This is a genomic window from Streptomyces sp. NPDC028635 (assembly GCF_040637635.1).
Lineage (GTDB): Bacteria > Actinomycetota > Actinomycetes > Streptomycetales > Streptomycetaceae > Streptomyces.
The window spans coordinates 57,672-114,001 of record NZ_JBEZWX010000018.1; the positions used below are offsets into that span (position 1 = coordinate 57,672).

At 73.8% G+C, this 56,330-nt stretch carries 50 protein-coding genes and 1 riboswitch (2 of these 51 cut by a window edge); of the genes, 33 read left to right on the plus strand and 17 right to left on the minus strand.

Translation table 11 applies throughout. The features are described 5' to 3' along the window. From AB0E88_RS20465 to sucD, 7 genes are all read left to right on the plus strand, one after another. Window positions 1–956: the 3' portion of an AAA family ATPase gene (locus AB0E88_RS20465; RefSeq protein WP_361632247.1), read on the plus strand. 286 nt of this gene lie to the left of the window's left edge; 956 of the gene's 1,242 nt are visible here — the last part of the coding sequence; the start codon falls outside the window, past its left edge; its stop codon occupies window positions 954–956. A gap of 205 nt (window positions 957–1,161) precedes the next feature. Continuing rightward, window positions 1,162–3,627 (plus strand): DUF5682 family protein, encoded by a 2,466-nt coding sequence (locus tag AB0E88_RS20470; protein WP_361632249.1) that lies wholly within the window; start codon window positions 1,162–1,164, stop codon window positions 3,625–3,627. After that, entirely contained in the window at window positions 3,624–4,856 is a 1,233-nt protein-coding gene (locus tag AB0E88_RS20475; RefSeq protein ID WP_361632251.1) for a VWA domain-containing protein, read from the plus strand. Before AB0E88_RS20470 ends, AB0E88_RS20475 begins: the two co-directional genes overlap by 4 nt. Window positions 4,857–4,906: 50 nt before the next feature. After that, a complete protein-coding gene (locus AB0E88_RS20480; protein WP_361632253.1) occupies window positions 4,907–5,854 on the plus strand; it encodes a hypothetical protein in 948 nt (315 codons plus the stop codon). Window positions 5,855–6,057: 203 nt separating this feature from the next. Beyond that, window positions 6,058–7,770 carry a hypothetical protein gene (locus tag AB0E88_RS20485; protein WP_361632255.1) on the plus strand — a complete coding sequence of 571 codons (1,713 nt, stop codon included), beginning with the start codon at window positions 6,058–6,060 and terminating at the stop codon, window positions 7,768–7,770. A gap of 702 nt (window positions 7,771–8,472) precedes the next feature. Further along, entirely contained in the window at window positions 8,473–9,654 is a 1,182-nt protein-coding gene (gene sucC, locus AB0E88_RS20490) for an ADP-forming succinate--CoA ligase subunit beta (protein ID WP_361632257.1), read from the plus strand. Window positions 9,655–9,675: 21 nt separating this feature from the next. Continuing rightward, window positions 9,676–10,560 (plus strand): succinate--CoA ligase subunit alpha, encoded by an 885-nt coding sequence (sucD, locus tag AB0E88_RS20495; RefSeq protein ID WP_361632259.1) that lies wholly within the window; start codon window positions 9,676–9,678, stop codon window positions 10,558–10,560. 264 nt (window positions 10,561–10,824) lie between these two features. On the opposite strand, the gene AB0E88_RS20500 is transcribed toward sucD, so the two are convergent. Further along, the gene (locus AB0E88_RS20500) at window positions 10,825–11,904 is read right to left on the minus strand and encodes a helix-turn-helix domain-containing protein (protein ID WP_361632261.1); all 1,080 of its coding nucleotides are present in this window, start codon (window positions 11,902–11,904) and stop codon (window positions 10,825–10,827) included. A 96-nt stretch (window positions 11,905–12,000) separates the two neighbouring features. Between AB0E88_RS20500 and AB0E88_RS20505 the strand changes: the two genes are divergently transcribed. Beyond that, window positions 12,001–14,064, plus strand: coding sequence for a DUF6350 family protein (locus tag AB0E88_RS20505; RefSeq protein WP_361632263.1), 2,064 nt, complete (start codon window positions 12,001–12,003; stop codon window positions 14,062–14,064). A gap of 9 nt (window positions 14,065–14,073) precedes the next feature. On the opposite strand, the gene AB0E88_RS20510 is transcribed toward AB0E88_RS20505, so the two are convergent. After that, on the minus strand, window positions 14,074–14,883 hold the full coding sequence (locus tag AB0E88_RS20510; RefSeq protein WP_361632265.1) for a hypothetical protein: 810 nt from the start codon (window positions 14,881–14,883) through the stop codon (window positions 14,074–14,076). 329 nt (window positions 14,884–15,212) lie between these two features. Here AB0E88_RS20510 and purN point away from each other — a divergent pair, with 329 nt between their 5' ends. Next, on the plus strand, window positions 15,213–15,842 hold the full coding sequence (purN, locus tag AB0E88_RS20515; RefSeq protein WP_361632267.1) for a phosphoribosylglycinamide formyltransferase: 630 nt from the start codon (window positions 15,213–15,215) through the stop codon (window positions 15,840–15,842). Further along, the gene (gene purH / locus AB0E88_RS20520) at window positions 15,839–17,401 is read left to right on the plus strand and encodes a bifunctional phosphoribosylaminoimidazolecarboxamide formyltransferase/IMP cyclohydrolase (RefSeq protein WP_361632269.1); all 1,563 of its coding nucleotides are present in this window, start codon (window positions 15,839–15,841) and stop codon (window positions 17,399–17,401) included. Before purN ends, purH begins: the two co-directional genes overlap by 4 nt. A 100-nt stretch (window positions 17,402–17,501) precedes the next feature. Here the strand turns inward: purH and AB0E88_RS20525 are convergent, their stop codons facing one another. The 4 genes from AB0E88_RS20525 to AB0E88_RS20540 all read right to left on the minus strand — a co-directional run bounded on the left by AB0E88_RS20525 (window position 17,502) and on the right by AB0E88_RS20540 (window position 21,109). Next, complete coding sequence (locus tag AB0E88_RS20525; RefSeq protein ID WP_361632271.1) at window positions 17,502–17,972, minus strand: hypothetical protein; 471 nt, start codon at window positions 17,970–17,972, stop codon at window positions 17,502–17,504. 104 nt (window positions 17,973–18,076) lie between these two features. Next, entirely contained in the window at window positions 18,077–19,636 is a 1,560-nt protein-coding gene (locus AB0E88_RS20530; RefSeq protein WP_361632273.1) for a protein kinase, read from the minus strand. Continuing rightward, window positions 19,633–20,385 carry an FHA domain-containing protein gene (locus tag AB0E88_RS20535; protein ID WP_361632275.1) on the minus strand — a complete coding sequence of 251 codons (753 nt, stop codon included), beginning with the start codon at window positions 20,383–20,385 and terminating at the stop codon, window positions 19,633–19,635. Before AB0E88_RS20535 ends, AB0E88_RS20530 begins: the two co-directional genes overlap by 4 nt. A 130-nt stretch (window positions 20,386–20,515) precedes the next feature. After that, window positions 20,516–21,109, minus strand: coding sequence for a hypothetical protein (locus AB0E88_RS20540; protein ID WP_361632277.1), 594 nt, complete (start codon window positions 21,107–21,109; stop codon window positions 20,516–20,518). 261 nt (window positions 21,110–21,370) lie between these two features. On the opposite strand from AB0E88_RS20540, the gene AB0E88_RS20545 reads away from it, so the two are divergent. The 7 genes from AB0E88_RS20545 to AB0E88_RS20575 all read left to right on the plus strand — a co-directional run bounded on the left by AB0E88_RS20545 (window position 21,371) and on the right by AB0E88_RS20575 (window position 29,419). Further along, window positions 21,371–22,225, plus strand: coding sequence for a bifunctional methylenetetrahydrofolate dehydrogenase/methenyltetrahydrofolate cyclohydrolase (locus AB0E88_RS20545; protein WP_361632279.1), 855 nt, complete (start codon window positions 21,371–21,373; stop codon window positions 22,223–22,225). After that, the gene (locus AB0E88_RS20550; protein WP_361632281.1) at window positions 22,215–22,682 is read left to right on the plus strand and encodes a DUF3017 domain-containing protein; all 468 of its coding nucleotides are present in this window, start codon (window positions 22,215–22,217) and stop codon (window positions 22,680–22,682) included. The genes AB0E88_RS20545 and AB0E88_RS20550 overlap by 11 nt, the downstream gene beginning before the upstream one ends. Window positions 22,683–23,759: 1,077 nt before the next feature. Further along, window positions 23,760–24,905 (plus strand): sensor histidine kinase, encoded by a 1,146-nt coding sequence (locus AB0E88_RS20555; protein ID WP_361632283.1) that lies wholly within the window; start codon window positions 23,760–23,762, stop codon window positions 24,903–24,905. Window positions 24,906–24,930: 25 nt separating this feature from the next. Then, on the plus strand, window positions 24,931–25,599 hold the full coding sequence (locus tag AB0E88_RS20560) for a response regulator transcription factor (protein WP_361632285.1): 669 nt from the start codon (window positions 24,931–24,933) through the stop codon (window positions 25,597–25,599). A 360-nt stretch (window positions 25,600–25,959) separates the two neighbouring features. Next, the gene (locus AB0E88_RS20565; RefSeq protein ID WP_361632403.1) at window positions 25,960–26,418 is read left to right on the plus strand and encodes a helix-turn-helix transcriptional regulator; all 459 of its coding nucleotides are present in this window, start codon (window positions 25,960–25,962) and stop codon (window positions 26,416–26,418) included. 355 nt (window positions 26,419–26,773) lie between these two features. Further along, the gene (locus tag AB0E88_RS20570; protein ID WP_361632287.1) at window positions 26,774–27,922 is read left to right on the plus strand and encodes a DUF2690 domain-containing protein; all 1,149 of its coding nucleotides are present in this window, start codon (window positions 26,774–26,776) and stop codon (window positions 27,920–27,922) included. A gap of 507 nt (window positions 27,923–28,429) precedes the next feature. After that, window positions 28,430–29,419, plus strand: coding sequence for a malate dehydrogenase (locus tag AB0E88_RS20575; protein ID WP_361632289.1), 990 nt, complete (start codon window positions 28,430–28,432; stop codon window positions 29,417–29,419). Between the two features lie 211 nt (window positions 29,420–29,630). On the opposite strand, the gene AB0E88_RS20580 is transcribed toward AB0E88_RS20575, so the two are convergent. After that, complete coding sequence (locus tag AB0E88_RS20580) at window positions 29,631–31,058, minus strand: MFS transporter (protein ID WP_361632291.1); 1,428 nt, start codon at window positions 31,056–31,058, stop codon at window positions 29,631–29,633. A 92-nt stretch (window positions 31,059–31,150) separates the two neighbouring features. Between AB0E88_RS20580 and AB0E88_RS20585 the strand changes: the two genes are divergently transcribed. After that, the gene (locus AB0E88_RS20585) at window positions 31,151–32,053 is read left to right on the plus strand and encodes a LysR family transcriptional regulator (protein WP_361632293.1); all 903 of its coding nucleotides are present in this window, start codon (window positions 31,151–31,153) and stop codon (window positions 32,051–32,053) included. A 1-nt stretch (window position 32,054) separates the two neighbouring features. On the opposite strand, the gene AB0E88_RS20590 is transcribed toward AB0E88_RS20585, so the two are convergent. Both AB0E88_RS20590 and AB0E88_RS20595 read right to left on the minus strand, forming a co-directional pair. Further along, the gene (locus AB0E88_RS20590) at window positions 32,055–32,201 is read right to left on the minus strand and encodes a hypothetical protein (protein ID WP_361632295.1); all 147 of its coding nucleotides are present in this window, start codon (window positions 32,199–32,201) and stop codon (window positions 32,055–32,057) included. Between the two features lie 192 nt (window positions 32,202–32,393). Continuing rightward, the gene (locus AB0E88_RS20595; protein ID WP_361632297.1) at window positions 32,394–32,585 is read right to left on the minus strand and encodes a hypothetical protein; all 192 of its coding nucleotides are present in this window, start codon (window positions 32,583–32,585) and stop codon (window positions 32,394–32,396) included. A gap of 160 nt (window positions 32,586–32,745) precedes the next feature. On the opposite strand from AB0E88_RS20595, the gene AB0E88_RS20600 reads away from it, so the two are divergent. From AB0E88_RS20600 to AB0E88_RS20620, 5 genes are read left to right on the plus strand one after another with little or no spacing between them, the layout of a single operon-like run. After that, window positions 32,746–34,272: an aldehyde dehydrogenase family protein gene (locus AB0E88_RS20600; RefSeq protein ID WP_361632299.1), complete on the plus strand. Its 1,527-nt coding sequence runs from the start codon at window positions 32,746–32,748 to the stop codon at window positions 34,270–34,272. Window positions 34,273–34,322: 50 nt separating this feature from the next. Further along, window positions 34,323–35,864, plus strand: a complete 1,542-nt coding sequence (locus tag AB0E88_RS20605) for a GMC oxidoreductase (protein WP_361632301.1) — start codon at window positions 34,323–34,325, stop codon at window positions 35,862–35,864. Continuing rightward, window positions 35,861–36,955, plus strand: a complete 1,095-nt coding sequence (locus AB0E88_RS20610) for a glycine betaine/L-proline ABC transporter ATP-binding protein (protein ID WP_361632303.1) — start codon at window positions 35,861–35,863, stop codon at window positions 36,953–36,955. The genes AB0E88_RS20605 and AB0E88_RS20610 overlap by 4 nt, the downstream gene beginning before the upstream one ends. After that, complete coding sequence (locus AB0E88_RS20615) at window positions 36,955–38,889, plus strand: ABC transporter permease subunit (RefSeq protein WP_361632305.1); 1,935 nt, start codon at window positions 36,955–36,957, stop codon at window positions 38,887–38,889. Before AB0E88_RS20610 ends, AB0E88_RS20615 begins: the two co-directional genes overlap by 1 nt. 1 nt (window position 38,890) lies before the next feature. Beyond that, entirely contained in the window at window positions 38,891–39,847 is a 957-nt protein-coding gene (locus AB0E88_RS20620; protein ID WP_361632307.1) for an ABC transporter substrate-binding protein, read from the plus strand. A gap of 3 nt (window positions 39,848–39,850) precedes the next feature. On the opposite strand, the gene AB0E88_RS20625 is transcribed toward AB0E88_RS20620, so the two are convergent. The 3 genes from AB0E88_RS20625 to AB0E88_RS20635 are packed head-to-tail and all read right to left on the minus strand — an operon-like array spanning window position 39,851 to window position 41,603. After that, on the minus strand, window positions 39,851–40,564 hold the full coding sequence (locus AB0E88_RS20625) for an isocitrate lyase/phosphoenolpyruvate mutase family protein (RefSeq protein WP_361632405.1): 714 nt from the start codon (window positions 40,562–40,564) through the stop codon (window positions 39,851–39,853). A 14-nt stretch (window positions 40,565–40,578) separates the two neighbouring features. Then, on the minus strand, window positions 40,579–41,112 hold the full coding sequence (locus AB0E88_RS20630) for a carboxymuconolactone decarboxylase family protein (RefSeq protein ID WP_361632309.1): 534 nt from the start codon (window positions 41,110–41,112) through the stop codon (window positions 40,579–40,581). Further along, entirely contained in the window at window positions 41,109–41,603 is a 495-nt protein-coding gene (locus tag AB0E88_RS20635; protein WP_361632311.1) for a carboxymuconolactone decarboxylase family protein, read from the minus strand. The genes AB0E88_RS20630 and AB0E88_RS20635 overlap by 4 nt, the downstream gene beginning before the upstream one ends. Before the next feature lie 47 nt (window positions 41,604–41,650). Between AB0E88_RS20635 and AB0E88_RS20640 the strand changes: the two genes are divergently transcribed. Next, complete coding sequence (locus AB0E88_RS20640) at window positions 41,651–43,039, plus strand: PLP-dependent aminotransferase family protein (RefSeq protein WP_361632313.1); 1,389 nt, start codon at window positions 41,651–41,653, stop codon at window positions 43,037–43,039. Window positions 43,040–43,095: 56 nt separating this feature from the next. Here the strand turns inward: AB0E88_RS20640 and AB0E88_RS20645 are convergent, their stop codons facing one another. Then, window positions 43,096–43,929, minus strand: a complete 834-nt coding sequence (locus AB0E88_RS20645) for a DMT family transporter (RefSeq protein ID WP_361632407.1) — start codon at window positions 43,927–43,929, stop codon at window positions 43,096–43,098. 140 nt (window positions 43,930–44,069) lie between these two features. On the opposite strand from AB0E88_RS20645, the gene AB0E88_RS20650 reads away from it, so the two are divergent. From AB0E88_RS20650 to AB0E88_RS20660, 3 genes are all read left to right on the plus strand, one after another. Beyond that, window positions 44,070–44,420 carry a hypothetical protein gene (locus AB0E88_RS20650; protein WP_361632315.1) on the plus strand — a complete coding sequence of 117 codons (351 nt, stop codon included), beginning with the start codon at window positions 44,070–44,072 and terminating at the stop codon, window positions 44,418–44,420. A 15-nt stretch (window positions 44,421–44,435) separates the two neighbouring features. Continuing rightward, entirely contained in the window at window positions 44,436–45,620 is a 1,185-nt protein-coding gene (locus AB0E88_RS20655; protein ID WP_361632317.1) for a glutathionylspermidine synthase family protein, read from the plus strand. Window positions 45,621–45,670: 50 nt separating this feature from the next. Beyond that, a riboswitch (ZMP/ZTP riboswitch) is annotated at window positions 45,671–45,760 on the plus strand. 34 nt (window positions 45,761–45,794) lie between these two features. Then, the gene (locus tag AB0E88_RS20660; protein ID WP_361632319.1) at window positions 45,795–47,246 is read left to right on the plus strand and encodes a glycine hydroxymethyltransferase; all 1,452 of its coding nucleotides are present in this window, start codon (window positions 45,795–45,797) and stop codon (window positions 47,244–47,246) included. A 15-nt stretch (window positions 47,247–47,261) separates the two neighbouring features. Here AB0E88_RS20660 and AB0E88_RS20665 read toward each other — a convergent pair whose 3' ends face one another. Then, entirely contained in the window at window positions 47,262–47,999 is a 738-nt protein-coding gene (locus AB0E88_RS20665; protein WP_361632321.1) for a hypothetical protein, read from the minus strand. Window positions 48,000–48,261: 262 nt separating this feature from the next. Here AB0E88_RS20665 and AB0E88_RS20670 point away from each other — a divergent pair, with 262 nt between their 5' ends. The 3 genes from AB0E88_RS20670 to AB0E88_RS20680 all read left to right on the plus strand — a co-directional run bounded on the left by AB0E88_RS20670 (window position 48,262) and on the right by AB0E88_RS20680 (window position 50,947). Further along, entirely contained in the window at window positions 48,262–49,011 is a 750-nt protein-coding gene (locus AB0E88_RS20670) for a VC0807 family protein (RefSeq protein ID WP_361632323.1), read from the plus strand. A gap of 167 nt (window positions 49,012–49,178) precedes the next feature. Next, window positions 49,179–50,192 (plus strand): tryptophan--tRNA ligase, encoded by a 1,014-nt coding sequence (gene trpS, locus AB0E88_RS20675; RefSeq protein WP_361632325.1) that lies wholly within the window; start codon window positions 49,179–49,181, stop codon window positions 50,190–50,192. Window positions 50,193–50,374: 182 nt separating this feature from the next. After that, a complete protein-coding gene (locus AB0E88_RS20680; protein WP_361632327.1) occupies window positions 50,375–50,947 on the plus strand; it encodes a 2'-5' RNA ligase family protein in 573 nt (190 codons plus the stop codon). 12 nt (window positions 50,948–50,959) lie between these two features. Here AB0E88_RS20680 and AB0E88_RS20685 read toward each other — a convergent pair whose 3' ends face one another. Together AB0E88_RS20685 and AB0E88_RS20690 are read right to left on the minus strand one after the other, a co-directional pair. Next, window positions 50,960–51,715, minus strand: coding sequence for a decaprenylphospho-beta-D-erythro-pentofuranosid-2-ulose 2-reductase (locus AB0E88_RS20685; RefSeq protein WP_361632329.1), 756 nt, complete (start codon window positions 51,713–51,715; stop codon window positions 50,960–50,962). 29 nt (window positions 51,716–51,744) lie between these two features. Beyond that, complete coding sequence (locus AB0E88_RS20690) at window positions 51,745–53,097, minus strand: FAD-binding oxidoreductase (protein ID WP_361632331.1); 1,353 nt, start codon at window positions 53,095–53,097, stop codon at window positions 51,745–51,747. A gap of 123 nt (window positions 53,098–53,220) precedes the next feature. Between AB0E88_RS20690 and AB0E88_RS20695 the strand changes: the two genes are divergently transcribed. Beyond that, window positions 53,221–54,153: a YihY/virulence factor BrkB family protein gene (locus AB0E88_RS20695; RefSeq protein WP_361632333.1), complete on the plus strand. Its 933-nt coding sequence runs from the start codon at window positions 53,221–53,223 to the stop codon at window positions 54,151–54,153. Here the strand turns inward: AB0E88_RS20695 and AB0E88_RS20700 are convergent. Next, window positions 54,119–55,387: a D-alanyl-D-alanine carboxypeptidase gene (locus AB0E88_RS20700; RefSeq protein WP_361632335.1), complete on the minus strand. Its 1,269-nt coding sequence runs from the start codon at window positions 55,385–55,387 to the stop codon at window positions 54,119–54,121. The two genes, AB0E88_RS20695 and AB0E88_RS20700, sit on opposite strands and share 35 nt — an antisense overlap. Window positions 55,388–55,478: 91 nt before the next feature. On the opposite strand from AB0E88_RS20700, the gene AB0E88_RS20705 reads away from it, so the two are divergent. Together AB0E88_RS20705 and AB0E88_RS20710 are read left to right on the plus strand one after the other, a co-directional pair. Beyond that, a complete protein-coding gene (locus tag AB0E88_RS20705; RefSeq protein WP_361632337.1) occupies window positions 55,479–55,718 on the plus strand; it encodes a hypothetical protein in 240 nt (79 codons plus the stop codon). 42 nt (window positions 55,719–55,760) lie between these two features. Next, window positions 55,761–56,330 carry the start of a metallophosphoesterase gene (locus AB0E88_RS20710; RefSeq protein ID WP_361632339.1) on the plus strand. Its footprint extends 663 nt past the window's final position, so only the first 570 of its 1,233 coding nucleotides appear in the window; its start codon is at window positions 55,761–55,763; its stop codon lies beyond the right edge, outside the window.

Consider the following 56,330-nt stretch of genomic DNA (forward strand, 5'->3'; position numbering starts at 1 on the left):
TGCTCGGCGGCACCCTGCCCGACGGCACGGTGATCACGCCCAAGTACGTGGGGCCGCGCCGCATCGTCGAGGTCGCCGTCACCACACTCGCCACCGACCGCGCCCTGCTCCTGCTCGGCGTGCCCGGCACGGCCAAGACCTGGGTGTCCGAACACCTCGCGGCGGCCGTCAGCGGCGACTCCACCCTGCTCGTGCAGGGCACCGCGGGCACCCCGGAGGAGGCCATCCGCTACGGCTGGAACTACGCCCAGCTGCTCGCGCACGGCCCCAGCCGGGACGCCCTCGTGGCCGGACCGGTCATGCGCGCCATGGCCGAGGGCATGACGGCCCGCGTCGAGGAACTCACCCGTATCCCGGCCGACGTACAGGACACGCTGATCACGATCCTGTCGGAGAAGACCCTGCCGATACCGGAGCTGGGCCAGGAGGTGCAGGCGGTCCGCGGCTTCAACCTGATCGCCACCGCCAACGACCGCGACTGCGGGGTCAACGACCTCTCCAGCGCTCTGCGCCGCCGCTTCAACACGGTCGTGCTGCCGCTGCCGGAGAGCGTCGAGGCCGAAGTGGACATCGTCGCGCGGCGCGTCGGCCAGATCGGCCGCTCGCTCGACCTGCCGGCCGCGCCCGACGGCATCGACGAGATCCGCCGCGTCGTCACCGTCTTCCGTGAACTGCGCGACGGCGTCACCGCCGACGGGCGCATCAAGGTCAAGTCGCCCAGCGGCACCCTCTCGACGGCCGAGGCGATCTCCGTCGTGACGGGCGGCCTCGCCCTCGCCGCCCACTTCGGTGACGGTGTCCTGCGCGCCGGCGACGTGGCCGCCGGCATCCTCGGCGCCGTCGTCCGGGATCCGGCCGCCGACCGGGTCGTGTGGCAGGAGTACCTGGAGGCGGTGGTCCGCGAGCGCGACGGCTGGACCGACTTCTATCGCGCCTGCCGGGAGGTGAGCGCATGACGCGGGGGGACGACGACCTCGGGTGGGGCCGGTCCGCGGGACGAGGAGGAACTGGCGGATCCTCAGGAAACGGGGGCTCCGCGGGCAACGGCGGCTCGCAGGGCAAGGTGTGCGCGCCGGAGACGGGGTTGTAAGGGCTGCCGGGGACCACGACCCGTGGCGGTCGCGCAGGTGAGGACAGGTGGGTGCCGTGCAGGTGAGGGGGATGGCGATGACGGACGGTGAGGTGGAACCGGGCGGCAGGCCGGGCCCGGGGCCGCTGCTGCTCGGGGTGCGGCATCACGGGCCCGGCTCGGCCCGGGCGGTGCGGGCGGCGCTCGACGCGGCGCGGCCGCGGGTGGTGCTGATCGAGGGACCGCCCGAGGCCGACGCGCTCGTGCCGCTGGCCGCCGACGCGGACATGCGGCCGCCTGTGGCGCTGCTGGCCCACGCGGTGGACGAGCCCGGCCGCTCCTCCTTCTGGCCGTTCGCCGAGTTCTCCCCGGAGTGGGTCGCCCTCCGCTGGGCCCTCGCCCACGACGTCCCGGCCCGCTTCATCGACCTGCCGGCCACTCATTCACTGGCGTGGGAGAGGGGCGAGGGAGAAAGGGACAGGCCCGATACGCAGTCCGACGGGGCCGGGCCGGGTGGGCTCCCGCCCGCAGTGCGGCTCGATCCGCTCGGGGTGCTCGCCGAGGTCGCCGGGTACGACGATCCGGAGCGCTGGTGGGAGGACGTCGTCGAGCACCGCGGGCCGGGACCGCGGGACCCGTTCACGCCGTTCACCGTGCTCGAGGAGGCGATGGCGGCACTGCGGGAGACCTACGGCACCGGGGGACACGACCGGGACCCGGTGCGCGAGGCCCATATGCGTCTCCAACTGCGTTCCGCTCGCAAGGAGTTCGACGACGACGTGGCCGTGGTGTGCGGAGCCTGGCACGTGCCGGCGCTGCGGTGGCGCACGACGGTCACGGCCGACAGGGCCCTGCTCAAGGGGCTGCCGAAGGTCAAGGCCGAGCTGACGTGGGTGCCGTGGACGTATCGCAGGCTCTCGCGGGCCGGTGGATACGGCGCCGGGATCGACTCGCCCGGCTGGTACGCGCATCTGTTCGGCGTGCCCGACCGGCCCGTCGAGCGGTGGATGACGAAGGTGGCCGGGCTGCTGCGGGCGGAGGACCGCGTCGTGTCCCCCGCACACGTCATCGAGGCGGTGCGGCTCGCCGAGACGCTCGCGGCGGTGCGCGGACGCCCGCTCCCCGGGCTCGGCGAGACCATCGACGCGGTGCGGGCCGTGATGTGCGACGGCTCGGACGTGCCGCTCGCGCTGGTGCAGGACCGGTTGGTCGTGGGGGACGCGCTGGGTGAGGTTCCGCGGGCGGCGCCGGCCGTGCCGTTGCAGCGGGATCTGGAGCGGTCGCAGCGTCGGCTGCGGCTCAGGCCCGAAGCGGGGGAACGGGAGCTGGAGCTCGACCTGCGCAAGGAGACGGACGCCGAGCGCAGCCGGCTGCTGCACCGGCTGCGGCTGCTGCGGATCCCGTGGGGCGATCCGGTTGCCTCGCGGGGCAGCACGGGGACGTTCCGGGAGACCTGGCGGCTGCGCTGGGAGCCGGAGCTGTCCGTGCGGGTCGCCGAGGCCGGGGTGTGGGGCACGACCGTGCTCGCCGCGGCCACCGGCAAGGCCGAGGCGGACGCGCTCGCCGCGCAGACCCTGGCGGAGGTGACCGCGCTGGCCGTGCTGTGCCTGCCGGCGGGGCTCGGTGACGCGCTCCCCACCGTGATGCGGGTCCTGGCCGACCGGGCGGCGCTCGACACCGACGTCGGCCACCTGGCGCAGGCCCTGCCCGCCCTGGTGCGTTCCCTGCGCTACGGGGACGTGCGGGGCACGGACACCGCCGCGCTCGCGGAGGTCGCCACCGGGCTCGCCGAGCGGATCTTCGTCGGACTGCCCCCGGCCTGTGCCGCGCTCGACGCGGACGCAGCGGCCGAGATGCGGCGCCATGTGGACGCGGTACACGGGGCGGTGGGCCTGCTGGGCGAGACCCTGGTGAAACCGGCGTCCCCGGCGTCCCAAAAGCCCTCGGTGTCCCCGATGTCCCCGGTGGCCCCCGCGCTCCCGGGCACGCCGCCCGGCGGTCACCGTGGGCTGCGTGTCCGCTGGCAGGGCGTGCTGCGGGTGCTGTCGGGGCGGGACTCCGTGCCCGGTGTGATCCGCGGGCGGGCGGTGCGGCTGCTGCTGGACGACGGAGTGCTGGACCAGGACGAGGCGGCCCGGCTGATGGGGCTCGCCCTGTCGCCGGGTGCGCCGCCTGCCGACGCGGCCGCCTGGATCGAGGGCTTCGTCGGCGGTGGGGGCGGCGGGATGCTGCTCGTGCACGACGAGCGGCTGCTCGCTCTCGTGGACGGCTGGCTGACCGGCGTGCCGGCGGAGGCGTTCACGGACGTGCTGCCCCTGCTGCGGCGGACGTTCGCGGCGTACGAGCCGGGGGTGAGGAGAACGCTCGGCGAACTGGTTCGGCGCGGGCCGCGGGAGCGAGGGAGAGGCGCCGCCGTCGCCGAGGGGGCGCCCGGCTTCGGGTCCGGTCTGGACAACGAGCGGGCGGACGCGGTGCTGCCGGTGGTGCGGCTGCTGCTGGGCCTGGACGACGACCGGGAGACGACCACTGTCAACGACCTTGCGGAGGTGGGCACATGACCACGGAGGGGGACGCCACGGCAGGGGCCGCGGCCGCACGAGCGCCGGAAGCGGGTGCCGGGGGACCGGCGCAGGCGGAGGCGGGGGAACGGCTGCGCCGGTGGCGGCTGGTGCTCGGCGGGGACGCCGCCGACAGCACCGGGTACGCGCTGTCGGGCCGGGACGCGGCGATGGACGGGGCGCTCAGCGCGCTGTACGGCAAGGAGGACAGAGGGCGGAAGGGACGGGACCGTTCGGCGGGCCTGGGCGCGTCGGCGCCGTCCGTGGCGCGCTGGCTCGGGGACATCCGCACCTACTTCCCCGCCTCCGTCGTCCAGGTCATGCAGCGGGACGCCATCGACCGGCTCGGTCTGTCCGCGCTGCTGCTGGAGCCGGAGATGCTCGAGGCGGTGGAGGCCGACGTGCATCTGGTCGGGACGCTGCTGTCGTTGAACAAGGCGATGCCGGAGACCACGAAGGAGACCGCACGGGCGGTGGTGCGCAAGGTCGTGGACGACCTCGAGAAGCGGCTCGCCACCCGCACCCGGGCCGCCCTCACCGGCGCCCTGGACCGCAGTGCCCGCGTCCGGCGCCCGCGCCACCACGACATCGACTGGAACCGCACCATCGCGGCCAACCTCAAGCACTACCTGCCGGAGCAGCGGACGGTCGTGCCGGAGCGGCTCATCGGCTTCGGGCGCGCCTCGCAGTCCGTGAAGAAGGACGTCGTGCTGTGCGTCGACCAGTCCGGTTCGATGGCGGCGTCCGTCGTCCACGCCGCCGTCTTCGGCGCGGTGCTGGCCTCGATGCGGTCGCTCAGCACACGGCTCGTCGTCTTCGACACCGCGGTCGCCGACCTCACGGACCAGCTGGACGACCCGGTGGACGTGCTGTTCGGCACGCAGCTGGGCGGCGGTACGGACATCAACCGGGCGCTCGCCTACTGCCAGTCGCGGATCACCCGGCCCGCGGACACGGTGGTCGTCCTGATCAGCGATCTGTACGAGGGCGGCATACGCGACGAGATGCTGAAGCGGGTCGCGGCGATGAAGGCGTCGGGGGTGCAGTTCGTCGCGCTGCTCGCGCTGTCGGACGAGGGGGCGCCCGCGTACGACCGGGAGCACGCGGCCGCGCTCGCCGCGCTGGGGGCGCCGGCGTTCGCCTGCACACCCGACCTGTTCCCGGAGGTGATGGCGGCGGCGATCGAGAAGCGGCCGTTGCCCATACCGGACATGACTACCCATCGGTAACGGGGGGCTTGCGCAACCTCGGGCGTCGCATGCAAGGATCGACGCCGCGTATGCCCGAGGCCGTACGCACGGTGAGCCCCCTGCTCGTTCGCCGTACCGTCGCACGGGAGGATCCCGCCCTCTTGACCTGGCAGCCCGCTTTCCCCGGTGCCGCTGTGCGCGTCGTGCGCGCGGTGGCCGGGCGGCGTGTGCTGCAGGCGGCGCTGCTGCTGGGCGGGTTGTTCGTGCTCGGCCTGCTCTGCGGGCAGCGTGCGCAGGCGGCGGAGCCGGTGCCGACGGCGCCTGCGACGCAGACCAAGGCCACGGGGGCGGGCGCCTCCACGGAGACTCCGTCGCTGCCACGCTCGGCGACGCGTCATGGAGCCCAGGCCGTGGACGTGCGCGGGAAGCGGCCCGCCGGCGCGCTGCGGAACACCGTGAAGGCGGGCATCGGCAACACCGCGCCCGCGCTTCACGTGTTGCCGCCGGAAGCGTCGTTGCCGTCGGAGGCGCCGTCGCCGCTGGCGCTTCCCACTGCCCAGCAATTGCCCATGCCGTCCGTGCCGTCCGTGCCGTCCGTGCCCTTCCCGCCCGGTGCACCCGGTGTTCACGGGGACGGCGGTGTCCGGGCCGGTCACGGTGCGGCCGCCACTCCGGCCGGACCCGTGCGTGTCGCCGGTGGTACGGCGTTCCGCGCCCGCCCCTCCGGCCCGGTGGCCGCGCCGGCTCAGCCTCGGCCCGGCCGAGCGGTGCACCCCTTCCCCGCTCACACTCCCTCCGCCCACGCCGACTCCGCTCACCCCGGCCGCGACACCGTGCCGCAGGGTCCCGGCGAGGGCCCGGCCGGTGCCGTGGTGGGCGGTTCGGCCGCCGGTGACGGCACGCCCGGCCACGGGGACGCGCACGCGGTCACGCCGCGCCACCGGCTGCCGTTGCCGGTGCGGGCCGCGACCGTGGCCCAGGGCGCCGCACCTCGGATCCAGGACAGGTACCGGGACATCCCCGTCTTCCCCGCCTAGGCAGGCCTTCCCCCGCCGAGGACCTGCCGCGCGGGGGCGGAACAGGTCTGCCCGCTCCTCCGCACCGCCCCGCCCCGCGCGGCGGTGCCCGACGGAGGATTCCCGAACCCCAAGCCTCAGCCCCCGGCGCAGCCCACTCCGAGGTCACCGACCCGGAGGCGCGCGGCCGCGCCGCTTGTGAACCTGAAGGATCTGACGCACGCATGAACAAGAACATCCGTCGTTCCATCGTGATAGCCGCCGGAGTCACCGGCGCATGGGCGCTCGGCTCGGCCGTGGCCAGCGCCGACGAACTGCCCGCCCCGTCGGTGTCCGCCCCGGACGCCACGGCCGACGTCACCTCCGACGCCGGTGACACGCTCGGCACGGTCACCGACACCGTCGGCTCCGTCCTGGCCACCCCGCACGACACCGTCTCCTCGCCGACCGGCACGGCCCAGGACGCCTCCGCCACGGTCAGCGGAGCCACGGCCCCGGCGACCACCGGGGCGACGTCCACGGCGACCGGCCTTCTAGGCGGTGCCGCCCCGCACACGTCCGCGTCCACCGCCGACCGGGCCCGCCACTACGTCGACGCCGAGGTCGGCGCCCCGCACGCCCCCCGGCTGCGCGGCGCGCAGGCCGCCGCCGGCGCCCACGCCGCCCGGGCCGAGCACACGGCGCACGCCGCGCACACGACGGCAGCGCACACGGCCGCGCACACCGTCGGGACGCTGCCGCACACCCCGCAGGACGGCATCGACTACCTCTTCGGTCCGCTCGCCGCCTTCGCCTCCGAGCTGGAACAGACGCTGGCCGCCGCGCAGACCAGGCTCCAGGGCGTGCAGGCCGCGGCACACGGCGGGACGCAGGGCGTCGACGGCGTCGTACGGACGACGGCCCGGCAGACCACGGCGGGCGCGGGCCGCGGCTCGGCCGCGGCGCAGGGCGAGGCCGAGGACGTCCGGGCCGCAGCCCTGGCCTCCGTCTCCGCCGTCCCGGGGCATGTCACCGGTGCGGTCGACGGGGTGGAGCAGCGGGTGGTCGGCACGGTCGCCGAGGTGCCGGGCGCGGTGACGCCGGTGGTGCGGGAGACGGCGTCGGAGGCGCTGCCGCCGGTGGCGGGCGCGGCCGTGGACGGTGCCGTGCCGCTCGCGGGCCGGGCGGTTGCGGGTGCGACGCCGCTCGCCGGAGGTGCCGTCCACGGGGCCACCGGGGTCGTCACCGAGGCGCTCTACGGCGTGACACCGGTCGTCGGCCACGCGGCGCAGGGGGTGACCGGGACCGCGGAGCATGCCGTGGCGGACGCCTACCCCGTGGTCGGTGGTGTGCCGTCGTATGCCACCGGGCTCGTCGGGCAGGTGACCGAGGGCGCCGCGGACGCCGTGCTGCCGCCGGTGGCCCACACCGCCGTGCAGGGTGTGATGCCGGTCGCCGGGCAGGCCGTCGTGGACGCGGGGGCGCTGGCGTACGGCGTCGGGGGCGACGTCACGCCGTTCACCGGCCGGGTCGCCGGGCAGGTGCCGCCGCTGGCGTACGGCGTGTCCGGGCAGGCGGGTGACTTCGCCCAGGGCGTCACCGGCCGGGTGACGGCCCTGGCCGCCGGGGTCACCGGCGCGGCGCAGCCGGTCGTGGACGTCGTCCGGCCGGTCGTGGACGGGGTGGCGGACAGCGTCACCGCTTCGGCGTACGGCGTCGCGGCTGACGCCGTGCCGTTCGCGGGCGGTGTCTCCGGGCAGGCGGGCGGCTTCGCGCACGGCGTGACGGGTGACGTCGCGCCCCTCGCGCAGGACCTGTCGGGGACGGTGCGGGGCACCGGCGTATCGCTCGCCGGGCATGTGGCGCAGGGAGCCGGGGGAGTGGCGCGGTCCGTCACTCCCGGGTATGTCCATGACACTCACGGGGTATCCGGCCAGCAGGCACCGCGCGGCATCTGACGAACGGGCGCCCCGCCGCCCCGAGCGGCAAGCACCCGACCGCATCGGAGCGGCATGCACCCGACCGCATTCGAGCGGCAGGCGCCCGCCGCCTGCGACCGGTCCAAGGCGCCGCACGCGACCGGACCACGGCGCCGTACGGCGACCAACGCGTCGCGCCGCCCGGCGACAGCCGCGCCGCGTCGCCCGGCGGTAGCCGCGTCGCCCGGCGACAGCCGTGCCGTACCGGGCCGCACGGCGACCGCCGCGCCGGCCGGTGGCCCGGTCGGCGCGCGACCGACTCCGTGGGGGCGACGGACCCGGATGGCCGAAAGCCGTCGGCCCGTCCGGTGTGACCCCCGCGGTAAGGAGGCCGGACGGTCCCCATTGGGGTGGGGACCGTCCGGCCTCACGCCCCGCACCGGACCGTAGGACCGGCTCAGGGGCTGCTCAGGGGCCTCACCGGGTCAACCCCAGCCCGGTGAGGCCCCGCACCCCCTGGCACGCAGTGCCGTGAGACGCGGCATCATGTGACGGGTATCACCGCTCAGGTGTGACCTCCGATTTAGAGCCCAAACGCCAGCGGGGATAACCTGCGAGACGGACATGCCGCGCGCTCGGACACCGTGTGCGCCTCCCTTGTGACAAGCGGACGTCACGTTGCCCTTCGCGGCACGCCCACGCATCCAACGAACCGCGAGATCACGATAGGGACGGAAGCGCGTGGACCTGTTCGAGTACCAGGCGAGGGACCTCTTCGCCAAGCACGATGTACCGGTGCTGGCCGGTGAAGTCATCGACACGCCTGAGGCGGCCCGCGCAGCCACTGAGCGCCTCGGTGGCAAGTCCGTCGTCAAGGCCCAGGTGAAGGTCGGCGGCCGCGGCAAGGCCGGTGGCGTCAAGCTCGCCGGCACCACCGACGAGGCGGTCGAGCACGCGACCAACATCCTCGGCATGGACATCAAGGGCCACACGGTCCACAAGGTCATGATCGCCGAGACGGCCCCGGAGATCCTGGAGGAGTACTACGTCTCCTTCCTCCTGGACCGTGCCAACCGCACCTTCCTCTCCATCGCGTCCGTCGAGGGCGGCATGGAGATCGAGGAGGTGGCGGCCACCCGCCCCGAGGCCGTCGCGAAGATCGACATCGACGCCATCGACGGTGTGGACGAGGCCAAGGCCCGCGAGATCGTCGAGGCCGCCAAGTTCCCGGCCGAGGTCGCCGACAAGGTCGTGAACGTCCTCGTCAAGCTGTGGGACGTCTTCGTCAAGGAGGACGCCCTCCTGGTCGAGGTCAACCCGCTGGCCAAGGTCGCCTCCGGTGAGGTCATCGCCCTCGACGGCAAGGTCTCCCTGGACGACAACGCCGAGTTCCGTCACCCGGACTTCGAGGCGCTCCACGACAAGGCCGCCGCCAACCCGCTCGAGGCGGCTGCCAAGGAGAAGAACCTCAACTACGTCAAGCTCGACGGCGAGGTCGGCATCATCGGCAACGGCGCGGGTCTCGTGATGAGCACCCTCGACGTCGTCGCGTACGCCGGTGAGAACCACAAGGGCGTCAAGCCCGCCAACTTCCTCGACATCGGTGGCGGCGCCTCCGCCGAGGTGATGGCGAACGGCCTGGAGATCATCCTGGGCGACCCGGACGTCAAGTCCGTCTTCGTCAACGTCTTCGGCGGCATCACCGCCTGCGACGCCGTCGCCAACGGCATCGTGCAGGCCCTGGAGCTCCTCGAGAGCAAGGGCGAAGAGGTCACCAAGCCGCTGGTCGTCCGCCTCGACGGCAACAACGCCGAGCTGGGCCGCCAGATCCTGGACGACCGCAACCACCCGCTCGTGCAGCGCGTGGACACCATGGACGGCGCGGCCGACAAGGCCGCCGAGCTGGCTGCTGCCGCGAAGTAAGGGACGAGGTCACAGAACACCATGGCTATCTTCCTCACCAAGGAATCCAAGGTCATCGTCCAGGGCATGACCGGCTCCGAGGGCCAGAAGCACACCAAGCGCATGCTGGCGTCGGGCACCAACATCGTCGGCGGTGTCAACCCGCGCAAGGCCGGCACCACGGTCGACTTCGACGGCACCGAGGTCCCGGTCTTCGGCTCCGTCAAGGAGGCCATCGACAAGACCGGCGCCGACGTCACGGTCATCTTCGTCCCGGAGAAGTTCACCAAGGACGCGGTCGTCGAGGCCATCGACGCCGAGATCCCGCTGGCCGTCGTGATCACCGAGGGCGTCGCCGTGCACGACACGGCGTCCTTCTGGGCGTACGCCGGCAAGAAGGGCAACAAGACCCGGATCATCGGCCCGAACTGCCCCGGCCTGATCACCCCGGGTCAGTCGAACGCCGGCATCATCCCGGCCGACATCACCAAGCCGGGCCGCATCGGCCTGGTCTCGAAGTCCGGCACGCTGACGTACCAGATGATGTACGAGCTGCGCGACATCGGCTTCTCCACCTGCGTCGGCATCGGCGGTGACCCGATCATCGGCACCACCCACATCGACGCCCTGAAGGCCTTCCAGGACGACCCCGACACCGACCTGATCGTCATGATTGGTGAGATCGGCGGCGACGCCGAGGAGCGGGCCGCGGCCTTCATCAAGGAGAACGTGACCAAGCCGGTCGTCGGCTACGTCGCGGGCTTCACCGCGCCCGAGGGCAAGACCATGGGCCACGCCGGCGCGATCGTGTCCGGCTCTTCTGGCACCGCACAGGCCAAGAAGGAGGCCCTCGAGGCCGCCGGCGTCAAGGTCGGCAAGACGCCGACCGAGACGGCCAAGCTGGCCCGCGAGATCCTGGCCGGCTGAGTCCCCGACTCACCGTGAGCAGGCCCGCCCCCTCGGCCGGGGGCGGGCCTGCCGGCGTTCACGCCCGCGGCGCCGGCGGGGGGCCGTGGCGCCCGACGGGACCGCAGCCGACCCAGGGGCGCGGGGAACTGCGCGACCGGCCCCCACGGACCCGCACCAGGAACACAACCCCCCGGCGCCTGAACCCGCACCCGGAAGACGACGGCCCCCCGCGGCGGAACCCGCACCCGGAAGACGACGCCCCCCGCAACGCGACCCGCACCCTCACCAGGCCGACGGTGCCAGCCGGGCAGGCCCGTTCTCGGCGGACCTCAGCTTCGCCCGCAGCTCCACCTCCGCCTCCGACAGCGGCCCCGGCGCGGCCTTGGGCGGCACCCCGCGTACCGCCTCTCCCGGCGGCACCGGCGGCTCGTACTGCGTGGGAGCCGAGCGGAGCGTGAGCGCCGTCGCCCCGATGATCGCGACCGTGAACGCGATCGCCGCCCGGGTCCAGAACCGCGCCCGGCGTTCGCCCCCGAAACGCACCTGCGTCGGCCGGGGAGGGCGCAGCCGCTCCGTCGTGGCCACCTCCGCCAGCCGCCGGTGCAGCACGTCCGGATCGCCCAGCTCCGGCAGTTTCGCGGCGATCGCCTCGCGCGCGTGGATCAGCCGGTACGCGGTCGCGGGTGTGCTCGCCTCCGTCTCCGCCGCCGTCTCGGGCAGCCCGAGCCCGACGCCGTCGTAGAGCATGAGGGTGCGCCGGTGCGGCGGGGGGAGCTTCAGGAGTACGTCCATCAGCGCGCGGTCGGCCGGGGCGGCCGGCGGTGGATCGGGGTGGCGGTAGCGGGGCCGGAACCGGTGCCACGGGGAGAGCGCGTACTCGTACACCGCCATGCGCACCCAGCCGGCCGGGTCCCGGTCCCGGGCCACCTCGGGCCAGCGCTCCCAGGCCCGCTGGAAGGCCCGCTCCACGGACTCCCGGGCCAGGTCACGCCGCCCGGTGAGCAGGTACGCCTGCCGGGCGAGCGCCGGCGCGCAGAAGGCGTACAACGCGTCGAAGGCCTGAGCGGGCGTCAGCGAGCCCTCCCCGCCGGCCGCGTCGACGGGTTCCGCCACCTCGGTGACCCCGCCCTGTTCCTGATGTCCCGTCACGGACCGGTGCCGCGCCTCCAGTGACGCCAGCAGGGTCACGTACGCCTCCCGCTCCGGGCCCCGGGGAGCCGTACGGCCGGACTCCCACGCGCGCACCGCACCCTTGGACACGCCCAGCCGCGCGGCGAGCTGAGCCTGCGTCAGCGAAGCGGCCTCCCGCAGGCGTCGGCGTTCCTTGGGCGGAGGGAGCGGGCTGGCAGGGCTCTGCGTCACCGGACACCCCTTCGTACGAAAAAGAACATAAACGTATATTGAGCGACACAACGGAGCTTCGCCTGTTACGCCGGGAAAGCGCGTGTCGTTGGGAGCATGGCGGTCGTGATCCAGATGACCGACCGCCGAACGCCGTTGCCGCGCCTGCTCCGCCGCAGGCGCCGTCGCTCGTCCGGGCTGGCCGCGAGCCTGCTGGGCGGCGTGGTCGCCGCCGGCCTGGGCCTCGGCTCGCTCGCCGTGCTCGTGATGTCGCTGTGGATCAGTTCGCCCTACCCGGACAGCGGGCCCGGCGGCGCCCTGCACATCGCGGCCGCCCTGTGGGTCCTCGGGCACGGCGCCGAACTCGTCCGCACCGACACCCTCACCGGCGTGCCCGCCCCCGTGGGGGTGACGCCGTTGCTGCTCATGGCCGTGCCCGTCTGGCTGGTGCACCGGGCGGCCCGCGACGCCGTCTACGGCCACGACGTCGTGGAGCCGGTCACCGGCCGCACCGCCTTCACCGGGGTCGTCCTCGGCTACCTCGGGGTCGCCGCGGCGGCGCTGCTGTACGTGTCCTCGCGCGGGGAACTGCGGCCGTCCTGGACCTGGCCGGGCCCCGCGATGCTGCCGCTCCTTGTTGTCACGGCGGCCGGCGCGGGGGTGTGGACGGCCCACGGGCATCCCCGCGGGCCCGTCGACAGCGTGCTGGTGCTGCTGCCGGGCCCGGTGCGACGGCTGCTGCTCGGCGTGGAGGGACGGGCCCGGCTGGGCGCCGCCGCGCGCGCCGCGTGCGCCGGTGCGGCGGTGCTGTTCGGGGGCGGGGCGCTGCTGGTGGCAGTGTCGCTGGTGTGGCACAGCGGGGCGGCCCGCGGATCGTTCCTGCAGCTGACCGAGGGCTGGTCGGGCCGGTTCGCGGTGCTGCTGCTGTGCCTGGTGCTGGTGCCGAACGCGGCGGTCTGGGCGGCGGCCTACGCCCTCGGTCCCGGTTTCAGCCTGTCCGTCGGGCACCTCACGAGTCCGCTCCACTCCGACCCGGCCCCGCTGCTGCCGCCGTTCCCGCTGCTGGCCGCGGTGCCCGCGGGCGGGCCCGGGACACCCCTCCACTGGGCCACGGCGGCGGTACCGCTGGCGGCCGGGGTGACGGTGGGCTGGTTCCTGGCGGTGGCGGCGACCGGCACCACCCGGGCCGCCCTGCCGGGCGGAGCGTGGTCGCCCGGCCGGACGGCCGGGGCCGCCGTCCTCGCCTCCGTCCTGTGCGGGGCGCTGCTGGCCGGGCTCGCGGCGCTGGCAGGTGGCCCGCTCGGGGTCGCCGCGCTCGCCCGCTTCGGCCCGGTGGGGTGGCAGGTGGGCGCGGCGGCCGTCCTGTGGATCACGGTCGCGGCGGTCCCGGTGGCCCTGGCCCGGCGCGCGTGGCGCGGCCGGTCGCGCAGGGCCGGCGCCGGTGGCGCGCGGACCGCCGCACCGGCGGCCGACCGCCCGAGGATCGGCCTCCCGCGCTCCGAGCCCGCTCCGGCACCGGTGTCGCCGCCGGCCGGGGAGGCCGGAACCCGGCGCTCCCGTAGCCGGCTGCCGTGGCGACGGCGCCCGGCCGGGCAGCAGCCCACCACGGGCCGCCGCACCGGGCACGCGGAGCCGGAGATCTACGACGCCGAGACCCCGAAGGACTCCTTCGCCCGGTACGACCGCGAGGACCCCGCGGACGACCCCTTCACGGCCTACGGCGTGGACCGGGCGACCGCGCTGCCCGGCCCGGCGTACGACGCCATCGCCCGCCTCGGCGGCAGGGCGGCCGGCACCGCGTCCCGCCCGGACGACGAGCCCGCGCCGCCGGGCGCGCCCACCGCAGCACGGGCGACACCCTCGGCGGACCGGCCCGCGGCGCCCTCGACCGGCCGGCCCGCGACACCCGCGGAACCACCTTCGGCGCCGACGGCACCGCCCACGGCCCCCACGGACTCGCCGACGGCCCCCACGGACTCGCCGACGGCCCCCACGGACTCGCTCACGGCACCTACGAAGCCGCCCACGGCACCTACGAAGCCGCCCACGGCCCCCACGAAGCCGCCGGCGGCTTCCAAGGAGCCGCCCACGGCACCCACTGATCCCTCCGCAGCGCCCGCGGACACACCCGCAGAGCCGCACCCGGCGTCACCGGCCCCGCCGACGCCCCCCGCCGAGTAGACCCGCTCCTCAGCCCTCGCCCAGGAACCCGCGCAGCTCCGACGGCAGCAGTTGCTTGCAGGACTGCTTCGCCTCGTTGGTCAGGGCGTCACCGGTGCACGTGTAGTAGTCGCGGTAGACGAGCTGGGAGGCGAAGCCGGCGGCGACCAGGGCCAGGGCGAGGGAGGCCGTGACGAGGCCGCTCACCGCGGCCGTGGTCTGCGGGCGGCCGGCGGCGTCGGAGGCGCCGGAACGGGCTCTGCCGCGCAGGCCGCTGATGCCCCAGTACAGGGCGAGCGCGCCGAGCAGCAGGGCCACGTAGGGCCAGCCGAAGAGGGCGAAGAAGAAGGCCCACATGCCGGCCAGCAGCGCGTACCGCGCCCGGCGCTGCACCGGGTTGCTGGGGTCCCAGCGCATGCCGGGGCCGTTCCCGTCACCGCCGCCGGCCGGCCTCTCGGGGCCGCCGCCGGGCCGCTCGCCGAAGCCGCCGGAGGAGCGGTCGGGCTGCCGGTCGCTCCACCGGCCCCAGGGCGAGCCGCCGCCCTGCCCGTCACCGCCGTGTCCGTCACCGCGGTGTCCGTCACCGCCGTGTCCGTTGCCGCCGTGGCCGCCCGCCGGGTGGCGCGGCTGCCAGGGACGGTCCGGGGTGCCCTCCGGCGGCGGCGCGAACGGGTTGTCGTCGTCGCGGTCCTTACCGCCGCGCCCCGGCCCGGAGCCGTCGGGCGCCTCGGGCGGTGAAGCCGGCCGCTCCCGCAGCAGCACGGTGCCACGCTCCCCTGTCTGGCCCGTGCGGGCCGGGTGCGGTGGGAACGTGAGGAGTCGCAGGCTGCGGTCCGGCATCAAGAGAGCGTCTTCCCCTAGGTGACTACGGCTGTCCGACGGTCGCCCGCGAAGCGCCCCCGCGCTGCTCCGGCAGGGGCTCCCACATGGGCTTCCACCTCGGAAACGCACCGCGCGTCCACCGCGTTCCCGAGTAGTTTCCTCCCAGACGCTACCCGCAGGCCGCGCCCCCGTCCCGTGGGGGCCTTCCGGTGTGCCGGTATCGTTGCTGGCGGTCGGCCGCTTCGTAGACTTCCCCGTATCCCGGGGCGCGAAGCATTCGTACGAACGAACAAGTGCGGATGGACGGGCGGCCGCGCACCGTCGCTCCCCCGAGAAAGGGCCCCACCGTGGCCGCCAACTCCGTGGCCAAGCGCCTCGTCGTGCTGGTCTCCGGCTCCGGCACCAACCTGCAGGCGCTGCTGGACGAGATCGCCGCCGTCGGGCCCGAGGCGTACGGAGCCGAGATCGTGGCCGTCGGCGCCGACCGTGACGGCATCGAGGGGCTCGCCCGCGCCGAGCGGGCCGGACTGCCGACCTTCGTCGTCAAGGTCAAGGACCACGCCACGCGCGAGGAGTGGGACGCCGCGCTCGCCGAGGCCGTCGCCGCGTACGAGCCCGACCTCGTCGTCTCCGCCGGGTTCATGAAGATCGTGGGCAAGGAGTTCCTTGCCCGTTTCGGCGGCCGGTTCGTCAACACCCACCCCGCCCTGCTCCCCAGTTTTCCCGGAGCCCACGGCGTGCGTGACGCGCTCGCGTACGGTGCCCGGGTCACCGGCTGCACCGTCCACTTCGTCGACGACGGCGTCGACACCGGGCCGATCATCGCGCAGGGCGTGGTGGAGATCCGGGACGAGGACGACGAGAGCGCACTGCACGAGCGCATCAAGGAAGTCGAGCGAAGGCTGCTCGTCGAGGTCGTGGGGCGTCTCGCCCGCAACGGCTATCGCATTGAGGGACGAAAGGTAGTTATCCAGTGACCGCCGAGAGCAACAAGCGGCCCCTTCGCCGGGCGCTCGTCAGCGTCTACGACAAGACCGGCCTGGAGGAGCTGGCCCGCGGGCTGCACGAGGCAGGCGTCGAGCTGGTCTCCACCGGCTCCACGGCCGGCCGGATCGCCGCCGCCGGCGTCCCCGTCACCAAGGTCGAGGAGCTGACCGGCTTCCCCGAGTGCCTGGACGGCCGGGTCAAGACCCTGCACCCGCGCGTGCACGCCGGCATCCTCGCCGACCTGCGCCTGGACAGCCACCGTGAGCAGCTCGCCGAGCTGGGCGTGGAGCCGTTCGACCTCGTCGTCGTCAACCTCTACCCGTTCCGCGAGACCGTCGCCTCGGGCGCCTCGGACGACGAGTGCGTGGAGCAGATCGACATCGGCGGCCCCTCGATGGTCCGCGCCGCCGCCAAGAACCACCCCTCCGTCGCGGTCGTCACCAGCCCGGCCTGCTACGGCGACGTCCTCGCCGCGGCCAAGGACGGCGGCTTCGACCTCGCCGCCCGCAAGCGCCTGGCCGCGGAAGCCTTCCGGCACACGGCGGAGTACGACATCGCCGTCTCCTCCTGGTTCGCCTCCTCCTACGCCCCCGCGGACGAGTCGCAGTTCCCCGACTTCATCGCCTCGTCCCTGGAGCGGGCGCACACCCTGCGCTACGGCGAGAACCCGCACCAGCCCGCCGCCCTGTACGTCTCCGGCGAGGGCGGTCTCGCGGCGGCCGAGCAGCTGCACGGCAAGGAGATGTCGTACAACAACTACACGGACACGGACGCCGCACGCCGTGCCGCGTACGACCACGCCGAGCCCTGCGTCGCGATCATCAAGCACGCCAACCCCTGCGGTATCGCGATCGGCGCGGACGTCGCCGAGGCGCACCGCAAGGCACACGCCTGCGACCCGGTGTCCGCGTACGGCGGTGTCATCGCCGTGAACCGGCCGGTCAGCAAGGAGATGGCCGAGCAGGTCGCGGAGATCTTCACCGAGGTCATCGTGGCCCCGGACTACGAGGAGGGCGCGCTGGAGGCCCTCACCAAGAAGAAGAACATCCGCGTGCTGCGGTGCGCCGACGGCCCGGCCCACCCGGTCGAGGTGAAGCCGATCGACGGCGGCGCCCTGCTCCAGGTCGCCGACCGGCTCCAGGCCGAGGGCGACGACCCGGCCAACTGGACGCTGGCGTCCGGCGAGGCGCTCTCCGCCGAGGAGCTCCAGCAGCTCGCCTTCGCGTGGAAGGCGTGCCGCGCGGTGAAGTCCAACGCGATCCTGCTCGCCAAGGACGGGGCCTCCGTCGGCGTCGGCATGGGGCAGGTCAACCGCGTCGACTCCTGCAAGCTCGCCGTCGAGCGGGCCGGCGAGGAGCGGGCCCGGGGTTCGTTCGCGGCCTCGGACGCGTTCTTCCCGTTCCCGGACGGACCGCAGATCCTGATCGACGCCGGGGTGCGGGCCATCGTCCAGCCCGGCGGCTCCATCCGCGACGAGCAGGTCGTGGAGGCGGCGAAGAAGGCCGGCGTGACGATGTACTTCACGGGCACGCGCCACTTCTTCCACTGACAGCACCGCGCTCCTGAAGACGGCCTGACGGACCGTCAGGGACAGGTCGACGGCCTCCGGCCCTCCCCCGAGGGGACCGGAGGCCGTCCGCCCTGGTGGATCAGCAGGGGCGCAGCGACCAGATCGGGTCCCAGGTGGCGGTGCCCGCCTGGTAGGCCGTCGAGGTCCAGCGGACGCTGCCGTCCTGGTTGAAGAACCTGGCGACCGTGCCCGGGGTCTGGTTGTTGGTGAACGGGCCGTCGCCGGTCCAGTTGGTGACGTTCCAGGTCTGGCACTTGTAGAAGTCGAACTTGGTGCCCCGGACCACCATGCACAGGTGGCCGTAGCCGCAGTCCAGGTCCTTCGTCGCGGCCCTGCCCTTCGGCGCGGCGGTGACGGTCAGGCCGTCGTAACGGACCTGGTCGGCGGTGACCTTCAGCGGCTTCGGGTGCCCGGCGAGCACCTGGTCGGCCCTCTGCTGGAGGGAGGTCACCCGGGTGCCGGCGGGGTCGGCGGCGGTGGCCGCCGCCGAGGAGCCGGCGACGAGTGCGGTGGCCGCGACGAGCAGCGCGGCGGGCTTGACGAGGTTCATGTGCCTTCCCCCTGGGAGACGAACGGTGTGGTCGCTCCGCCGGTGGCGGAGTGGTCCCACCGTCGCAGCGGCCGTCGCGCACCGGTACCTCACACCTCTCAGGGTCACGGATTGCCGGGCGGCGTGTACTCCTTGAGGTAGTGCGTGACGCGGTCGGCGTAGGCGCGGATCGCGGGGGGAACGCCGCCGGCCGCGTTCACCTTCTTGTACGACGTCCGGTACGCGGCGGCGAGCAGCACGCGCCGGTCGCCGTGCAGGCCGGTGGCGTTCAGCAGCGGTTCCAGGTAGCAGAGGTAGCGGGCCACGGCGGGGATCGACTGGGCGGGGGAGAAGGGCGGCCTGGGAATCGCCGTGGCGGGTACGCCGTCGGCCCGGATCCACCAGCGCAGCAGGCTCGGCGTCCAGCGGGCGATGCCGTACTCGCCCTCGCGGCCGGCGTGCGGGTCGGAGAGGTCCGGGTCGAAGTCGCTCTCCGCCTTCAGCAGCGCGGCGATCAGCGCCGGGGTCACCTCCGGCTGGACGCAGTCGTGCGCCGAGTCGACGATCAGCCGGCGGTAGCCGACGGGTACGCCCCGGTCGGTGCGGAGTTCGGCGGCCCCGTACACGGCGGGCGCGGCGGGGCTCTTGGCGTCGCCGGAGCCGGCCGCCCAGTCGCTGACGCCGTACCCCAGCGCCGCGACGGCCAGCGTGGCCACGACGGCCCCCGTGACCGTCGTACGGCGGGAGCGGCGGCGCAGCCGGGGGAGCCGGCGGGGGCGTGCGGCGCCGGCCGCGGCGCTCACCCGGCGCAGCAGTTCCTCGCCGGTGACGCGCTCGGCGTGGGTGCGGGCCAGGCAGTCGCGCACGATGTCCCGCCACGCGTCGGGCAGTTCCGGGGCGAGACGCAGCGCGTCGGTGCCGCGGGCGTAGGCGACGGCCGCGTCGCGGCGGGCGGTCGGGGTGCCGCCGGGCAGCGGGAGCGAGCCGGTGAGGACGAGGTGGGCGAGGACGCCGAAGGCCCAGATGTCGGCGGACGGGCGGATGCGGCGGCCGCGCTCACCGATCTCCGTCCACAGCAGTTCGGGCGGGGTGTAGTCGGGTGTGGAGAACGCCGGGGTGTAGGCGTGGGTGCCCTCCAGTTCGGCCGCCATGTTGAAGTCGGCGAGGCGGACCGTGCCGTCCTTCATCAGCAGCACGTTGGCCGGTTTCAGATCGCCGTGCACCCAGCCCGCCGTGTGCAGTTGACGCAGCCCCTCGCAGATCTGGGCGAGCAGCGCGGGACCGGCGGCGGGGCGCGGGGAGGCGGTGAGCAGCGCCGCCAGGGAGCCCTCGGCCTTCTCCAGCACCAGCACGGTCGCGCCGTCCAGCTCCGGCCGGCCCGGGTCGTCGACGGTGAGGGTCTCGTACAGCCGGATCAGCCGCGGGTGGCGCAGCCTGCGGTGCAGGGCGACCTCGCGCTCCACGAGGTCGCGCAGGTGCGACAGGCGGCGCGGGGTGTTCGTGCCGGTCGGCAGGAACTTCAGCGCCGCCGTGCGGGGCAGGACGCCGTCACCGGACTCGCCGGTGCGCCGGGCCTCGTAGACGCTGCCGAAGGCACCGGTGGCGAGGGGCGCGCGGACCTCCCACGGTCCGACCCGGTAGCCCGGGGGCACCGGCACGGCGAACGGCTCGCCGGAAGCCTTCACCGAGGTGATCCGGAGGGCGCGCTCGCGCGCAGGACCACCAGGTCGTCCTCGCGGACCAGGTCGAAGCGGAGCGCCAGCGAGACCAGGGACTCCTTCTTGCCGTTCAGCCGGGGACCGCTGTCGGCGGTGTCCGGGCCGGGCTTGAGGCGCAGCTTCACGGCGAGGTAGTCGATGTTCCACTGCACGGTGGTGCGGGAGACCGCCGGCCAGGACGGGCGCAGCCGCTCCACGACCTGCTCGACGGTGGGCGGCGGGGCGTGCGGCGCGCCGCGCAGGCGCGGCTCGCACAGGGCGGCCAGGACCGCGAAGTAGCGCTTGGTGCGGTCCAGGGAGAAGGCGGGCGCGGTGGTGTCGCCGTCGCCGCAGCCGTCGGGACGGAGGTAGTCGTGGCGCGGCGCCCACACCTCGACCGGCAGCAGGTCGCCGGCCGCGGGCAGCACGATCCGCGCGAACTCGAAGGGGATCGGGGCGTCCAGCCGGCCCGGCCCGACCTTCACGTGCTCGCCGGCGCCCTCCGGGTTCTCGACGACGTACGTCTGGTCCCGGCTCAGGTTGCTCAGTATCCAGAACGCGCCCTGCGCGGCGATCTCCCCGGCCCTGCGGGAGACCCCCTCGTGCGGGATGCGCAGGCGGTTGGCGTGCGCGGACCTGCCGAACGTGAGCCGCTCACCGGGGGCGAGACGGATCTGTCCGGCGCTGCTTCGCTCGTCCTCCGTGGTCGGCGGAGGTACCACGATGATGCTGTACAAGGTGCGTCTCCCCGTGCCTGACAGCTCGCGGTGCCAGCGTAGGGCGAACGCACCAGGGCCGTGTCCCCCTCGAACGGGTGAGACACGGCCCTCGGATGTGATTGGCGCGAACCGTACGGTCCGCTTCGCGTCAGTAACGCGGGCGGTTGAACCACGTGGTCGCCGCGCTGTTGACCATGGAGGCCAGGATGATGCCGGCGATCGCGAGCGAGATCAGGCCGCCGAACGTCGCCGAGCCGCCCCCGCCGTTGACGAGGTTGACGAGACCGCCGAGGATCATCAGCGCCGAGTAGACGATGGTGGTGATGCGGATGCCGCTGCCGCCGTTCTTGAACTTCACGCCCAGGAAGATCGACAGCGCGCCCAGCGCCAGGAACAGGGCGGCGATCAGGAAGCCGAGCCCGGCCAGGCCGCCCGTGTCGTCACCGGTGCCGACACCGTTGGAGACGTCCTGGACGGCGCCGACGGCGACGCCGGCGATCAGGCCGACCAGGATCTGGAAGCCGGCCAGGATGAACAGCAGCACCCGGGCCGTCTTCATCAGGCCCGGCATCTCCATCGGCATGGCGTTGCCGGCCGGGTAACCGGGGTACCCCTGCTGCTGCGGGTAGCCGTAGGCCTGCTGCGGCGGGACGCCGGGCTGCTGCGGGTAGCCGTAGCCCGGAGCGGCCGGCGGCTGCTGGGGCGGTGGCCCGTAGGGGTTGTTCGGGTCGCCGAAACTCATGGCGCGGTCCTTCCTCCGTTATGCCGAGTGCGGGGACGCGCGGCAACGCTCGGAGGAAGTTCTACAGATGCGGTTCGTCCCCCCGGTACTGCCCGCGGCACTGTGCCCCTCATCGTTCTTTAGATCCCCGTTACTTGTCCAGCCGGAGGGCACAGACGTTGTGCAAGTGCAACATCGTCGATCAAGACCGGTGAACGGCGGGACGGGTGATGCGCGCACCCGGATTGGAACCGGGGGGCGGTCATCCGGGAGGATGGGGTCATGACCGCCCAGATTCTCGATGGCAAGGCCACCGCAGCCGCGATCAAGTCCGATCTGACCGCCCGCGTGGCGGCGCTGAAGGAGAAGGGCGTCACGCCCGGTCTCGGCACCATCCTCGTCGGGGAGGACCCCGGCAGCCGCAAGTACGTCGCCGGCAAGCACCGCGACTGCGCGGAGGTCGGCATCGCCTCCATCCAGCGCGAACTGCCCGCCACCGCCTCGCAGGAGGAGATCGAGGCGGTCGTGCGCGAGCTGAACGACGACCCCACGTGCACCGGTTACATCGTGCAGCTCCCGCTGCCCAAGGGCATCGACGAGAACCGCATCCTGGAGCTGATGGACCCGGCCAAGGACGCCGACGGCCTGCACCCGATGAACCTCGGCCGCCTCGTCCTGAACGAGCCGGCCCCGCTGCCCTGCACGCCCAACGGCATCCTCACCCTGCTGCGCCGCTACGGCGTCGAGCTGAAGGGCGCGGAGGTCGTGGTCGTCGGCCGCGGTGTCACCATCGGCCGTCCGATGCCGCTGCTGCTGACGCGGCGCAGCGAGAACGCCACGGTGACGCAGTGCCACACCGGCACCCGTGACCTGTCCGCCCACCTCAAGCGGGCCGATATCGTCATCGCCGCGGCCGGCTCCGCCCATCTGATCCGGCCCGAGGACATCAAGCCGGGCGCGGCCGTCCTCGACGTCGGCGTCTCCCGCAACGCCGAAGGCCGGATCGTCGGCGACGTCCACCCCGGCGTCGCCGAGGTGGCCGGCTTCATCTCCCCGAACCCGGGTGGCGTCGGCCCCATGACCCGTGCCCAGCTGCTCGTCAACGTGGTCGAGGCGGCGGAGCGCAGTGCCGGCTGACGACTCGGACGACCTCCAGGTACGGGACGCGGTCAGCGCGCCCGACGCCGACGGGCGGCCGCGGCGCGCCACGCGCCGCTTCCCGCTGTTCACGCGGGACACCGCGCGCCCCGAGGGCGGCGGCCGGGCCGCGGGCGGTGACGCCCCGGCGCCGGCCCGGCAGTGGCCGATGCTGGCGGTGCTCGGGCTGGTCGCGGTGGGCCTGCTGGTGACGGCGCTGGGCGCGTTCCGGGTCGGCACGCTGCTGATCGGTGCCGCGCTGCTCGGCGGGGCGGTGCTGCGCTGGGTCCTGCCGGGCGTGGGCATGCTCGCCGTCCGCTCCCGCTTCACGGACATCGTCACCTACGGCGTGCTGGGCCTGGCCATCGTGCTGCTGGCGCTGATGGCGCAGCCGCACCCATGGCTGAAGATCCCGTTCCTGAAGGACACCCTCCACTTCACGGTGAGCAGCAGCTGAGCCACCCACCGCCGCCGTCGGCGCGCTCGCCACGGACACCCCCGCCGTCCCGGCCCACGGCGGAAGCCCCGCGCCTGCATCCGTCACGCGCCGACCGGGGCCGACCGGGCCGGTCGAGCCGACCGGACCGGCCGAGCCCGGCCGCTCGGCGGTGCCCCGTCCGCCTGGGCGCGATGCCCCCGGCGGACGTCCGGCGCCTGCCACCGACCGGGCTGGCCAAGGCCGGGCCTTCGGCGGGGGCCGATCCGGCCGATCCGGCCGATCCGGCCGGCCGGGCCCGGCCGCTCGGCGGTGCCCCCGCCCGCCCCGGGCGCCGTGCCCCCGGCGGATGTACGGCGGCCACCACCGGTCGGGCTGACCAAGGCCGGGCCTTCGGCGGGGGCCGATCCGGCCGATCCCCCGGCCGAGCCCGGTCGCTCGGCGGTGCCCCGTCCGGCCCGGGCGCTGCACCCCCGGCAGACGTCCGGCGCTCGCCACCAACGGGGCCGACCCGGACCGACCGAGCTGACCCGGCTGACCGGGCCAACCCGGGCCGACCGGTCCGGTCAAGCCGACCGGACCGACCAGGCCCGGCCGCTCGGCGGTGCCCAGCCCGCCCCGGGCGCCGCGCCCCCCGGCGGACGCCACCGGCCGGGCCGACCCGGACCGACCGAGTCGACCCGGACTGACCCGGCCGGCCGCTCGGCGGTGTCCCGCCCGGCCCCGGCCGCTGCACCCCCGGCGGACGTCCGGCGCCGCCACCGACCGGGCCAAACATGGCCGGCCCCCGGTGGCGAGCCCAGCCGGCCACCTCTTCGCCGCGAGGTGAACTCCGGCGGCGACGACAGTGCGGGAACGCCGGTCCTGTTTGCCGGCCGTGCGGGCCGCGCTCTGGAATCCCGGGGTGGGACCCGGAACCTCGGGCCGCGCCCTGGAGACCCCGGGGCGGGCCCCGTAACCTCGGGCCGCGCCCCGGAAGCCCGGGCCGTGCCCTGGAACCCCGGGGCGGGCCCCTCGTCGGCCGGTGCCGTCGCTACAACCGCCGTGGTACGTCCGGCGTTTGACTCGTCCTGTCGGTGGCGGAGCTACGCTGCGGCGATGCGTCTGAGCATGCCCGTGCCCCGCACGTATGTCGTGGACCCGCTGATCGCGCTCGGCATGCTCGCGGTGGCCGTGCTGCTGGGGCGGGAGTCGGTGGCGCAGGGGTGGCCGGAACTCGATGCCCGGGCCCTGGTGCTGGTCGCGCTCGCCCACCTGCCGGTCGCGCTGCGCGGCCGCCGGCCGGTCGTGGTGTTCGCGGCCGTGCTGCTGGCCGCGCTCGCCTACGTCAGCCTCGGCTACTGGCCGGTGGTGTGCACCTTCGGCCCCATGCTCGCCCTGTACACGGTGGCGTCGGCGCGCCCCGCCCGCGTCGCCGTCGGCTGCGCGGTCTGCCTGGCCGCGCTGTGGGTCTACGCCGGTGCGGTCACCGACGGCTCCGCCATGGGCTCGGTGGTGGGGCAGGCCCTGCTGTACACCTCGGTGCTGGTGTGGTTCGGCACGCTGGCGCGGCGCTCCGCCGAGCTGACCCGGCGGCTGCGCGCCGAGCAGGCCGAGCGGGCCCGGCGGGCGGTGGCCGAGGAACGCAGGCGGATAGCGCGGGAGTTGCACGACGTGGTCGCCCACCACATGTCGGTGATCTCGGTGCAGGCGGGACTCGCCCGGTTCGTCCTCGACGCCGACCCGGCGACGGCCCGCTCCGCGCTCGGCACCATCGCCGGCACCAGCACGGAGGCACTGGAGGAGCTGCGCCGCATGCTGCACGTGCTGCGCGAGGAGGACCCCGGGGCCCCCGAGCGGGCCGCCATCCCGACGCTGGCCCGGGTCGGTGACCTGGTGGAACGCATCCGCGCCGGCGGCGTCCCGGTGGAGCTCACCGTCGAGGGCACCGCCCGGCCCCTGCCGCCCGGTGTGGAGCTGTGCGCGTACCGCGTGGTGCAGGAGGCCCTGACGAACGTCCTCAAACACGCCCGGCACGCCCACGCGCGCGTGGAACTGCGCTACGGCCGGCACGAGCTGACGGTCACCGTGACCGACGACGGCCGGGGGGCGGTTTCGGACGATGTCCCGGCCGGGGCGGGGCACGGCTTGATCGGCATGCGCGAACGGGCCAAGCTCTACGGCGGGACGATCAGCGTCGGCCCGCGCGCCGAGGGCGGCTTCCGGGTCAGGCTGACCCTGCCCGCGTCGCACCGCACCAGCTGAGCCACGTCGGGGGGACGGCGGACGGATGACCAGAGTGCTCGTCGTCGACGACCAGTTCCTCATCCGGGCCGGCCTCGTGGGCCTCCTCGACGCGGCGCCCGGATTCGAGGTGTCCGGCGAGGCGGACGACGGCGCGGAGGCGGTGCGACTGGCCGCCGAGACGCGCCCCGACGTGGTCCTGATGGACATCCGCATGCCCGGCATGAACGGCATCGAGGCCACGACCCGCATCCTCGCCGAGGCCGCCGACCCCGTCCCGCGCGTCCTGATCCTGACCACGTTCGACCTCGACGAGTACGTCTACGGCGCGCTGCGCGCGGGCGCGTCGGGCTTCCTGCTGAAGGACTCCGGTCCCGAGCGGCTGCTGGCGGCGGTCCGGGCCGTGGAGGGCGGCGACGCGCTGTTCGCGCCGAGCGTCACCCGCCGCCTGGTCGAGGCATTCGCCCGGCACCGCGATCCCGAGGGGCGGGCCGACGCCCCACCGGACCTGGCCGCGCTGACCTCTCGGGAACGAGAGGTCCTCACGCTGACCGCCCGCGGCCTGTCCAACCTGGAGATCGCCGACCGCCTCTACATCAGCGAGGCCACGGTCAAGACCCACCTCAACCGCACGATGTCCAAGCTGGACCTGGACAGCCGCGCCCAGGCGGTGGTCCTGGCGTACGAGACGGGCCTCGTCGTCCCCGGCCGCTGAGACCGCCGTCGGACACGGGCCTCGTCGTCCCCGGCCGCTGAGACCACCGCGGGACACGCGCCTCGTCGTCACGGCTGCTGAACCGCCGTACGACACACGCCTTGTCGCCCCCGGCTGCTGAGACCGCCGTACGGGACGGCGGCGGACCGTCCTCTCCCCCGAGCGGGGACGGGCCGCCGCCGGGAGCAACGTTTTCGCACCGTGCGGGGGCTGTTCAACGCCTGTCAGCGCGCTGTGCCACGGAAGTGACCATTCCGCTACGGTGTCCTGAACCTGCCACACCCAGGGAACCGTTTCCGCGCCCGCTGTCGTCACCCGACCCGACCGGGTAGGGACGAGGGCGTGCGCGCGGAGGTGGCGATGAGCGGCTGGCGGCCGCTGCCGGACGGGCTGCCGCCGGAGGTACGGCACTTCGTGGCGCAGCTCAGGGAGCTGAAGGACGCGACCGGGCTCAGCCTGGCCGCGCTCGGCGCCCGCACCGCCTACAGCAAGTCCTCCTGGCAGCGTTACCTCAACGCCGTACAGCCGCCTCCCCGGCAGGCCGTCACCGCGCTGTGCCGGGTCGCCGGACTCTCCGCGGAGGAGGCCGAACGGGTCGCGGTGCGCCGGGAGGTGGCCGTCGAGGTCTGGCCGCGCCCCGAGCCCGCCGCCACCGCGGACGGCGAGCCCTACCGCGACGATCCGACCGTGCCGTGGTGGGAACGGCTCGAGGAGCCGGCCCCGCCCCGTCCCGCCGGGCGGCGGCTGCTGCTCGTCGCCGTCCTGCTGCTGTGCGCCCTGCTCCTGCTCGGCGCCGTCGGGATGCTCCTCGCCGCGTGAGGTGAGTGAGGGGTGTCGCGACACCCCTGGGACGGGTGAGGTCTCGCCTGTGTCCCCGTTGTGTCGATGTGTTGACACGTTCCGGGATGTCCCGAGAAGCACCCGGACGACGGCGCTACCGTGGCCGCCCGGGACGCTCCACGACGTCCCACTGGACTGCGCGCGGCCGGCGTGCGACGGTGCACGCCCCGCTGCCGCACGCTCCCGTGCGCCCCCGTCCCGGGAACTGAGATCCTGGGTGGGCGCATCCCTGTGGGTAGCCAGAACGGGCACCGCGGCACAGGGCGCACGGCGCGGGGGAACGACAAGCACGTCATGGGGGGAAGAGGGGGAAGCAATGCCTCGTTGGAGGGCCTTGCCGGACGATCTCGATCCGCAGATCAAGGAGTTCGCGGAGCAGCTGCGGCGGCTCGTGGACCGCAGCGGCCTGGGAATCGCGGCGCTGGCCGACCGCACGGGCTACAGCAAGACGTCCTGGGAGCGGTACCTGGGCGGCCGGCTCCTCGCGCCCAAGGGCGCGATCGTCGCGCTGGCCGAGGTCACCGGCACCAACCCCGTCCACCTGACCACGTTGTGGGAGCTGGCCGAGCGCGCCTGGAGCCGTTCGGAGATGCGCCACGACATGACCATGGAGGCCATCCGGATCTCGCAGGCGCGCGCCGCCCTCGGTGACCTCGCGGCACCGGAGGCCGGTGAGCGCGGCGGGCGGACGGCCCGCAAGGGCGGCAGTGCCACCGCCACTCCGGTCGCCGGGCCCGCGGGCGTGTCCCCGACGGTGCCGCAGCAGCCGACGGCGCCCGACGCCGACGCCCGCGAGAGCGCGCCGCAGAACTCGTGGGGGATGGCCGGTTACCGGGGCCCGTCCCCCGTCGGTGGCCGCCCCGGCGCCGGGACGCCCGCCGCCGGGGCCGTCCAGGGCGCGGGCCCGGGTGCGGGTCCCGGTGGGGGCCGGCGCGCCGGACGGCCGCCCGGCGGCGCGCCCACGGGGCCGCGGCGGCCCGCGAAGAACACCGGCAAGCAGCGGCTGACGATGTTCCTCGCCGGACTCGTCGGCGTACTGGTCGTCATAGCGGCGGTGTTCTTCTTCACCGAACGCGGCGACGGCACCAAGAACGAGGGCAAGGACGCCTCCCCCTCACCGACCGCCACCGTCCCCGTGAACCTGCCGCCCGGCGTCAAGTGCAGCGGCGCGAGCTGCACCGGCAAGGACGCCGAGGCGATGGGGTGCAGCGGCAACCTGGTGACCACCGCGAGCACCGCGACCGTCGGCGCCACCGTCGTCGAGGTGCGCTACAGCAAGACGTGCGGCGCGGCCTGGGGCCGCATCACCCGGGCCGGGCAGGGCGACACGGTCCGGGTCAGCGCCGGCGGGGCCACCCAGGAAGGGTCCATCACGGCCACCGGGGACGCCATCGCGTACACCCCGATGGTGGCCGTCAAGGACGCGGGCGAGGCCACGGCCTGCGCGACGCTGGCGACTGGGAAGCAGGGGTGCACGCAGTAGGCGTCCGGCAGAAGCACACGCGTTGACGCGGCCGGCGGACGCGTACGCATGGAGGCGGCCGGCGGACGCATACGCATGGAGGCGGCCGGCAGGGACGCGCGCAGCGGGCGGGCAGAACCGGGCGGGGCTCGCGGCGGGCGGCCCGAACAGGCGCACGGGACAAGCGGTCGGAACGCGTGCACGAAGTGAAGAAAACAGGGATATCGGCGCGCGGGCGCATGGCTCCGGCCGGCGCGGGCAGGCGAACGGTATCCCCCCACGGGAGTCCGGAAACGGTACCCCCACCGGCGGCCGCCTGGTCATTCCTCTCCCGGACCGGCGGCCGCCCCCCTTTCCCCGCCGCTTTCGCCCCCGATGTGCCACTCTGTGGGGTGGGCCACACGGACCCGGACGTCCGGCCTGCCGGATGCGCGATAGCCTGACCGCTGGATCTCTCTTGATACCAAGAGATCGATCATCCGCCCGGGGCAGTGACGCCCCACCGCCAGCTGTCATACGGAGAACGCCATGACCCGCACTCCCGTGAACGTCACCGTCACCGGCGCGGCCGGCCAGATCGGTTACGCCCTGCTCTTCCGCATCGCCTCCGGCCAGCTGCTCGGCGCGGACGTGCCGGTCAAGCTGCGTCTGCTGGAGATCACCCCGGCGCTGAAGGCCGCCGAGGGCACGGCCATGGAGCTGGACGACTGCGCGTTCCCGCTGCTGCAGGGCATCGACATCACCGACGACCCGAACGTCGCCTTCGACGGCACCAACGTCGCCCTCCTCGTCGGCGCCCGCCCGCGCACCAAGGGCATGGAGCGCGGCGACCTGCTGGAGGCCAACGGCGGCATCTTCAAGCCGCAGGGCCAGGCCATCAACGCCCACGCCGCGGACGACGTCAAGGTCCTGGTCGTCGGCAACCCGGCGAACACCAACGCGCTCATCGCGCAGGCCGCCGCCCCGGACGTACCGGCCGAGCGCTTCACCGCGATGACCCGTCTGGACCACAACCGCGCGCTGACCCAGCTCGCGAAGAAGACCGGCACCACGGTCGCGGACATCAAGCGCCTGACCATCTGGGGCAACCACTCCGCCACCCAGTACCCGGACATCTTCCACGCCACGGTCGCCGGCAAGAACGCCGCCGAGGTCGTGAACGACGAGAAGTGGCTGGCCGAGGACTTCATCCCGACCGTCGCCAAGCGCGGCGCCGCCATCATCGAGGCCCGCGGCGCCTCCTCCGCGGCCTCCGCCGCCAACGCCGCCATCGACCACGTCTACTCCTGGGTCAACGGCACCGCCGAGGGCGACTGGGTCTCCATGGGCATCCCGTCGGACGGCTCCTACGGCGTCCCGGAGGGCCTGATCTCCTCCTTCCCGGTCACCTGCAAGGACGGCAAGTACGAGATCGTGCAGGGCCTGGAGATCAACGAGTTCTCCCGCGCCCGTATCGACGCCTCCGTCCAGGAGCTGGTGGAGGAGCGCGAGGCGGTCCGCGGTCTCGGCCTGATCTGAGTCCGCTCCGCTCGAGTGGATCTTCGGCGGCCGGTGCGCTATCGTTGATCACACACCGGCCGCCGGGAAACCGGCACCAGGCTGTGCGTTGGTGGTCCAAGGAAAGACGCCCCGCTTCCTGCGGGGAGATGCAGGTGCAAGGCCTGCCCGGCGCTCCAGTGAACGAGGCCCGTCCCGCGATACGCGGGGCGGGCCTCGTCGTTTGTCGTGTTCAGGCAGCCGGCTTCCTCGTGGGCGCCGGTGCCGGGGCGACAGCCGGACGGGAGGGGGCGCTGGAGCGGGCGCCGGTGGCACGGCCGGAGCCGCACAGGCCCGTGACCACGATCGCCGTTGCGACCAGTACGGTCAGGCCGACCGTGCGCAGGGCCGGGCCCATGCCGGTGGCGAACCCGGTGTGGCCTGCCAGCGTCGTGCCGGCCACGGCGACGCCGAGGGCCGCGCCGATCTCGCGGGCCGCGGTGCCGAGGCCGGAGCCCAGCCCCGCCTGATGCGGCGGGAGGGAGACGACCACGCCAAGGGTGAGCGCGGGCATGGCCAGCCCCATCCCGGCCGAGATGACCAGCAGCCAGCATGCCCACAGGGGGTAGGGCGTGGCCGCGTCCGCCGTGGACGCCGCCACCAGACCCAGCCCGATCAGCGCCAGACCGCTGCCGACGACGGGGCGGGGGCGCGCCGACCAGCGGGCCGCGAACTTCGGGACGAGGGCCATGCCGACGATCAGCGGAACGATCGCCACGCCCGTCACGGCCGGCGCGAACCCCTTCACCTCCTGCAGATACTGCGAGTTGACGTAGAACAGCGCGAACAGGCCGAAGAAGCCGGTCGCCAGGCCCAGGGTCGTCGCCCGCAGCGGGCCGGAGCGGAACACCCGCGGGTCGAACAGCGGAGCCCGGGAACGCAGGGCGTGGGCGGTGAAGAGGGCCGTCAGGAGAAGGCCCGCGCCGAACGCCGACAGGATGCGTGGCGAGGTCCAGCCGTGACCGGGGCCCTCGATGATGCCGAAGAGCACGGCGACCAGACCGGCGGTGAGCAGCAGCGTTCCCATCGGGTCCGGGCTGCCGGCCGTGGCGCGGGCCGTGCGCGGGGTGGTGAGCGACACCGCAGCGGCGAGCAGGGCCGCCAGCGGCACCATCGCCCAGAACAGGGCCCGCCAGGACAGGAACTGGCCGACCAGCCCACCGCCCAGATTGCCCGCCAGGCCGCCCAGTCCGATGGCCAGGGTCCAGGACGCCATGGCCTGGGCGCGGCGCTCGGGACCCGCCAGATGGACCAGGATCGACATCGTCGCCGGGGTGATCAGCGCGGCCCCGGCGCCGGACACCCCCCGGCCGGCGATCAGCAGTGCCGGGGTGGACGCCAGCGCACTGGTCGCGGCGCCGGCGGCGAACAGGCCCAGCCCGGCGAGCAGGGCGCCCTTGCGGCCGTGCCGGTCACCCAGCGCGCCCGCCGGAATGAGCAGACCGGCGAAGACGATGACGTAGGCGTCGACCGTCCACAGGATTTCGGTGTGCGAGGGATGCAGGGCCGACGAACCCAGTTGCGGTATCAGGAGGTTGATGGCGGCGACCATGCTCTGCGCGATCAGCACGCAGGCGCACACGGTCAGCAGGGTCGAGCGTTTCAGGGCGTGCGCGGGCACGGCTCCTCCGGGAGCTGGAAGACGAGTGGGATCTCCCGTCACCGTAGGCTCGGAGCTGACCTGCACTCCAGTGCAACCTTTGCAAGGAATGGATGCACGTGACGCAATCCGGGATCGACCTCAATCTGCTGCTCGCCCTCGACGTGCTGCTGGAGGAGCAGAGCGTCCAGGGCGCCGCCCGCCGGCTGCACCTGTCCGAACCCGCGATGAGCCGCACGCTCGGCCGCATCCGCAAGGCGCTCGGCGACCCGGTCCTGGTACGGGCCGGGCGCCGTATGGTGCCGACGCCGCGCGCCCTCGCCGTGCGCGCCGAGGTGAACGCCGTCGTGGAGCGGGCGCGGGCGCTGTTCGCGCCGGCCGCGGACGCCGACCTGCGGACCATCAGCCGTACGTTGACCATCCTGTGCCACGACACTCTGCCCGCCGCCCAGGGCGCCGCCCTCTTCGCCCGCGCGGCGAGGGAGGCGCCCGGTATCCGGCTGCGCTTCCTCAGCGAGAGTCATGTGGACGCGCCGGTCCTGCGCGAGGGCACCGCCGACCTGGAGGTCGGGGTGGTCGACTCCACCGCGCCCGAGGTGCACGTGGAGGTCGTGCGCGAGGACCGGATGCTGGGTGTCGTACGGGCCGGGCATCCGCTGCTGAGAGGGGAGTTGACGGCGGAGCGGTTCGCGGGGGCCGATCATCTGATCGTCTCCCGGCGCGGAAAGCTGCATGGTCCCATCGACACCGCTCTCGCCGAACTCGGCCTGCGGCGCCGGGTGACGGGCACCGTCGGCACCTTCCCGTCCTCGCTGTTCGTGCTCCGGGAGACGGACCTGGTGGGCCTGATCAGCTCCTGGGGGATGCCCCTGGCCGACACCCTGGGGCTGGTGTCCTTCGAGATCCCGCTGCCCCTGCCGCCGCTGCCGTTGGGCCTGGCCTGGCACCCCCGCCACGACGCGGACCCGGCGCACGCCTGGCTCCGGGCGACGGTACGCGACCTGCTGTTCGGCTGAATCAGCCGTCGCGGCACGGGGGCCGGGCCGGTGCGCCGCCGTCCGTCAGCCGCTTCTCGAACCAGTGCCCGGCGTACATGTGCTCCGAGTACGCCGGGATCTCCCGGTAGCCGCCGGCCCGGTACATCGCCTGCGCCTCGCCGAGCACGACGGGCGTGTCCAGCCGTACGACGGCACAGCCGCGGCGCAGTGCGGGGTGTCTGCGGACAGCGGTGGCCGGTTCACGGGGGGACCCCGACTGGTCTCAGGCGAGGTCCAGGGTGACGCGCAGGGCGGCGGAAAACGGCCCGGCTCTTGGTGGCGAGCTGTACCCGCCACGCCTGGCCGCGGGCGAGGGGCGTCACGCGACATCCTCACCGAAGACGTCGGCCAGTTCCTCGGTGTCGTTCGCCGCGCGCTCGCGCCAGGCCCGCACCGCGGGGGCGGCGTCGCGCAGCTGCTGCGCCCGCAGAGCCCGCTCGACGTAGGCCGACAGGTTGCCACCCGTATGCGACGCGGTGGGGCTACCGACGTCACCCCGTAGCGTAGGCATGCCTTTTGTCCGTTTATGTACTTGTTTTCCGTGAGGCAGCGCACTTTCCGCCACGGATTCCGCATGCCGTTCAGGGGTACGGGCATGCGCTCACGGTCCCCGTGGGGGACGCGGAAGTGACCCACGGGCACCGAACAGGAACGGAAGGCAAGTACCGATCATGGCGGACCACATACAGCAGAACGCGGGGCGGACCCATCACGTGGGCGGGGAATGGCAAGGCTCCGTCTCCGGAGCCACGCGCGAGATCCTCGACCCCGCGGACGGCCGGCCGTTCGCCGTGGTCGCCGAGGGTGACGAGAAGGACGCCGACCTGGCCGTCGCCGCGGCCCGCGACGCCTTCGGCGGCGGACAGGGCGCCTGGCCGCGCACCCCCGTCGCCGAGCGCGCCGCCGTGCTGCGCCGCGTCGCCGACCTGCTGGTGCGCGACCGCGACGAGATCGGCCTGCTGGAGAGCCGGGACGCGGGCAAGACCGTCGAGGAGGGCCGCGTCGACGTCGACTGCGTCGCCGACGCCTTCCGCTACTTCGCCGACCTGGTCGCCGGCGAGGCACCCGGCCGGGTCGTCGACGCCGGCACGACCGACGTCCACAGCGTCGTCGTGCACGAGCCGGTCGGCGTGTGCGCGCTGATCACCCCGTGGAACTACCCCCTCCTCCAGGCCAGCTGGAAGATCGCGCCCGCCCTCGCCGCGGGCAACACCTTCGTGATCAAGCCGAGCGAGATCACCCCGCTCACCACGATCGCGCTCATGGACCTGCTGGCGGAGGCCGGAGTGCCCGCCGGCGTCGCCAACCTCGTCACCGGCCCCGGCCACACCGTCGGCGCCCGCCTCGCCGAGCACCCGGACGTCGACCTGGTCTCCTTCACCGGCGGCCTGGCCAGCGGCACCAAGGTCGCCCAGGCCGCGGCCCCCGGCGTGAAGAAGGTCGCCCTCGAACTCGGCGGCAAGAACCCCAACGTCGTCTTCGCCGACGCCTGCGCCACCGACGAGGACTTCGACACCGCCGTCGACCAGGCCCTGAACGCCGCCTTCATCCACAGCGGCCAGGTCTGCTCGGCCGGCGCCCGCCTGATCGTCGAGGAGTCCGTCCGGGACCGCTTCGTCACCGAACTCGCCCGGCGCGCACAGAAGATCCGCCTCGGCCGCGGCACCGCCGACGGCGTCGAGTGCGGCCCCCTCGTCTCCGAGCAGCACCGCGCCAAGGTCGAGGCATACGTCGCCTCCGCGCTTCAGGAGGGCGCCGTGCTGCGCTGCGGCGGCAAGCGGCCCGAACCCTCCGACGTGCGCCCGGAGTCGGGCTGGTTCTACGAGCCGACCGTCCTCGACGCGTGCCACCGCGAGATGCGCGTCGTGCGCGAGGAGGTCTTCGGCCCGGTCCTCACCGTCGAGACGTTCCGCACCGAGGACGAGGCCGTGGCGCTTGCCAACGACACCGAGTACGGCCTCGCCGGCGCCGTGTGGACCACCGACGCGGGACGCGCCCGCCGGGTCGCCGGACAGCTGCGCCACGGCACCGTCTGGATCAACGACTTCCACCCCTACCTGCCGCAGGCGGAGTGGGGCGGCTTCGGCAAGAGCGGCGTGGGCCGCGAACTCGGACCGGCCGGCCTCGCCGAGTACCGCGAGACCAAGCACGTCTACCAGAACCTCGCGCCGAAGCCCGTCCGCTGGTTCGCCGGCTGACCCCCGCTCGTTCCCCGACAGCTTCCTGGAGTAGCACCCCGATGCCCCCCATGCACCAGAACACCCCCCACGAACACGTCTACGACTACGTCGTCATCGGCGGCGGCACCGCCGGCTCCGTCATCGCCTCCCGGCTGACCGAGAACCCCGACACCACCGTCGCCGTCATCGAGGGCGGCCCCAGCGACGTCGGCCGCGACGACGTCCTCACCCTGCGCCGCTGGATGGGCCTGCTCGGCGGCGAACTCGACTACGACTACCCGACGGTGGAGCAGCCCCGCGGCAACTCCCACATCCGGCACAGCCGCGCCCGCGTGCTCGGCGGCTGCTCCTCGCACAACACCCTCATCTCCTTCAAGCCGCTGCCCTCCGACTGGGACGAGTGGGAGGACGCCGGCGCCAAGGGCTGGGGCGCGGTGCCGATGGAGGCGTACTACGCGCGGCTGCTGAACAACATCGTCTCCGTCGACGAGAAGGACCGCAACGCCATCGCCCGCGACTTCGTCGACGCGGCCCAGTCGGCGCTCGGGGTACCCCGCGTCGAGGGCTTCAACCGCAAGCCGTTCACCGAGGGCGTCGGCTTCTTCGACCTCGCCTACCACCCGGAGAACAACAAGCGTTCCTCGGCGTCGGTGGCGTATCTGCACCCGGTGATGGACTCCCGGCCCAACCTGACGATCCTGCTGGAGACCTGGGCGCACAAGCTCCAGATCACCGACGGCCGCGCCGAGGGCGTCCACGTGCGCACCAAGGACGGCGAGGAACTGCTGGTCCGCGCCCGCAACGAGGTCGTGCTGTGCGCCGGCGCCGTCGACTCGCCGCGCCTGCTGCTGCACTCCGGCATCGGCCCCCGCAAGGACCTCGAGGCGCTCGGCATCCCCGTCGTCCAGGACCTCCCCGGCGTCGGCGAGAACCTGCTCGACCACCCCGAGTCGGTCATCGTCTGGGAGACGAACGGGCCCATCCCGGAGAACTCGGCGATGGACTCCGACGCCGGCCTGTTCGTGCGCCGCGACCCGGACCACGCGGGCCCCGACCTGATGTTCCACTTCTACCAGATCCCCTTCACCGACAACCCGGAGCGACTGGGCTACGAGCGCCCGGAGTTCGGGGTGTCGATGACGCCGAACATCCCCAAGCCGAAGTCCCGCGGCCGGCTGTACCTGACCAGCCCCGACCCGGCCGTGAAGCCCGCCCTGGACTTCCGCTACTTCACCGACGAGGACGACTACGACGCCCGCACCCTCGTCGACGGCATCCGCATCGCCCGCGAGATCGCCAAGGCCGAGCCGCTCGCCGGCTGGCTCAAGCGCGAGGTGTGCCCCGGCCCGGAGATCACCTCCGACGAGGACCTGAGCGAGTACGCCCGCAAGGTCGCGCACACCGTGTACCACCCGGCCGGCACCTGCAAGATGGGCGCCGCCGACGACGAACTCGCCGTCGTGGACCCGGAGCTGAGGATCCGGGGCCTGGACGGCATACGGATCGCCGACGCGTCCGTCTTCCCGACCATGACGGCCGTCAACCCGATGATCGGAGTCCTCATGGTCGGGGAGAAGGCCGCAGACCTGATCGGAGGTGAGGCGCGATGACCATGACCGTGCCCACACGCAAGCCCCCCACCACGACCACGGACACCGCCGCCCCCGTCTTCTCCGTCGACGGACTGTGGAAGGTGTTCGGCCCCAAGGCCGACCGGATCCCCGGCGACCCGGAGCTGACCGCGCTGGACGCCGCCGAACTGCGCGCGCGCACCGGCTGCACCGCCGCCGTCCGGGACGTCTCCTTCGACGTGCGCAAGGGCGAGGTCTTCGTCGTCATGGGCCTGTCCGGCTCCGGCAAGTCCACGCTGGTGCGCTGCCTGACCCGGCTCATCGAGCCCACCGCCGGGACCATCGCCATCGACGGCGAGGACGTGCGCGCCATGGACCGCTCCCGGCTGCGCGAACTGCGCCGCCACCGCGCCGCGATGGTCTTCCAGCACTTCGGTCTGCTGCCGCACCGCACCGTCCTCGACAACGTCGCCTACGGCCTGGAGATCCAGGGCCTCAGCAAGGCCGAGCGCCGTGAGAAGGCCGCCGAGATCGTCGCCAAGGTCGGCCTGGAAGGCATGGAGCAGCGCCGCCCCGGCCAGCTCTCCGGCGGTCAGCGCCAGCGCGTGGGCCTCGCCCGCGCCCTCGCCGTCGACCCCGAGGTCCTGCTGTTCGACGAGCCCTTCAGCGCGCTCGACCCGCTGATCCGCCGGGACATGCAGGAGGAGGTCGTCCGCCTGCACCGCGACGAGGGCCGCACGATGGTCTTCATCACGCACGACCTCAGCGAGGCCCTCAAGCTCGGCGACCGCATCGCCCTGATGCGCGACGGCCGCGTGGTCCAGCTCGGCACCCCCGAGGAGATCGTCGCCACCCCGGCCGACGACTACGTCCGTGAGTTCGTCCGCGACGTGCCGCGCGAACAGGTCGTGACCGTGCGCAAGGCCATGCGCCCGGCGTCCGCCGACGAGGCCGGCAGCGGCCCCGCGGTCCGCCCGGACGCCACCGTCTCGGAGGCGATCGAGGCCGTAGCCCGCGCGGGTGAACCCGCCCGCGTCGTCGACCGGGGCCGCTGCCTGGGCGTCGTGGACTCCGAGGCGCTGCTCGCCGTCGTCGCCGGCGCGACCACCGAAGGCCCGGAGGCCGTCTGATGGCCACGATCACCGCGACACCCAAACGCACCGCCCCCGCGTTCCTCACGCACCCCGCGGTCCGCAAGCTCGCCGTGCTCGCCCTGATCGCCGCCGTCGTGGTCCCGCTCGCGGCCGGCCACTGGCCCGGCACCGCCTGGCCGAGCGCGCTCACCGTCGACCTCACCCAGCCGCTCACCAAGGTCAGCGACTGGATCATCGACCACCGCGACAGCCACCCGCTGTTCCTGTACTTCTTCGGCTACGTCTCCAACGCGGTCGTCGTCTCCGTACGCGCCGTCTACCTGCTGCTCCTCGGCCTCGGCTGGGCCGGCGTCACCGCGCTCGGCGCGCTGGTGGCCTGGCGGGCCGCCGGGATGCGGCTCGCGCTCGGCACGGCGGTGGCGTTCCTCGCCTGCGGGCTGCTCGGCATGTGGGTGCCGACCATGCAGACGCTCGCTCTCATGGTCGTGGCCGTCGTCGCGTCCGTTCTGGTCGGTGCCCTCCTGGGGCTGGGCGCCGGACTGTCCGAGCGGCTGGACCGGGCGCTGCGCCCGGTGCTGGACACCATGCAGGTGCTGCCCGCCTTCGCCTACCTGCTGCCGGTCGTCCTGATCTTCGGCATCGGCGTCCCCGCGGCCGTCCTCGCCACCGTCGTCTACGCCGCCCCGCCCATGGCCCGGCTGACCGCGCTCGGCCTGCGCGGCGCCGACAAGGAAGTGCTGGAGGCCGTCGACTCGCTCGGCGCCACCTCACGGCAGCGGCTGCTGACCGCGCGCATCCCGCTCGCCCGCAAGGAACTCCTGCTCGGCCTCAACCAGACGATCATGATGGCGCTGTCCATGGCCGTCATCGCGTCCGTGATCGGCGCCGGCGGTCTCGGTGACCGCGTCTACCAGGCGCTGGCCTCCGTCGACGTGGGCGCGGCCCTCGCCGCCGGCATCCCGATCGTGCTGCTCGCCGTCGTCCTGGACCGGGTGACCGGCGCGGCCGGCGCCGGCCTGCCGCAGGTGCGGCGCGCCGTGGCGGGCGCCGCCCTCGCCGCCCTGGTCGCCGTCGCCCTCGCGGGCCGCTTCGCCGGCGCCCTGGAGTGGCCGTCCGGCTGGACCGTCGGCATCGCCGAGCCGGTCAACCGGGTCGTCGACTGGATGACCTCCCACCTGTACTCGGGCGTGCCCGTGATCGGCGGCACCGCCGAATGGGCCGCGCACTTCACCACCTGGGTGCTGGACCCGGTGCGCTCCGCCCTGCTGTGGCTGCCGTGGTGGTCGGTGCTGCTGATCGTCGCTGCGCTGGCCTGGCTGATCGGCACCTGGCGCACCGCGCTGACCGCCGCCGGTGCCATGGCCGTGATCGGCGTGCTCGGCGTGTGGAAGCCGTCCATGGACACCCTGTCGCAGGTCCTCGCCGCCGTCGCCGTCACCCTCGTCATCGGCTTCGCCACCGGCATCGCCGCCGCGCGCAGCGACCGCTTCGAGAAGCTGCTGCGGCCGGTGCTGGACGTCTTCCAGACGATGCCGCAGTTCGTGTACCTGATCCCGGTCGTCGCCCTGTTCGGCGTCGGCCGCGCCCCGGCCGTCGCCGCGGCCGTCGTCTACGCGCTGCCCGCCGTCGTCCGCATCACCACGCAGGGCCTGCGCCAGGTCGACCCGGCCGCGCTGGAGTCCGCCCGCTCGCTCGGCGCGACCCCCGGCCAGCAGCTGCGCCAGGTCCAGCTGCCACTGGCCCGGCCCGCGCTGCTGCTCGCCCTCAACCAGGGCGTGGTCCTCGTCCTCGCCGTCGTCATCATCGGCGGCCTGGTCGGCAGCGGCGCCCTCGGCTACAGCGTCGTCTTCGGTCTCGCCCAGGGCGACCTCGCCACCGGCCTCGTCGCCGGTATCGCCATCGTCTGCCTGGGCCTGATGCTCGACCGGGTGACCCAGCCGACGGACCGCCGCGCGGGGAAGGGAGCCTGACATGCGTATCCGTACGACAGCCGCCGTCGCGGCGGCGGGCTCGCTGCTGCTGCTCACCGGCTGCGGCGCCGCCGACATGACCAAGCAGGCGTCGCCCTTCGCGAACGCCCGGGGCGCCAAGACGGTCACCCTGTCCGTGCAGTCCTGGGTGGGCGCGCAGTCCAACGTGGCCGTCGCCCAGTATCTGCTGGAGCACAAGCTCGGCTACCGCGTCGACACCGTCCAGGTCGACGAGGTGCCCGCCTGGGACGCGCTCAGCCAGGGCCGCGTCGACGCGATCCTGGAGGACTGGGGCCACCCCGACCAGGAGAAGCGGTACGTCGACGACAAGCACACCATCGCCCGGGCCGGCGGACTCGGCGTCACCGGTCACATCGGCTGGTTCGTGCCGACGTACCTCGCCCGGCAGCACCCCGACATCACCGACTGGCGCAATCTCAACAAGTACGCCTCGCTCTTCAAGACCGCCGAGAGCGGCGGCAAGGGCCAGCTGATGGACGGCTCCCCGTCGTACGTCACCAACGACAAGGCGCTGGTGAGCAACCTGAAGCTGAACTACCAGGTGGTGTTCGCCGGTTCCGAGGCGGCCCAGATCACCCAGATGAAACAGTTCGCCAAGGAGAAGAAGCCCTTCCTGACCTACTGGTACGCACCCCAGTGGCTGTTCAAGAAGGTGCCGATGACCGAGGTGAAGCTGCCGCCGTACAAGGAGGGCTGCGACGCCGACGCGGCGAAGGTCGCCTGCGCCTACCCGCACACCCCGCTGCAGAAGTACCTCAACGCGGACTTCGCGCACCGGGGCGGCAAGGCGGCGGCCTTCCTGAAGAAGTTCCGCTGGACGACCGAGGACCAGAACGAGGTCGCCCTGATGATCGCCGAGCAGAAGCTGTCACCGGAGGAGGCGGCGAAGAAGTGGGTGGACAGCCACCCGTCCACCTGGAAGGCGTGGCTGTCCTGACCGTCAGATCGCCTCGGCGATCTCCTCGAGGGCCCGCGCGGCCCGGCGCTGGAGCCCCGGTCCGAAGGTGATCCGGCTGGCCCCGCGCTCGCCCAGTGCGGCGGGCGTGGGGCCCTCGCCGATCCGCGCGAGGGCGTTCAGCGGCCCCTCGATCCCGGCCCGCAGCAGCGGCAGCACACCGGCGGGGGCGAGGATCGGATACACGCAGTCGGCGCCCGCCGCGACGTACAACGCGGCCCGCTCGACGGCCCGTTCCGGATCGCCGTCGCCGTGGACGAAGGTGTCGACCCGGGCGTTGAGGAAGAGCCGTTCCCCTGCGGCGGCCCGCACCTCGGCCAGGAACTCGGCGTGTTCGCGCGGGTCCTTCAGCCGGCCGCCCGAGGAGTCCTCCAGGTTGCAGCCCACGGCGCCCGCCTCCAGCAGCCGCTCCACCAGCTCCTTCGGGGCGAGCCCGTAGCCGTCCTCGACGTCCGCCGACACCGGCACGTCCACCGCTCGCACGATGCGGGCGACCGCCGCGAACATCTCGTCGGCCGGGGTCGCGCCGTCGGCGTACCCGAGAGACGCGGCCACGCCGGCGCTCGGGGTGGCGAGCGCCGGGAAGCCGGCCCCGGCGAAGACCCGGGCACTCGCCGCGTCCCACGGTCCGGGCAGGACGAGTGGATCGCCGGGGGAGCGGTGGAGGTGCAGGGCGCGGAACGCCTCGGCCTTGTCCATGACGGGCTCCTCGGTCACCATGCGGGGCCTCCCGGCGGGACGCGGCGGCTGACCATCAGCCGGTTCCAGCTGTTGACGACCGCGATCAGCCCGAGCAGATGGGCCAGTTCGCGTTTCTCGAAGTGCGCCGCGGCACCCTCGTACACCGCGTCCGGCACGAAGCCGCCGGCGAGTACGGTCACCGCCTCCGTCAGCGCCAGCGCCGCCCGTTCGCGGGCGCTGTACCGCTCGCCGGCGTCCGGCACGAAGCCGCCGGCGAGTACGGTCACCGCCTCCGTCAGCGCCAGCGCCGCCCGTTCGCGGGCGCTGTACCGCTCGCCGGCCTCCCGCCAGGCGTTCAGCAACTGGATCCGCTCGTCCGACTCGCCGTTCTCGCGGGCGAGCGTCAGATGCATGTCCAGGCAGAACGCGCACTGGTTGAGCTGTGAGGCGCGGATCATCACCAGCTCGGCGAGGACCGGGTCGTCAAGTCCCCGCTTGGCGGCTGCGCCCGCCTGCTGCAACGCGTCGCGGACGCCGGAGTCCAGCAGCGTGGTGCGGGCCGTCACGCGTGCTGACCGGGCCGGTAGTGGCCGGGCGTCATCCGGCAGGTCACGCCGAAGCGGTTCCACGCGTTGATCACCGTGATCGCGGCGATCAGCTGGGCGAGCTCCGCCTCCTCGAACTGCTTGGCGGCCCGCTCGTACACCTCGTCCGGCACGAAACCGTCGGTGAGGACGGTGACCGCCTCGGCCAGCTCCACCGCCGCCAGTTCCCGCTCGGTGTAGAAGTGCCGGGACTCCTCCCAGGCGCTGAGCTGCACGATCCGCTCCACGCTCTCGCCGGCCGCGAGCGCGTCCTTGGTGTGCATGTCGAGACAGAAGGCGCAGTGGTTGAGCTGCGAGACGCGGATCTTCACCAGCTCCGCCAGCTTCGGGTCGAGGCCCTTCCGGGCGGCCACGTCCAGGCGGATCATCGCCTTGTACACCTCGGGCGCGTGCTGCGACCAGTTCAGGCGGGCCGGGGTCTCGGGGGCGTAAGCAATGTTCTCTGAGGTCATGCCCTCGACCCTAGGAGCCGGGCAGCCCAGCGGTATGGTCCATTCCCATGGCGAAACCTTGGGCCACTTTCGGGATCGACCTCCATCTGGAACCGTCCGGTCCCGGCGTCCGGCGGGGCCTGACCGACGCGCTGCGCGAGGCCGTGCGCGGCGGACGCCTCGCCCCCGGCACCCGGCTGCCCTCCTCCCGCTCGCTCGCCGCCGACCTCGGCATCGCGCGCAACACCGTCGCCGACGCCTACGCCGACCTCGTCGCCGAGGGCTGGCTCACCGCCCGGCAGGGCTCCGGCACCCGGGTCGCCGAGCACGCCGCCGTGGCGCGTCCGCAGGAGCGCCCGGCACCGCGTCGCCGCGAGCCCGGCCGCCCCACGCACAGCCTCCTCCCCGGCGTGCCCGACCTGTCCTCCTTCCCGCGCGCCGAGTGGCTCAAGGCCGCCCGGCGCGCCCTGGCCGCCGCGCCCGACGACGTCCTCGGCTACGGCGACCCGCGCGGCCGTATCGAGCTGCGCACCGCGCTCGCCGGCTACCTCGCCCGCGCCCGGGGCGTGCGCGCCGACCCCGGCCGGATCGTCGTCTGCAACGGCTTCGCCCGCGGCCTGAAAATCCTCGCCGAGGTTCTGCACGGCCGCGGCCTGCGCAGCCTCACCGTCGAGTCCTACGGCCTCGACGTGCACTGGGACCTGCTGCACCGCACCGGGCTGACCACCGTGCCGCTGCCCCACGACGACGCCGGGCCCCGGATCGACGCCCTCGGCGAGGGTGGCGCGGTGCTGCTGAACCCCACCCACCAGTTCCCGCTCGGCGGCGCCCTGCCGCCCGAGCGCCGCGCCGCCGCCGTGGAGTGGGCGCGGCGCACCGGCGGACTGATCCTGGAGGACGACTACGACGGCGAGTTCCGCTACGACCGCCAGCCCGTCGGCGCGCTCCAGGACCTCGACCCCGACCACGTCGTCTACCTCGGCACCGCCAGCAAGTCCCTCGCGCCCGGCCTCCGGCTGGGCTGGATGGTGCTCCCCGAGTCGCTCCTGCCGGAGGTCCTGGAGTACGGCGGCGCCCGCTCCACCGGTGTCCTCGACCAGCTCGCCCTGGCCGAGTTCATCACCTCCGGCGCCTACGACCGGCACGTCCGCGCCGCCCGGCTCCGCTACCGGCGCCGCCGGGACGCCCTGGTCGCCGCGCTCGCCGCCCGCGCACCGCAGGTCCGGGTCACCGGCATCGCGGCCGGGCTGCACGCCGTCCTGCGGCTGCCGCCCGGCACCGAGCAGGCGGTGGTGCAGGCCGCGGCCTGGCAGGGCCTGGCCGTCACCGGCCTCGACTACTACCGCCACCCCGACACGACGGCCGACCCCCTCGAGGCCCTGGTGGTCGGCTACGGCACCCCCTCCGACCACACCTGGCCCCGAACCCTGGAGGCGCTCTGCCGCGCGATGCCCTGACGGGCGGCCCGGGCGGGGGCGGCCGTGTCTCGCCGCTCGCTGGGGGCGGCCCCGGCTCATGCCCCCTCGGGGGCGGTTTCCGGTGCCTCTCCGAAGCGGGCCAGAGCCAGGGCCCCGGCCACGGCCACCGCGAACCCCAGGACGGCCAGCCAGGCCAGACCCTCGCGGGTGCGGTCGCCGAGCCAGACCACGCCGATGAGGGCGGGGCCGACCGTTTCGCCGATCACCATGCCGGCCGTGCTCGTCGTCACCGAACCCCGTTGCAGGGCCGACGTCAGCAGCAGGAACGCGGCGCCGCCGCCGAGCAGCAGGGCGTACGCCGCCGGGTCCCGCAGCAGGTCCAGCGGGTCGAGGGAGTCGATGAGCCGGACCGACACCTCCACCACGCCGAAGCCGAAGCCCGCCCCGAGCCCCAGCAGCAGCGCCCGCGTCCGCCCGGCCAGCCGCCCGCCCACCGCGCCCAGCAGCAGCACCCCCGCCGCCGTCGCGAGCATCGCCCAGTCGAGCCCCGCCGGTCCGCTGTCCTCGCCCTCCGTGCCCGAGGCCAGCCCCAGCATCGCCAGGCCCGCGCACACGACCCCCACCGCGGCCCACTCCACCCCGCTCAGCCGCGTGTGCAGCAGCCGCGCCGCGGCCACCGCCGTCACCGCCAGCGACGCGGCGAGGGCCGCGCCGACCGCGTAGATCGGGACCGAGCGCAGCGCCACGATCTGCAGCAGGAAGCCGACGCCGTCCAGCCCGAGGCCCGCCAGATACCGCCACTGCCGCACCGCCCGCAGCAGCAGGGCCGCGTCCCCGCCGCGGCCCGGAGCGGAGGCCGCCCGCGCCGCGATCGCCTGCAACACCGTCGCCGTACCGAAGCAGACCGCCGCGCCGAGCGCGCACACCATTCCGAAGAGCATCAGGCGACTCTAAGCCAGCGGTCCGGGGCAGGGGCTCTTGCACGCCCCCTCTCACCGGTCTCTAGGCTGACAGCCGCGAACGAGACATCCTCGCGACGGAGAAACAACCGCAACCACGGGGGAAAGACATGGCCGACGCACGGCGGCGACTGCGCTCCGGCACGGTGGTCCTCGGCGGGATGGGGCTGCTCGCGGCCGCCCTCACCGCCTGCTCCTCGGACCCGGACAAGCGCTGCGTGGACCGCGACAGTTACAACGCCCTCAAGGGCTACAAGGTCGTCTCCGACAAGAACTGCAAGTCCGGCACGGGCAGCGGCACCTGGTACTACGGCGGCAAGAAGAAGAGCGGCTGGGTCGACGGCGGCTCCTTCACCAAGCCCCGCAAGGGCGGCGGCGGTTCGGGCGGCAGCGGCGGCAGCCACGGCGGCGGTGTCGACCGCGGCGGTTTCGGCGGCGGCCACGGCAGCGGCGGCGGCTGAGGGGGCCCAGGACACATGGAACGCCGTACCGTCGCACCCCGCCCCGGCTGGCAGCAGACCGTGGAGGCGCAGGGCCTGATCTACCCGCTCACCCGCTACCCCGACGACTCCCTGCGCCCCTACTGGGACGAGAGCGCCCACTACGTCTTCTCCCTCGACGAGGTGGAGGCGCTGGAGGAGACCGTCGAGGAACTGCACCGCATGTGTCTGGCCGCCGCCGGCCACATCGTCGCGCAGGACCGCCTCGCCGACCTCGGCATCACCGACCCGCGGGTCGCCGGGGCGGTCACCGAGGCATGGCACCGGCGCGCCGAACTGCCCTCCCTCTACGGCCGGTTCGACCTGCGCTACGACGGCAGCGGCCCCGCAAAACTGCTGGAGTACAACGCCGACACGCCCACCTCCCTGGTGGAGGCCGCGTCCCCGCAGTGGTTCTGGATGGAGGACCGCTTCCCCGGCGCCGACCAGTGGAACTCCCTCCACGAACGCCTCGTCGCCGCCTGGCGCAAGCAGGCGAAGCTGCTCCCTCCGGGCAGCCCCCTGTACTTCGCGCACTCCGCCGCCGACGAACTCGGCGAGGACCTGATGACGGTCGCCTACCTCAAGGAGACCGCCGAGCAGGCCGGTCTGGAGACCGACTGGATCTCCATGGAGGAGATCGGCTGGGACCCGCTGTCGGGCCGCTTCGTCGACAACCGGCTCCGCTTCATCCGCAGCATCTTCAAGCTCTACCCCTGGGAGTGGCTCACCACGGACCGCTTCGCCGGCCACGTCCTCGCCACCCTCGACAACGGCGGCGGCACCGGCTCCACCCTGTGGATCGAACCCGCGTGGAAGATGCTGCTGAGCAACAAGGCGCTGCTGGCGATCCTGTGGGAGCTGTACCCCGGCCACCCCAACCTCCTGCCCGCCTACCTCGACGGCCCCCGCGAACTGGCCGCCGGACCCGGCTGGGTCGCCAAGCCGCTGCTGGGCCGTGAGGGCGACGGCGTGACGGTCCACGAACCGGGCAGCCCACCCGCGGTCCGCGACGAACCCTGCTGCTACCAGCAGCTCGCCCCGCTGCCCGCGTTCGACGGCAACCATGTCGTCCTCGGCGCCTGGGTCGTCGAGGACGAGGCGGCCGGCCTCGGCATCCGTGAGTCCTGCGGCCTGATCACCGACGAGTACGCCCGCTTCCTGCCGCACGTGATCCTTTAGCCCGCATGGTGGACCGCCCCGCCCGGCCGTCCGACGCGGCCGGTAGGCTGGCAGCGGGCCGTGACTGGCGCGCTTGGGATGGGATGGACCATCGGGGAGCGGCCCCTGCGAAAGCTGTGCCGTGCGCCTGGGCCGAACCGTGAACGCCGTACCCACCACGTCCGGAGGTCCCCGATGGCCGACAACGGTCCCCTCTCCACCGAGTCCACCGCCTACCGCGCCGCCCTCGACGTCATCCGCGCCGTCGAACCGCGGGTCGCCGACGCCATCCGCCAGGAGGTCGCCGACCAGCGCGAGATGCTCAAGCTGATCGCCTCGGAGAACTACGCCTCCCCGGCCACCCTGCTCGCGATGGGCAACTGGTTCAGCGACAAGTACGCCGAGGGCACCGTCGGCCGCCGCTTCTACGCCGGCTGCCGCAACGTCGACACCGTCGAGTCCCTCGCCGCCGAGCACGCCCGTGAACTCTTCGGCGCCCGGCACGCCTACGTCCAGCCGCACTCCGGCATCGACGCCAACCTCGTCGCCTTCTGGGCCGTCCTCGCCGACCGCGTCGAGGCGCCCTTCCTGGAGAAGACCGGCGTCCGGCAGATCAACGACCTCAGCGACGCCGACTGGGCCGAGCTGCGCCAGGCGTTCGGCAACCAGCGCATGCTCGGCATGTCCCTGGACGCCGGCGGCCACCTCACCCACGGCTTCCGCCCGAACATCTCCGGAAAGATGTTCGACCAGCGCTCCTACGGCACCGACCCGGCGACCGGTCTCATCGACTACGAGGCCCTGCGCGCCCAGGCCCGCGAGTTCAAGCCGCTGATCATCGTCGCCGGCTACTCCGCGTACCCCCGTCTGGTGAACTTCCGGATCATGCGCGAGATCGCCGACGAGGTCGGCGCGACCCTCATGGTCGACATGGCGCACTTCGCGGGCCTCGTCGCCGGCAAGGTGCTCACCGGCGACTTCGACCCGGTCCCGCACGCCCAGATCGTCACCACCACCACGCACAAGTCGCTGCGCGGCCCGCGCGGCGGCATGGTCCTGTGCGACGACTCCCTCAAGGACCAGGTCGACCGCGGCTGCCCGATGGTCCTCGGCGGCCCCCTGCCGCACGTCATGGCCGCCAAGGCCGTCGCCCTCGCCGAGGCCCGGCAGCCCGCGTTCCAGGACTACGCCCAGCGGATCGTCGACAACTCCCGCGCGCTCGCCGAGGGCCTGATGCGCCGCGGTGCCACCCTGGTCACCGGCGGCACGGACAACCACCTCAACCTGATCGACGTCGCCGGCTCCTACGGCCTCACCGGCCGCCAGGCCGAGCAGGCCCTGCTCGACTCCGGCATCGTCACCAACCGCAACGCGATCCCGGCCGACCCGAACGGCGCCTGGTACACCTCCGGCATCCGCATCGGCACCCCGGCGCTCACCACCCGCGGCCTCGGCACCGCCGAGATGGACGAGGTCGCCGGTCTGATCGACCGCGTCCTGACGGCCGCCGAGCCCGGCACCACGAAGTCCGGCGCCCCCTCGAAGGCCGCGCACGTCCTGGACGCGAAGATCTCCGACGAGATCTCCCGCCGCGCCACCGACCTCGTGGCCGGTTTCCCGCTGTACCCGGAGATCGACCTGGGCTGACCCCGGGCCGGGGGCTCACCCATCGATCAGCTCCTGACGAGGCTCGCCCCGCGGCGGCCCGGCACCGCGCCGGGCCGCCGCGCGGCGTATCAGCAGCGTCCCCGCGACCCCGGCGGCGAGCCCCGCGGCCGCCCACCCCGCGTCCTCCCGCACACCGCCCCCGTGGCCGGCGGCCGGGGCGGCGCCGAGTCCGAGGAAGCCGGCGCCCGCCAGCCGGTCGTACACCGGGCGCGGCGCGCGGTGCCAGCGGATGTCGTCGTCCGGCAGGTCCGGTGCCGGATCGCTCCGCACCCACGGGGTGCCGTCCGCCGCCAGGAACAGCTGGTCCTGGCGCAGCATCGCCACGTCCCCGCCGGGCGCCCGCCGCGTCTGCGGCCAGCCCCCGACCCCGGTCAGCCCCCACAGCACCGTGAACCGCACCGGCGGATACCGCCCCCGGGTCCACTCCTCGGGCACCCGCTCCGTACCGCCGTACGCCGGGTCGAGGAGACCGCGCAGCCGGTCGAAGGCGGCCTCCCCGGCATGCCACGCCTCGGTGCGCCCGGCCCCGGCCCTGACGACCACGGCCACATCGGGCTCCTCGGGCCCGGCGCCGGCCCGCGCCACGGGACGACCGACGGGGCGCGCCCCCGGAGCAACCGGCGCCGCGAGGGCCGGCCCCGGGGCCGCCAGCACCACGAACAGCGCCGACAACACGACGAACAGCCCGGTGAACGCCGCCGGTTGCCTGAGTCCGCCCCGTCGCCGCCGCATCCCGCCCCCACCCGCTCATCCGCTCCCGGCCCGGGACCCGTCCCCCCTCTGATACACCCCCCGGCCCGCCGGTGTCCCCCCTCCCGGCACAGGCGGAGGCTGCGCCACCTGTTGCGCAAGCGGATCGCGGTCGTGAATGATCAACCCCGCTCCCGGCCCGGCGCGGCGCACCCGGCGCCCGCCGTACCGCACCGACCCGCGGCACCGGGACGCCGTCACCCGCGGCCGCCGGCCGCCTTCACACGCACGCATCGGGGGAACGATGACCGCGCACGACGCCACGCCCGCACCAGCCGCTCCGACCGCGCCGGAACCACCGGCGGCACCGGCCGGGGACCGCCCCGCGCCTCCCGCCCGGTCCCGGGGCGCCGCGCTGGGCGGCTGGGTCCTCACCATCGGGCTCAACGTGGCCGCCCCGATCCTCACCTACAACGCGCTGCGCGACCACGGCTGGAGCGAGTTCGCCGCGCTGCTCGCGAGCGGTGCCTGGCCGGTCCTCGACAGCGCCGTCCACCTCGCCTGGCGGCGCCGTCTCGACGAGTTCGCCCTGGTGACCCTGGTGTTCCTGGTGATCACGGCCGTGGTGTCGGTCGTCGGCCCCCACTCGGCCCTGTCCCTGCTGATCAAGGACTCGGTCGTCACCGGGCTGTTCGGGCTGCTGTGCCTGGCCACGCTGGCGGCGCCGCGCCCGCTGATGTTCTACTTCGGCCGCAAGTTCGCCACCGACGGCACGCCCGCGAGCACCGCCTGGTGGAACGGCCTGTGGGAGTACGAGGGCTTCCGCACGACCGTACGGACCATGACCACGGTCTGGGGCGTGGCCTACTGCCTGGAGGCCGTGGTCCGCATCGCGCTGGCCTACACCCTCAGCACCGACACCATGGTCTCCCTCAGCCCCGTCCTGATCTACGGCGTGCTCGGCGCCCTCGCCCTGTGGACGACCCTCTACGGCAAGCGGGCCCGCCGCAAGGGCGAGGAACGCACCGCGGCCCTGGCCGCCGCCCGGGACTGACGACCGGCACCGCCGCCCCGCCCGGCGCCCGCCACCGGCCGGGGCGGCCCCGTCCTGTGCTCGTCGTCCCACCCGCTGTGATCTTGTTACACGGCGCGCGACGATCCGGTTCCCACCTGTTTCCGACCCGTTCCTGTTCGACCCTCCCGCTCTGAGAGAATGGGCCCATGGCTTCCGACCGACCCCGCGTGCTGTCCGGCATCCAGCCCACCGCCGGCTCGTTCCACCTCGGCAACTACCTCGGCGCCGTGCGCCAGTGGGTGGCCCTCCAGGAGTCCCACGACGCCTTCTACATGGTCGTGGACCTGCACGCGATCACGGTCCCGCAGGATCCGGCGGACCTGCGCGCCAACACCCGCCTCGCCGCCGCCCAGCTGCTCGCCGCCGGCCTGGACCCGGACCGCTGCACGCTTTTCGTGCAGAGCCACGTGCCCGAGCACGCCCAGCTCGCCTGGGTCATGAACTGCCTCACCGGCTTCGGCGAGGCCTCCCGCATGACCCAGTTCAAGGACAAGTCCGCCAAGCAGGGCGCCGACCGCGCCTCCGTCGGCCTGTTCACGTACCCGGTCCTCCAGGTCGCCGACATCCTGCTGTACCAGGCGCACGAGGTGCCGGTCGGTGAGGACCAGCGCCAGCACATCGAGCTGACCCGCGACCTCGCCGAGCGCTTCAACGGCCGCTTCGGCGAGACCTTCACCGTGCCGAAGCCGTACATCCTCAAGGAGACGGCGAAGATCTACGACCTTCAGGACCCGTCGATCAAGATGAGCAAGTCGGCGTCCACGCCGAAGGGCCTCATCAACCTCCTCGACGAGCCGAGGACGACGGCGAAGAAGGTCAAGAGCGCGGTCACCGACACCGACACCGTCATCCGCTTCGACCCGGAGAACAAGCCGGGCGTGAGCAACCTCCTCAGCATCTACTCGACCCTCACCGGGGCGGGCGTCACCGAGCTGGAGGAGAAGTACGACGGCAAGGGCTACGGCGCGCTCAAGACGGACCTCGCCGAGGTCATGGTCGAGTTCGTGACGCCGTTCCGGGAGCGCACCCAGAGTTACCTGGACGACCCCGAGACGCTGGACTCGATCCTCGCCAAGGGCGCGGAGAAGGCGCGTGCCGTGGCCGCGGAGACCCTGGCGCAGGCCTACGACAAGGTCGGATTCCTGCCGGCCAAGCACTGACCCGGCCGGAGCGGCACCCGAGCGGAGACAGTACGGCGGCTCACCCTGCGCGGTGAGCCGTACAGCACACGTCCGCACCCGCCCAACACCGCGGCGGCAGCCGTACAGTCGATAACCGACGGCTGCCGCGGCAGCCACCCCTGCCCCGGACCCGCCGGGACAGCACGACGACAGGAGACGACGTGGGGACCGTAACGATCGGCGTGTCGATCGCGGTCCCGGAGCCTCACGGCAGCCTGCTCCAACAGCTGCGCGCGGGCTTCGGTGACGCCGCCGCCCACGGCATCCCCACGCACGTCACACTGCTGCCGCCGACCGAGGTCGACGCCTCGGCCCTGCCGGACGTCGAGGCGCACCTCACCCGGGTCGCCGCGGCCGGCCGCCCCTTCCCGATGCGGCTGGAGGGCACGGGCACCTTCCGCCCGCTGTCCCCGGTCGTGTACGTCAAGGTCGTCGAGGGCGACCAGGAGTGCACCCGGCTCCAGCAGCAGGTGCGGGACTCCTCCGGTCCCGTCGAGCGGGAGCTGCAGTTCCCCTACCACCCGCACGTCACGGTGGCGCACGGCATCGACGACGCCGCCATGGACCGCGCCTACGCGGAACTCGCCGGCTACGCGGCCGACTGGTCCTGCACCGGCTTCGCGCTGTACGAGCAGGGCGCCGACGGTGTGTGGCGCAAGCTGCGCGAGTTCACCTTCGGCGGCGCGGTGGTCCCGCCCCAGGCCGGCAGCGTGGAACAGGGCTCCCTGCGCTAGCGGGCCGCCCGGCTAGAGCGGCAGCCTGCGGAACACGCCCCGCGGCAGGTGCCGCAGCGCCGTCATCACCACGCGCAGGGCGCCCGGCACCCACACGGTCTCCGAGCGGCGGCGCAGGCCGAGTTCGATGGCGGCGGCGACCGCCTCCGGCGTCGTCGCGAGCGGTGTCTCCTCCCGCCCGTCCGTCCGCGGTGCCCGCACGCTCCCGGGGCGTACGACCATGACGTGCACGCCGGTGCCGTGCAGCGCGTCGCCGAGGCCCTGCGCGAAGGCGTCCAGGCCTGCCTTGCTGGAGCCGTAGATGAAGTCCGAGCGGCGGGCCCGCTCGCCGGCCACCGAGGACAGCACGACGAGCGAGCCGTGGCCCTGGCCCTGCAGGGCGCGGGCGCTGACCAGGCCCGCGCTGAGGGCGCCGGTGTAGTTGGTCTGCGCGACACGGACCGCGGCGGACGGCTCGCGTTCGTCGCGCGCCTGGTCGCCGGGCACCCCGAAGGCGAGCAGCACCACATCGATGTCGCCCTCCGCGAAGACCTTGCCGAGGACCGTCTCGTGGGCCTCCGGGTCGAGGGCGTCGAAGGCGACGGTGCGCACGTCGGCGCCGAGGGCGCGCAGGCTCCCGGCGGCCCGCTCCAGACCGGGAGAGGGGCGCCCGGCCAGCCACACGGTGCGGGTGCGGCGGGCGATCAGCCGGCGCGCGGTGGCGAGCGCGATCTCGGACGTGCCGCCGAGGACGAGCAGGGACTGGGGGAGACCGAAGGCGTCCTTCACGAGTGGCTCCTGGGGGTCACGGGCGGTCGTCACAGACCGAGGCGGCGGGCGAGGTCGGAGGTGAACACCCCGCCCGGGTCCAGCTCCGCGCGCAGCCGGCGGAAGTCGGCCAGGCGCGGGTACATCGCGGTGAGCAGGTCCGGGCGCAGCCGGGCGTCCTTGGCGAGGCAGACCCGGCCGCCAGCCGCGGCGACCTCCTCGTCCAGGGCGTCGAGGAGGGCGGCGAGACCGGGCAGGTGCGCCGGGAGGTCCAGCGCGAGGCTCCAGCCGGGCGCCGGGAAGGACAGCCAGCCGGGGCCGGTCTCCCCGAAGCGCTTCAGCACGGCCGGGAAGGACGGGCAGCGGTGTTCGGCGAGGCGGCGCACGATCCGGCGCAGGGTGTCCTCCTCGCCGTATCCGAGGAGGCACTGGTAGTGCACGAGCCCGCGGCGCCCGTACAGGCGGTTCCAGTGCGGGACGCCGTCGAGGGGGTGGAAGGAGGTGCTGATCGGGCGCAGTTCGGTACGCGTGCGTGCCGCCCTGCGGTGCCGCAGCTCTCCGGCCAGCGCCGCGGTGGTGCGGCCGAGCAGCCCCGCGGGGACGAAGGCGGGCGGGGCGGGCAGCCGGCGTGGGCGGAAGGACGGCGGTTCCTGCCACGCGCGGGTGCCCGGGCGCAGGGCGGCCGCCGGCGCGTGGTCGGCGTGGGTGACGATGCCCCGGCCGGTGGCGGCGCCGCGGGCGAGCAGGTCGATGCGGGCGGTGGCGTGGCGGTGGCGCCGGGCGGCGTTCGCCAGGCGGGCCATCACCTCGTCGAGGTCACGCGCGCGTTCGGTGCCGACACACATGAGGGCCGTCTCGACGGGCAGCAGCCGGAGCGTGACCGTGAGGATCACCCCGGTCAGGCCCAGGCCGCCGGCGGTCGCGTCGAACAGCGGGGTGCCGTGGGGGACGGTGTGCACGGAGCCGTCGGCGGTGAGGAGTTCGAAGGAGAGCACATGGCGGGAGAAGGTGCCGGCGACGGGGTGGTCGCTGCCGTGCACGTCACCGGCGAGCGCCCCGCCGACCGTCACCCGGCGGGTGCCGGGGACGACCGGGACGAACCAGCCGAGCGGCAGCAGTACCTGCATCAGCCGGTGCAGGGAGACCCCCGCGTCGCACAGCACGGTTCCGTCGTCGGCGTCCACGACATGGACGCGGTCCAGGCCGGTCATGTCGAACACGTGGCCGCCGGCGTTCTGCGCGGAGTCCCCGTACGCCCGGCCCAGCCCGCGCGCGATGCCTCCGCGGGGCCCGCAGTCCCGGACGGCGGCCACGGCCTCCGCGTAGTCGCGGGGGCGGATCAGCCGGGCGGTGGTGGGGGCGGTGCGGCCCCACCCGGTGACGGGCACGGTGTCGGTTGCCATGAAAAGACGCTATCGACACGATATGCGACGTTGGTTTACTAACATTCCGACTCTGCACGAAACGGGTGATAAGTGAGACAACGGCCGTGCATCAGCCGGCCGTGGCAAGGGGAGATCACGAGCATGGACTGGCTGACAGGACTCCCCGTCATCGGACCGCCCCTGAAGCGGCTGATGGTGACGCACGCGTGGCGGTCGTACGAGCGGCTGGACCGGGTGAAGTGGACCCGGCTGGCGGCCGCGATGACCTTCGTCAGCTTCGTCTCGCTCTTCCCGCTGCTCACCGTGGCCGCCGCGATCGCCGCCGGCACGCTCGGCGCCGACCAGCAGAAGACCCTCGAGGACAAGATCGCCCAGCAGGTCCCCGGCATCTCCGACCAGCTCGACATCAAGGGCCTGGTGGACAACGCCGGGACCGTCGGCCTCATCGCCGGCGCGGTGCTGCTGTTCACCGGCATCAACTGGGTGGGCCAGATGCGGGACTGCCTGCGCGCGGTGTGGGAGCTGCCGGACACCGAGGAGAACCCCCTGCTGAGCAAGGCCAAGGACGGCGGCATCCTGCTCGGTTTCGGCGGCGCGGTGCTCGTCACGCTCGCCGCCTCCACGGTCGCCTCCGCCGCCGTCGGCTGGATCGCCCACCAGGCCGGCCTCGACGAACACGGCTGGGGCAGCGCCCTGCTGCGCGTCGCGGCCTTCGCCGTCGCCGTCCTCGCCGACTTCCTGCTCCTGCTGTACGTGCTCACCCTGCTGCCCGGCGTCGAACCCGCGCGCCACCGTCTGGTGGTCGCCGCCCTGCTCGGCGCGGTCGGCTTCGAACTGCTCAAGCTGCTGCTCAGCGGCTACATCCAGGGCATCGCGGCGAAGAGCATGTACGGCGCGTTCGGCGTCCCCGTCGCCCTGCTGCTGTGGATCAACTTCACCTGCAAGCTGCTGCTGTACTGCGCCGCGTGGACGGCGACGCTCAGCAAGGAGGAGGAGGGCGTCGCCGCCGACGAGGCGGAGGAGAAGGAGGAGGAAGCGGTCAGCGCCGACGCCCGACAGGCCAACGGCGGTTGACGACGAACGCGCCGCCGCCCAGCAGCACCAGCGCCCCACCGGCGATCCCGAGCGCGATCCCCATCCCGCCGGAGCCGCTCGCGGTCGCCGCGCTCGCCGCCGCCTTGCCGCCGGAGACCCCGCCCGACGCGGTGCCGCCCGAGGTGCCCGAGGAGGCCGTGGCGCCGGGCTGGGCGCCGCCGCCGACGCTCCTGGGCGCCACCAGCTCGCCCACCGGCCGCACCTTTCCGGCCGCCTGGAAGCCCCAGTCGAACAGCCGCGCGGTCTCCTTGTAGACCTCGTTGTGCTCGTTCTTCTCCGGGTGCATCACGGTGACGAGCAGCACATGGCCGCCCCGCTCGGCGACACCGGTGAAGGTGGCGCCCGCGTTGGTGGTGTTGCCGTTCTTCACGCCCGCGATGCCCTGGTAGACGGGGACGTCGTGGTCGGTGCCGCTCAGCAGGCGGTTGGTGTTCTGGATCTCGAAGGGCTGGCGGACCACTTTGCCCGACTTGTCCTTCTTTGTCTCACCCGGGAACTCGGCCTTCACCGTCGAGCAGTATTCGCGGAAGTCCTTCTTCTGCAGTCCGGAACGGGCGAACAGCGTCAGGTCGTAGGCCGAGGAGACCTGCCCGGGAGCGTCGTAACCGTCCGGGCTGACCACATGCGTGTCGAGCGCCTGGAGTTCCTCGGCGTGCTGGTTCATCTCCTTCACGGTGGCCTCGACGCCGCCGTTCATCGACGACAGCACGTGCACCGCGTCGTTGCCGGAGCGCAGGAAGACACCGAGCCACAGGTCGTGGACCGTGTAGGTCTCGTTCTCCTTTATCCCGACCAGGCTGGAGCCGGCGCCCATGCCCGCCAGGTCGCTCGGCACCACCTTGTGCTGCGTGGAGGCGGGGAACTTCGGCAGCACCGTGTCCGCGAACAGCATCTTCATCGTGCTCGCCGGTGCCAGCCGCCAGTGCGCGTTGTGCGCGGCCAGCACCTCACCCGACTCGGCGTCGGCGACGATCCAGGAGCGCGCGGTGACGTCCTTGGGCAGCACCGGAACCCCGGCGGCCAGGTTGGCCTGCGTGCCCGGCCGGCCGAGTTCCGCGCCGCCCACCTGGGACATGGACGCCGGCGGAGTGGCGGACGGGCTGGGCGGGGGCGCCGGGGCGGCGAGGGCCGCCGGCGCGGTCAGCGCGAGGGACAACAGGGTCGCGGAGGTGACCAGCAGGGATCGCCTGCCGGTCCTGCGGTGAGCGGGCACGACGCAGAACGTACCTCCCGCGCCCGCCGAAGTCCCGCCCCGCCCCCCACCCCGGACACGGAACCGGACACGCGGCGGCGATACTGGGTCCATGAAGCTCAGCCGCCGGGTCTCGTGGTTCCTGCTCGCCTTCGGGGTGTGGAGTCTCGTCATCTGGGTCACTTTCATCAAAAACTTGATCAAGGACAGCAGCGGGCTGGCCTTCGACGACGGTCACCCGACGGCGTACTTCTGGGTGCACCTGCTGCTCGCGGTCGTTTCCTTCGTATTGGGGACGGCCATCGGGGTCATCGGGTTGCGTGGAGTGCGCGCACTGCGCCGAACGTCATAGCCGACCGGCCGGAACCGGACCGTCAACGGGGGACACGACACGGTGGTCATCGTCTTCGCGCTCGTGGCGCTGCTCGTGCTCGCCGTCCTCGTGTCGGCCAACTGGTACGTGTGGCGGCGCCTGTTCCGCGACACGACCGAGACGCCCGGCCGCACCCGCCGCCTGGGCGCGGCCCTGATCGCCGGCGGCTGGGCGGCGGCCTTGGGCGCGCTCGTCGCCGAACGCACCGGCGCCCCCTTCTGGCTCCAGCGCGTCCTCGCCTGGCCGGGGTTCCTGTGGCTGGCCCTGTCGGTCTACCTGCTGCTCGCCGTCCTCGCCGGCGAGCTGCTGCGGCCGCTGCTGCTGCGGCTGCCGCTCCGGCGCGGGGCGGCCGTGGCGCGACCGGAACCCGTCCCCGCCGGCGCACCCGCGCAACCCGCCGATCCCTCGCCCCCGCTGCCCGTCACCGACCCCTCCCGCCGCCTGGTCGTCTCCCGCTTCGTCGCCGGGGCGGCGGCCGCAGCCGCCGTCGGCACCGTCGGATACGGCACCTACGGCGTGCTGCGCGGGCCGAGTGTGAAACGTGTCACGGTGCCGCTGGCCAAGCTGCCGCGCGCCGCGCACGGTTACCGG

Excerpts from the sequence above, each read along its gene's own strand:
- AB0E88_RS20470 (WP_361632249.1), top strand. The coding sequence starts at position 1,162 with ATGGCGATGACGGACGGTGAGGTGGAACCGGGCGGCAGGCCGGGCCCG.
- AB0E88_RS20640 (WP_361632313.1), top strand. The coding sequence starts at position 41,651 with ATGGCGAAACCTTGGGCCACTTTCGGGATCGACCTCCATCTGGAACCG.
- AB0E88_RS20605 (WP_361632301.1), top strand. The coding sequence starts at position 34,323 with ATGCACCAGAACACCCCCCACGAACACGTCTACGACTACGTCGTCATC.
- AB0E88_RS20660 (WP_361632319.1), top strand. The coding sequence starts at position 45,795 with ATGGCCGACAACGGTCCCCTCTCCACCGAGTCCACCGCCTACCGCGCC.
- AB0E88_RS20705 (WP_361632337.1), top strand. The coding sequence starts at position 55,479 with ATGAAGCTCAGCCGCCGGGTCTCGTGGTTCCTGCTCGCCTTCGGGGTG.
- AB0E88_RS20565 (WP_361632403.1), top strand. The coding sequence starts at position 25,960 with ATGAGCGGCTGGCGGCCGCTGCCGGACGGGCTGCCGCCGGAGGTACGG.
- trpS (WP_361632325.1), top strand. The coding sequence starts at position 49,179 with ATGGCTTCCGACCGACCCCGCGTGCTGTCCGGCATCCAGCCCACCGCC.
- AB0E88_RS20635 (WP_361632311.1), bottom strand. The coding sequence starts at position 41,603 with ATGACCTCAGAGAACATTGCTTACGCCCCCGAGACCCCGGCCCGCCTG.
- AB0E88_RS20575 (WP_361632289.1), top strand. The coding sequence starts at position 28,430 with ATGACCCGCACTCCCGTGAACGTCACCGTCACCGGCGCGGCCGGCCAG.
- AB0E88_RS20525 (WP_361632271.1), bottom strand. The coding sequence starts at position 17,972 with ATGAACCTCGTCAAGCCCGCCGCGCTGCTCGTCGCGGCCACCGCACTC.
- AB0E88_RS20555 (WP_361632283.1), top strand. The coding sequence starts at position 23,760 with ATGCGTCTGAGCATGCCCGTGCCCCGCACGTATGTCGTGGACCCGCTG.
- AB0E88_RS20655 (WP_361632317.1), top strand. The coding sequence starts at position 44,436 with ATGGAACGCCGTACCGTCGCACCCCGCCCCGGCTGGCAGCAGACCGTG.
- AB0E88_RS20595 (WP_361632297.1), bottom strand. The coding sequence starts at position 32,585 with ATGCCTACGCTACGGGGTGACGTCGGTAGCCCCACCGCGTCGCATACG.
- AB0E88_RS20620 (WP_361632307.1), top strand. The coding sequence starts at position 38,891 with ATGCGTATCCGTACGACAGCCGCCGTCGCGGCGGCGGGCTCGCTGCTG.
- sucD (WP_361632259.1), top strand. The coding sequence starts at position 9,676 with ATGGCTATCTTCCTCACCAAGGAATCCAAGGTCATCGTCCAGGGCATG.
- AB0E88_RS20670 (WP_361632323.1), top strand. The coding sequence starts at position 48,262 with ATGACCGCGCACGACGCCACGCCCGCACCAGCCGCTCCGACCGCGCCG.
- AB0E88_RS20545 (WP_361632279.1), top strand. The coding sequence starts at position 21,371 with ATGACCGCCCAGATTCTCGATGGCAAGGCCACCGCAGCCGCGATCAAG.
- AB0E88_RS20540 (WP_361632277.1), bottom strand. The coding sequence starts at position 21,109 with ATGAGTTTCGGCGACCCGAACAACCCCTACGGGCCACCGCCCCAGCAG.
- AB0E88_RS20510 (WP_361632265.1), bottom strand. The coding sequence starts at position 14,883 with ATGCCGGACCGCAGCCTGCGACTCCTCACGTTCCCACCGCACCCGGCC.
- AB0E88_RS20665 (WP_361632321.1), bottom strand. The coding sequence starts at position 47,999 with ATGCGGCGGCGACGGGGCGGACTCAGGCAACCGGCGGCGTTCACCGGG.
- AB0E88_RS20625 (WP_361632405.1), bottom strand. The coding sequence starts at position 40,564 with ATGGACAAGGCCGAGGCGTTCCGCGCCCTGCACCTCCACCGCTCCCCC.
- AB0E88_RS20475 (WP_361632251.1), top strand. The coding sequence starts at position 3,624 with ATGACCACGGAGGGGGACGCCACGGCAGGGGCCGCGGCCGCACGAGCG.
- AB0E88_RS20615 (WP_361632305.1), top strand. The coding sequence starts at position 36,955 with ATGGCCACGATCACCGCGACACCCAAACGCACCGCCCCCGCGTTCCTC.
- AB0E88_RS20610 (WP_361632303.1), top strand. The coding sequence starts at position 35,861 with ATGACCATGACCGTGCCCACACGCAAGCCCCCCACCACGACCACGGAC.
- AB0E88_RS20600 (WP_361632299.1), top strand. The coding sequence starts at position 32,746 with ATGGCGGACCACATACAGCAGAACGCGGGGCGGACCCATCACGTGGGC.
- AB0E88_RS20560 (WP_361632285.1), top strand. The coding sequence starts at position 24,931 with ATGACCAGAGTGCTCGTCGTCGACGACCAGTTCCTCATCCGGGCCGGC.
- AB0E88_RS20585 (WP_361632293.1), top strand. The coding sequence starts at position 31,151 with ATGCACGTGACGCAATCCGGGATCGACCTCAATCTGCTGCTCGCCCTC.
- AB0E88_RS20485 (WP_361632255.1), top strand. The coding sequence starts at position 6,058 with ATGAACAAGAACATCCGTCGTTCCATCGTGATAGCCGCCGGAGTCACC.
- AB0E88_RS20645 (WP_361632407.1), bottom strand. The coding sequence starts at position 43,929 with ATGGTGTGCGCGCTCGGCGCGGCGGTCTGCTTCGGTACGGCGACGGTG.
- AB0E88_RS20480 (WP_361632253.1), top strand. The coding sequence starts at position 4,907 with ATGCCCGAGGCCGTACGCACGGTGAGCCCCCTGCTCGTTCGCCGTACC.
- AB0E88_RS20695 (WP_361632333.1), top strand. The coding sequence starts at position 53,221 with ATGGACTGGCTGACAGGACTCCCCGTCATCGGACCGCCCCTGAAGCGG.
- AB0E88_RS20505 (WP_361632263.1), top strand. The coding sequence starts at position 12,001 with ATGGCGGTCGTGATCCAGATGACCGACCGCCGAACGCCGTTGCCGCGC.
- AB0E88_RS20650 (WP_361632315.1), top strand. The coding sequence starts at position 44,070 with ATGGCCGACGCACGGCGGCGACTGCGCTCCGGCACGGTGGTCCTCGGC.
- AB0E88_RS20690 (WP_361632331.1), bottom strand. The coding sequence starts at position 53,097 with ATGGCAACCGACACCGTGCCCGTCACCGGGTGGGGCCGCACCGCCCCC.